The organism is Methyloparacoccus murrellii (genome assembly GCF_054657115.1).
The window spans coordinates 1-48910 of the sequence record NZ_BAAHXD010000024.1 but is presented as its reverse complement, the minus strand read 5'-3'; the positions used below and the strand labels follow the sequence as shown (position 1 = coordinate 48910).

General features: G+C 66.1%; 48 protein-coding genes, 5 tRNA genes and 1 riboswitch. Of the genes, 21 read left to right on the top strand and 32 right to left on the bottom strand.

The genetic code is table 11. The features are described from left to right. Positions 1-40: 40 nt before the first annotated feature. The 10 genes from ACYQ1H_RS08710 to ACYQ1H_RS08665 all read right to left on the bottom strand — a co-directional run bounded on the left by ACYQ1H_RS08710 (position 41) and on the right by ACYQ1H_RS08665 (position 5879). Positions 41-116: transfer RNA gene (locus ACYQ1H_RS08710), tRNA-Thr, on the bottom strand. Positions 117-127: 11 nt separating this feature from the next. Further along, positions 128-201 (bottom strand) — tRNA-Gly (locus ACYQ1H_RS08705). 17 nt (positions 202-218) lie between these two features. Further along, a tRNA-Tyr gene (locus tag ACYQ1H_RS08700) sits at positions 219-303 on the bottom strand. 42 nt (positions 304-345) lie between these two features. Then, positions 346-939: an aminoacyl-tRNA hydrolase gene (gene pth / locus ACYQ1H_RS08695; RefSeq protein WP_460027651.1), complete on the bottom strand. Its 594-nt coding sequence runs from the start codon at positions 937-939 to the stop codon at positions 346-348. 49 nt (positions 940-988) lie between these two features. Beyond that, a complete protein-coding gene (locus ACYQ1H_RS08690) occupies positions 989-1597 on the bottom strand; it encodes a 50S ribosomal protein L25/general stress protein Ctc (protein ID WP_460027649.1) in 609 nt (202 codons plus the stop codon). A gap of 46 nt (positions 1598-1643) precedes the next feature. Continuing rightward, a complete protein-coding gene (locus tag ACYQ1H_RS08685; RefSeq protein ID WP_460027648.1) occupies positions 1644-2597 on the bottom strand; it encodes a ribose-phosphate diphosphokinase in 954 nt (317 codons plus the stop codon). Between the two features lie 35 nt (positions 2598-2632). After that, positions 2633-2707 (bottom strand) — tRNA-Gln (locus ACYQ1H_RS08680). A gap of 5 nt (positions 2708-2712) precedes the next feature. Next, complete coding sequence (ispE, locus tag ACYQ1H_RS08675) at positions 2713-3564, bottom strand: 4-(cytidine 5'-diphospho)-2-C-methyl-D-erythritol kinase (RefSeq protein ID WP_460027650.1); 852 nt, start codon at positions 3562-3564, stop codon at positions 2713-2715. A 9-nt stretch (positions 3565-3573) separates the two neighbouring features. Continuing rightward, positions 3574-4146, bottom strand: coding sequence for a lipoprotein insertase outer membrane protein LolB (lolB, locus tag ACYQ1H_RS08670; protein ID WP_460027647.1), 573 nt, complete (start codon positions 4144-4146; stop codon positions 3574-3576). Next, positions 4143-5879 (bottom strand): tetratricopeptide repeat protein, encoded by a 1737-nt coding sequence (locus ACYQ1H_RS08665; RefSeq protein WP_460027646.1) that lies wholly within the window; start codon positions 5877-5879, stop codon positions 4143-4145. The genes lolB and ACYQ1H_RS08665 overlap by 4 nt, the downstream gene beginning before the upstream one ends. Positions 5880-6097: 218 nt before the next feature. Between ACYQ1H_RS08665 and hemA the strand changes: the two genes are divergently transcribed. Genes hemA through prmC form a run of 3 tightly spaced genes read left to right on the top strand, consistent with a single transcriptional unit; the run spans position 6098 to position 9748 of the window. Further along, on the top strand, positions 6098-7357 hold the full coding sequence (gene hemA, locus ACYQ1H_RS08660) for a glutamyl-tRNA reductase (protein ID WP_460027645.1): 1260 nt from the start codon (positions 6098-6100) through the stop codon (positions 7355-7357). Between the two features lie 3 nt (positions 7358-7360). Beyond that, positions 7361-8443 carry a peptide chain release factor 1 gene (gene prfA, locus ACYQ1H_RS08655; RefSeq protein ID WP_460027644.1) on the top strand — a complete coding sequence of 361 codons (1083 nt, stop codon included), beginning with the start codon at positions 7361-7363 and terminating at the stop codon, positions 8441-8443. Positions 8444-8446: 3 nt separating this feature from the next. Then, positions 8447-9748 carry a peptide chain release factor N(5)-glutamine methyltransferase gene (gene prmC / locus ACYQ1H_RS08650; protein ID WP_460027643.1) on the top strand — a complete coding sequence of 434 codons (1302 nt, stop codon included), beginning with the start codon at positions 8447-8449 and terminating at the stop codon, positions 9746-9748. A 22-nt stretch (positions 9749-9770) separates the two neighbouring features. Here prmC and ACYQ1H_RS08645 read toward each other — a convergent pair whose 3' ends face one another. The 3 genes from ACYQ1H_RS08645 to ACYQ1H_RS08635 all read right to left on the bottom strand — a co-directional run bounded on the left by ACYQ1H_RS08645 (position 9771) and on the right by ACYQ1H_RS08635 (position 13582). After that, entirely contained in the window at positions 9771-10160 is a 390-nt protein-coding gene (locus tag ACYQ1H_RS08645; RefSeq protein ID WP_460027642.1) for a hypothetical protein, read from the bottom strand. A 49-nt stretch (positions 10161-10209) separates the two neighbouring features. Further along, entirely contained in the window at positions 10210-12861 is a 2652-nt protein-coding gene (locus ACYQ1H_RS08640; RefSeq protein WP_460027641.1) for a cation-translocating P-type ATPase, read from the bottom strand. Positions 12862-12991: 130 nt separating this feature from the next. Beyond that, the gene (locus ACYQ1H_RS08635) at positions 12992-13582 is read right to left on the bottom strand and encodes an HNH endonuclease (RefSeq protein ID WP_460027640.1); all 591 of its coding nucleotides are present in this window, start codon (positions 13580-13582) and stop codon (positions 12992-12994) included. Between the two features lie 348 nt (positions 13583-13930). Here ACYQ1H_RS08635 and ACYQ1H_RS08630 point away from each other — a divergent pair, with 348 nt between their 5' ends. From ACYQ1H_RS08630 to ACYQ1H_RS08620, 3 genes are all read left to right on the top strand, one after another. Beyond that, entirely contained in the window at positions 13931-16132 is a 2202-nt protein-coding gene (locus ACYQ1H_RS08630; RefSeq protein WP_460027639.1) for a primosomal protein N', read from the top strand. 125 nt (positions 16133-16257) lie between these two features. Beyond that, positions 16258-17013 carry a rhomboid family intramembrane serine protease gene (locus ACYQ1H_RS08625; RefSeq protein ID WP_460027638.1) on the top strand — a complete coding sequence of 252 codons (756 nt, stop codon included), beginning with the start codon at positions 16258-16260 and terminating at the stop codon, positions 17011-17013. 158 nt (positions 17014-17171) lie between these two features. Then, positions 17172-17678 carry a globin domain-containing protein gene (locus ACYQ1H_RS08620; RefSeq protein ID WP_460027637.1) on the top strand — a complete coding sequence of 169 codons (507 nt, stop codon included), beginning with the start codon at positions 17172-17174 and terminating at the stop codon, positions 17676-17678. A 135-nt stretch (positions 17679-17813) separates the two neighbouring features. On the opposite strand, the gene ACYQ1H_RS08615 is transcribed toward ACYQ1H_RS08620, so the two are convergent. Both ACYQ1H_RS08615 and ACYQ1H_RS08610 read right to left on the bottom strand, forming a co-directional pair. Next, positions 17814-17889: transfer RNA gene (locus tag ACYQ1H_RS08615), tRNA-Glu, on the bottom strand. Between the two features lie 86 nt (positions 17890-17975). Further along, on the bottom strand, positions 17976-18995 hold the full coding sequence (locus tag ACYQ1H_RS08610) for an isocitrate/isopropylmalate dehydrogenase family protein (RefSeq protein WP_460027636.1): 1020 nt from the start codon (positions 18993-18995) through the stop codon (positions 17976-17978). A 201-nt stretch (positions 18996-19196) separates the two neighbouring features. On the opposite strand from ACYQ1H_RS08610, the gene grxD reads away from it, so the two are divergent. Then, entirely contained in the window at positions 19197-19526 is a 330-nt protein-coding gene (grxD, locus tag ACYQ1H_RS08605; RefSeq protein WP_460027635.1) for a Grx4 family monothiol glutaredoxin, read from the top strand. 33 nt (positions 19527-19559) lie between these two features. On the opposite strand, the gene rnt is transcribed toward grxD, so the two are convergent. Beyond that, positions 19560-20174: a ribonuclease T gene (gene rnt, locus ACYQ1H_RS08600; RefSeq protein WP_460027634.1), complete on the bottom strand. Its 615-nt coding sequence runs from the start codon at positions 20172-20174 to the stop codon at positions 19560-19562. 163 nt (positions 20175-20337) lie between these two features. Here rnt and ACYQ1H_RS08595 point away from each other — a divergent pair, with 163 nt between their 5' ends. Further along, on the top strand, positions 20338-21189 hold the full coding sequence (locus tag ACYQ1H_RS08595) for an MlaA family lipoprotein (RefSeq protein WP_460027633.1): 852 nt from the start codon (positions 20338-20340) through the stop codon (positions 21187-21189). A 70-nt stretch (positions 21190-21259) separates the two neighbouring features. Here ACYQ1H_RS08595 and ACYQ1H_RS08590 read toward each other — a convergent pair whose 3' ends face one another. Next, positions 21260-22501 carry an alkaline phosphatase family protein gene (locus tag ACYQ1H_RS08590; protein WP_460027632.1) on the bottom strand — a complete coding sequence of 414 codons (1242 nt, stop codon included), beginning with the start codon at positions 22499-22501 and terminating at the stop codon, positions 21260-21262. A 56-nt stretch (positions 22502-22557) separates the two neighbouring features. Between ACYQ1H_RS08590 and minC the strand changes: the two genes are divergently transcribed. Genes minC through ACYQ1H_RS08570 form a run of 4 tightly spaced genes read left to right on the top strand, consistent with a single transcriptional unit; the run spans position 22558 to position 24694 of the window. Next, positions 22558-23298: a septum site-determining protein MinC gene (minC, locus tag ACYQ1H_RS08585; RefSeq protein WP_460027631.1), complete on the top strand. Its 741-nt coding sequence runs from the start codon at positions 22558-22560 to the stop codon at positions 23296-23298. A gap of 30 nt (positions 23299-23328) precedes the next feature. After that, the gene (gene minD, locus ACYQ1H_RS08580; RefSeq protein WP_460027630.1) at positions 23329-24144 is read left to right on the top strand and encodes a septum site-determining protein MinD; all 816 of its coding nucleotides are present in this window, start codon (positions 23329-23331) and stop codon (positions 24142-24144) included. Beyond that, positions 24141-24422: a cell division topological specificity factor MinE gene (minE, locus tag ACYQ1H_RS08575; RefSeq protein WP_460027629.1), complete on the top strand. Its 282-nt coding sequence runs from the start codon at positions 24141-24143 to the stop codon at positions 24420-24422. Before minD ends, minE begins: the two co-directional genes overlap by 4 nt. A 56-nt stretch (positions 24423-24478) precedes the next feature. Continuing rightward, positions 24479-24694, top strand: coding sequence for a winged helix-turn-helix domain-containing protein (locus ACYQ1H_RS08570; RefSeq protein ID WP_460027628.1), 216 nt, complete (start codon positions 24479-24481; stop codon positions 24692-24694). 159 nt (positions 24695-24853) lie between these two features. On the opposite strand, the gene ACYQ1H_RS08565 is transcribed toward ACYQ1H_RS08570, so the two are convergent. The 9 genes from ACYQ1H_RS08565 to ACYQ1H_RS08525 form a co-directional block, all read right to left on the bottom strand. Further along, complete coding sequence (locus ACYQ1H_RS08565) at positions 24854-25057, bottom strand: YgaP family membrane protein (protein ID WP_460027627.1); 204 nt, start codon at positions 25055-25057, stop codon at positions 24854-24856. 218 nt (positions 25058-25275) lie between these two features. Beyond that, positions 25276-25671 carry a hypothetical protein gene (locus ACYQ1H_RS08560; protein WP_460027626.1) on the bottom strand — a complete coding sequence of 132 codons (396 nt, stop codon included), beginning with the start codon at positions 25669-25671 and terminating at the stop codon, positions 25276-25278. 77 nt (positions 25672-25748) lie between these two features. Further along, positions 25749-27110: an alkaline phosphatase family protein gene (locus ACYQ1H_RS08555; RefSeq protein WP_460027625.1), complete on the bottom strand. Its 1362-nt coding sequence runs from the start codon at positions 27108-27110 to the stop codon at positions 25749-25751. A 143-nt stretch (positions 27111-27253) separates the two neighbouring features. Further along, positions 27254-28096 (bottom strand): cytochrome c family protein, encoded by an 843-nt coding sequence (locus tag ACYQ1H_RS08550; RefSeq protein WP_460027624.1) that lies wholly within the window; start codon positions 28094-28096, stop codon positions 27254-27256. Between the two features lie 130 nt (positions 28097-28226). Then, entirely contained in the window at positions 28227-29732 is a 1506-nt protein-coding gene (locus tag ACYQ1H_RS08545) for a phenylacetate--CoA ligase family protein (RefSeq protein ID WP_460027623.1), read from the bottom strand. Between the two features lie 39 nt (positions 29733-29771). Then, a complete protein-coding gene (thiG, locus tag ACYQ1H_RS08540; protein WP_460027622.1) occupies positions 29772-30599 on the bottom strand; it encodes a thiazole synthase in 828 nt (275 codons plus the stop codon). Positions 30600-30601: 2 nt separating this feature from the next. Next, positions 30602-30799, bottom strand: a complete 198-nt coding sequence (gene thiS, locus ACYQ1H_RS08535) for a sulfur carrier protein ThiS (RefSeq protein WP_460027621.1) — start codon at positions 30797-30799, stop codon at positions 30602-30604. Between the two features lie 5 nt (positions 30800-30804). Then, entirely contained in the window at positions 30805-31902 is a 1098-nt protein-coding gene (locus ACYQ1H_RS08530; RefSeq protein ID WP_460027620.1) for an FAD-dependent oxidoreductase, read from the bottom strand. 136 nt (positions 31903-32038) lie between these two features. Then, positions 32039-32137: riboswitch (TPP riboswitch) on the bottom strand. A gap of 43 nt (positions 32138-32180) precedes the next feature. Then, positions 32181-32468 (bottom strand): hypothetical protein, encoded by a 288-nt coding sequence (locus tag ACYQ1H_RS08525; protein ID WP_460027619.1) that lies wholly within the window; start codon positions 32466-32468, stop codon positions 32181-32183. Positions 32469-32565: 97 nt separating this feature from the next. Between ACYQ1H_RS08525 and ACYQ1H_RS08520 the strand changes: the two genes are divergently transcribed. Continuing rightward, the gene (locus tag ACYQ1H_RS08520) at positions 32566-32922 is read left to right on the top strand and encodes a cupin domain-containing protein (protein WP_460027618.1); all 357 of its coding nucleotides are present in this window, start codon (positions 32566-32568) and stop codon (positions 32920-32922) included. Positions 32923-32935: 13 nt separating this feature from the next. On the opposite strand, the gene ACYQ1H_RS08515 is transcribed toward ACYQ1H_RS08520, so the two are convergent. Beyond that, a complete protein-coding gene (locus ACYQ1H_RS08515; protein ID WP_460027617.1) occupies positions 32936-33820 on the bottom strand; it encodes an SDR family oxidoreductase in 885 nt (294 codons plus the stop codon). Between the two features lie 77 nt (positions 33821-33897). Between ACYQ1H_RS08515 and ACYQ1H_RS08510 the strand changes: the two genes are divergently transcribed. The 5 genes from ACYQ1H_RS08510 (at position 33898) to ACYQ1H_RS08490 (ending at position 40188) form a co-directional block, all read left to right on the top strand. Beyond that, the gene (locus tag ACYQ1H_RS08510; protein ID WP_460027616.1) at positions 33898-34308 is read left to right on the top strand and encodes a hypothetical protein; all 411 of its coding nucleotides are present in this window, start codon (positions 33898-33900) and stop codon (positions 34306-34308) included. Between the two features lie 97 nt (positions 34309-34405). Beyond that, the gene (locus tag ACYQ1H_RS08505; protein WP_460027615.1) at positions 34406-35671 is read left to right on the top strand and encodes a TolC family protein; all 1266 of its coding nucleotides are present in this window, start codon (positions 34406-34408) and stop codon (positions 35669-35671) included. Next, entirely contained in the window at positions 35668-36780 is a 1113-nt protein-coding gene (locus tag ACYQ1H_RS08500) for an efflux RND transporter periplasmic adaptor subunit (protein ID WP_460027614.1), read from the top strand. Before ACYQ1H_RS08505 ends, ACYQ1H_RS08500 begins: the two co-directional genes overlap by 4 nt. Then, positions 36780-39881: an efflux RND transporter permease subunit gene (locus tag ACYQ1H_RS08495; RefSeq protein ID WP_460027613.1), complete on the top strand. Its 3102-nt coding sequence runs from the start codon at positions 36780-36782 to the stop codon at positions 39879-39881. Before ACYQ1H_RS08500 ends, ACYQ1H_RS08495 begins: the two co-directional genes overlap by 1 nt. Beyond that, the gene (locus ACYQ1H_RS08490; protein ID WP_460027612.1) at positions 39874-40188 is read left to right on the top strand and encodes a DUF3240 family protein; all 315 of its coding nucleotides are present in this window, start codon (positions 39874-39876) and stop codon (positions 40186-40188) included. Before ACYQ1H_RS08495 ends, ACYQ1H_RS08490 begins: the two co-directional genes overlap by 8 nt. Positions 40189-40205: 17 nt before the next feature. On the opposite strand, the gene ACYQ1H_RS08485 is transcribed toward ACYQ1H_RS08490, so the two are convergent. The 4 genes from ACYQ1H_RS08485 to fabA form a co-directional block, all read right to left on the bottom strand. After that, on the bottom strand, positions 40206-41120 hold the full coding sequence (locus tag ACYQ1H_RS08485; RefSeq protein WP_460027611.1) for a TIGR01777 family oxidoreductase: 915 nt from the start codon (positions 41118-41120) through the stop codon (positions 40206-40208). A gap of 869 nt (positions 41121-41989) precedes the next feature. Next, entirely contained in the window at positions 41990-42862 is an 873-nt protein-coding gene (gene ttcA / locus ACYQ1H_RS08480) for a tRNA 2-thiocytidine(32) synthetase TtcA (protein WP_460027610.1), read from the bottom strand. Then, the gene (gene fabB / locus ACYQ1H_RS08475) at positions 42852-44069 is read right to left on the bottom strand and encodes a beta-ketoacyl-ACP synthase I (RefSeq protein ID WP_460027609.1); all 1218 of its coding nucleotides are present in this window, start codon (positions 44067-44069) and stop codon (positions 42852-42854) included. Before fabB ends, ttcA begins: the two co-directional genes overlap by 11 nt. A 12-nt stretch (positions 44070-44081) precedes the next feature. Continuing rightward, the gene (gene fabA / locus ACYQ1H_RS08470) at positions 44082-44624 is read right to left on the bottom strand and encodes a 3-hydroxyacyl-[acyl-carrier-protein] dehydratase FabA (protein WP_460027608.1); all 543 of its coding nucleotides are present in this window, start codon (positions 44622-44624) and stop codon (positions 44082-44084) included. Between the two features lie 269 nt (positions 44625-44893). Here fabA and ACYQ1H_RS08465 point away from each other — a divergent pair, with 269 nt between their 5' ends. The 3 genes from ACYQ1H_RS08465 to ACYQ1H_RS08455 are packed head-to-tail and all read left to right on the top strand — an operon-like array spanning position 44894 to position 48176. Beyond that, positions 44894-46753, top strand: a complete 1860-nt coding sequence (locus ACYQ1H_RS08465) for an ABC transporter ATP-binding protein (RefSeq protein ID WP_460027607.1) — start codon at positions 44894-44896, stop codon at positions 46751-46753. Beyond that, complete coding sequence (locus ACYQ1H_RS08460) at positions 46750-47616, top strand: PHP domain-containing protein (RefSeq protein ID WP_460027606.1); 867 nt, start codon at positions 46750-46752, stop codon at positions 47614-47616. Before ACYQ1H_RS08465 ends, ACYQ1H_RS08460 begins: the two co-directional genes overlap by 4 nt. After that, entirely contained in the window at positions 47613-48176 is a 564-nt protein-coding gene (locus tag ACYQ1H_RS08455; RefSeq protein WP_460027605.1) for a DNA-3-methyladenine glycosylase I, read from the top strand. Before ACYQ1H_RS08460 ends, ACYQ1H_RS08455 begins: the two co-directional genes overlap by 4 nt. An 18-nt stretch (positions 48177-48194) precedes the next feature. Here ACYQ1H_RS08455 and ACYQ1H_RS08450 read toward each other — a convergent pair. Beyond that, the coding region (locus ACYQ1H_RS08450; protein WP_460027604.1) for a sulfite exporter TauE/SafE family protein at positions 48195-48910 on the bottom strand (716 nt) is incomplete at its 5' end.

Genomic DNA, 48910 nt, shown 5'->3' with positions numbered 1-48910 from the left:
TCCGCCAACACCCTTAATGATGGTTTGCAAACAAAAACACTGGAGCCCATAACCGGACTTGAACCGGTGACCTCTTCCTTACCAAGGAAGTGCTCTACCGACTGAGCTATATGGGCGCAAAATCTTATGGAGCGGGTGATGGGAATCGAACCCACGCCATCAGCTTGGAAGGCTGAGGTTCTACCATTGAACTACACCCGCCAATCAAACCCAAAAAGTGGTGGAGGGGGAAGGATTCGAACCTTCGAAGGCTGAGCCGTCAGATTTACAGTCTGATCCCTTTGACCGCTCGGGAACCCCTCCATCAGGGTTAGCAGACGATTATCAATATATAATCCGTATGCGTCAACCTTTTTTTTCGATCCTTGCTGGATCGGCGTGCAGACGGTTCATCACCGCAGCGAATTCACCGGATCGCAGCGCCCGCAATTCCTGCACCGACCGCTCGACGCACCCATCGATCAAGGTACGGTCAGCCCGCCCCGGATTGTCCAGCACATAGCCGACAACCCGGGAGCGGTCGCCCGGGTGGCCAATACCAAAGCGCAGGCGGTAAAAGTCCGACGATCCGAGCTGAGCGACAATGTCGCGCAGCCCGTTGTGCCCGCCATGGCCGCCGCCTTTTTTCAGGCGGATCGCGCCCGCATCAAGGTCGAGCTCATCGTGTGCCACAAGAATCTCGGACGGCGCGATCTTGAAATAGGCGGCCACCGCGAGCACCGAATGCCCGCTGCGATTCATGTAGGTCGTCGGCTTCAGCAACCACAGCGCGGAACCACCTTCATCCCGGCGCCCCAAGACGCCCATGAAGCGCGATTCGGGCCGCAGAACGACACCCAGCGACCGCGCGGCGGCGTCCACGAACCAGAACCCGGCATTATGCCGGGTTCCCTCATAGCGGGTGGTCGGATTGCCCAGCCCGACGATCAGGCGGATCACCGAAGACACGACACCATTCGACCCGCCACCGAACCCAGAAAACGGGGCCTTAGCCCTCGCTCTCGGCGGACTCGCCGGCGATACGCCCGGCCTGGATGGCAGCAACCACCTGGTCATGATCCGCACCGTGCATCAGCTCGACAATCTGCACACCCGGCGGCAACTTGAGCTCGGACAGATGCACGGACTGGCCGACATCGACCTTGGCAAGATCAACCTCGATGAATTCCGGCAGATGGGCCGGCAGACAGACCACCTCGATATCGACCAGATTGTGTGTCACCACACCGCCCTTCTTGGCACCGACCGAGCTGTCCTGATTCAGGAAATGAAGCGGCACGTGCACGCGAATCTTCTGCGACTCGCTGACACGCAGGAAGTCCATGTGCAGGATCACGGGACGGCTGGGATGGCGCTGCAAATCCTTGAGGATGGCCGTTTCCTCCTTGTCGCCAAACCGAAGGGTCAGGATGTGCGAATACGCCGCCTCGTGCTCCAGCGCCTTGAGAACCTTGTTGTGATCCAGCACCAGACCCACCGGGTCCGCACCGCCGCCGTAAAGTACCGCTGGCACCTTGCCAGCCTGGCGCAAGCGCCGGGAATGTCCACGCCCCAACTCGGCCCGAACCTCCGCATCAAACACAAAACTGCCTGCCATCTTCATTCTCCAAATACTCTGAGCAGTTGATAAAAACGATGCCGACTCAGTCGACATACATGGAACTGACGGATTCGCCCACGGCGATCCGGCGTATGGTCTCGGCCAGCATTTCCGCAACGCTGAGCTGACGAATCTTGCGGCAACGCCGCGCCTCGGCCCCCAGGGGAATGGTGTCGGTGACAACCAACTCATCCAGCACCGACTGATTCAGGTTTTCCAGCGCCCTGCCGGACAGCACCGGATGCGTGCAATAGGCCACCACGCGGACCGCACCGCTTTCCTTCAGCGCCTCCGCGGCCTTGCACAGGGTACCGGCCGTATCGACCAGATCGTCGACCATGATGCAGGTACGGCCCGCCACATCGCCGATGATGTTCATCACCTTGGCCTCATTGGCCCGGGGCCGGCGCTTGTCGATGATGGCAAGATCGGCCTCGTCTAGACGCTTGGCCAGGGCACGGGCGCGCACCACGCCGCCGACATCCGGGGACACCACCATCAGGTCCGGATACTGCTGACGCCACACATCGCCTAGCAGGATCGGCGAGGCGTAGACATTATCGACCGGAACGTCGAAGAAGCCCTGTATCTGGTCCGCATGCAGATCCACGGTCAACACCCGGTCGGCGCCCGCCGCGCAGATCATCTTGGCCGCCAGCTTGGCGGCGATCGGCACCCGCGCCGAACGAATGCGGCGGTCCTGCCGCGAATAGCCATAATAGGGAATGACCGCAGTGACGACGGAAGCCGACGAACGCCTGAAGGCGTCGATCATCACCAGCAGCTCCATCAGGTTCTCGTTCGCCGGCGAACAGGTCGGCTGCACGATGAACACATCCCGACCACGAACGTTTTCCTCGATCTCAAAGGATATCTCGCCATCGGAAAAACGGCCGAGCGTCGCCTGCCCCAGCCGCATGTTCAGTGCCCGCGCGATGCCCTTGGCCAAGGGCATGTTGGCATTTCCCGCGAACACCATGAAGCTGGCGTCAGACACTCACTGAAGCTCCAAGAGAAAGAATCGCCGCAATATGGCTGGGGCGCCAGGATTCGAACCTGGGCATGCCGGGATCAAAACCCGGTGCCTTACCGCTTGGCTACGCCCCAAGAAATCAAGTTGTCAGCCGCTCCAGCGCAAGCTGCAACGGTGACCTGTTCAGACCTCGCGCAAGCAAGGCGCTCCACTCCGGAGACACCCCCCGCAGACAGGCTTGCGCCTCGGCCTCGCCGGGAAAATCGGCAAATACACAGGCGCCCGTGCCCGTTAATCGCGCCCGACCGTATCGGGAAAGCGCGTCCATGGCCTGCGCCACGACAGGATAGTTCGCCAGAACCACGGACAGGCAATGATTTTCCTGCTGCCCCGCAAAAAAGTCGGCTATTGTTATGGACGGATTATCCCTTGTCAAATCGGGCGCGTTGAACACCACCCCTGTATTGACGTGACAGGGGGGCGCGATGACGACATACCAGGGCTCGGGAAGTTCGATGGGCGTCAGCCGCTCACCGACACCCTCCGCCCAGGCGGCGGCGCCCTCGATGAAGACGGGCACATCGGCACCCAGCGCCAACCCCAGGGCTTTCAGCTCCGCGATCGCCAGATCGGCGCCCCAGAGCCGATTCAAGCCCAGTAGCGTGGTCGCCGCATCGGAACTGCCACCACCAAGGCCGCCCCCCATCGGCAACCGCTTCTCGATGGTGATCGTCACGCCCTGCCGCACACCGGCCGCAGCCTGCAAAGCCCTTGCCGCGCGCACCGTCAGGTCCATCGCCTCGGGCACACCCGGCAGTGGCGACGCCAGCCGGATCTCGCCATCCGGGCGGGCGGCCAGCGTGATCCAGTCGCAGCAATCGAGAAACTGAAACACCGTCTGCAGGAGATGGTAACCATCCGGCCGCCGACCGACGATACGGAGCATCAGATTGAGCTTGGCCGGCGCCGGCAGGCGCAGGGATGAAGGCATCGCCACAGGTCAGTTCCTCAGTGTCCAGGTATCGGCCAGAATCTTCAACTTGACGCCCGCACCCTGCACGGTCAGCTTCTGTGGCAGCATCCAGCCATCGATGCTGGCCAGCTGATCCGGCACGATATGCCAGCCGGCCTGCCGGAAGCTGCCCGCCCCGGCGTCGGCCGATCGCTGCGCGGATGCTCCGGGGTCCGGTACGCCGAGCATCCAGTAACGTAGACTGCTCAGCGGGACGGCGAACCCCAGCCGCTGGCGCAGCATGGCGTCGGGATCGCGCGACAGCGCCGTCACGCCGCCACCCTCGTTGATGTAGATCAGATCCTTCTGCACGACGATGGATACCAGCCCCTGACTGAAGGGACCGGACAGCCGCAGACGGTCCTGCGCGGGATCATGCTCCCAGTACAGGTTGGCCTGCCAGGCTTTCCCGGCGGACTGGACACCGATCCGCCCGTCCATGGACCAGGCCCGGATCGCGACCGGCGTATCCGGTAGCACGACCGGCTCGGAAACCGTGCTGACCGTGGTGCAGCCCCCCAACCCCAGGGCCAGCCAGCCAGCCCAGGCGAGCCGCCTCATTTCGCCGCTCCGCGAAACCCGTCGGGGAATTTCTCCCGGACACGCCGGATATCGTCCTGCTCCGGATTCTTCGCGTAACCCTCGGACCATATCCGGCGTGCCTCCTCGCGCCGCCCCAGCGTCCAGAGCACCTCCCCCAGATGAGCGGCAATTTCCGGATCGGCAAACAGGCCATAGGCCTTGCGCAGATAGGCCAGCGCCTCCCTGGGCTTGCCCTTGCGATACAGCACCCAGCCATAACTGTCGAGAACGGCGGGATCCCCGGGCCGCTTCTCCAGCGCCTGCCTGATATAGCCCTCCGCCTCGTCGAGACGGTCCAGCCGATGCTCGGCCAGCGAGAAACCCAGGGCATTGAGCGCCGCGGCATCGTCCGGCTTCTGCTGCAACACGGCCCGCAGGTCCGCCTCCATCACGTCGAGCTGTCCGGCCTGTTCGGCCAGCAAGGCCCGCGCATACAGCAGCTCCGGCTGACCCGGCTGTTCCCGCAGCGCCTCGCCAAGCAGGCTCGTGGCGGTGGAAAAATGCTTGTCCTTGGCCAGCATCTCCGCCTCGATCAAGTAGAGACGGGTCTTCTCATGCGGATAGCTCTGACGTGCCGCGGCCAGACGCTGGCGTGCCTCGTCGTGACGACCAAGACTGATCAGCGCGGAAATGCCGTTGAAGCGCGCGTCGAACTCCAAAGGCCCCGCCCCCACCCGGTCGAACTGCCGCAGCGCGCGCTCGGCATGCCCCTGGCGGGCGTCGATCAGGCCCAGGGAAAAATCGGCCTGCGCCTGCCAGCGCTGATCGCCTGACAATGCCTGAAACTCGGTTCGCGCCCTGTCCAGCTGACCCAGCTCGAACCAGACGGAAGCCAGGGCGAAACGGGCATCATGATTGCCCGGATCGCGCCCGACGATCCGCTTCAGTTCGCGCTCGGCAGCTTTCAGGTCGCCCGTCTTGGCCAGAAACTGCGCATACAGCAGGGCAACCCGCGGATTCTCGGGATCACCCTTCAATGCCTTTTCCAGGGCGATCCGTGCGGCCCGGTTATCGCCCGCCTGCATCATCAGCTGTGCCCGCAGCATCAGCGCGCGACTCCAGCCGGGCCGCATGGCCAGCGCCCGATCGGTCTCGACCCGCGCGGTCATCGCGGCATCCTTGTTGCTGGCCAGGAGCGCGTAGGCGAAATGAATCTCGGCGACCCGGGGGTATTTCTCGGCCAGCGTCTGCATCACCTGCAAGCCCTGCTCCTTCGGCAGCTCCGAATCCATCCAGCGGACCAGTTCGACCAGGGTATTCTCCAGCTCCGGATCCTTGAGCTCGAGAAGCCGGCCGAACGCCTGCGCGGCGGCACCGGTATCCCCGGCCTTGATTTGCAGCATGGCCCGGATACGGTGGGCCGGCAGGCTCCTGGGCTCGCGCTCGGCCCACATCGACGCCGCCTCCAGCGCCTTGTCGGCATTCTTCACGTACAGCGCGATCTGGGTGGCGCGCTCGGCGACGCGGCCGTCGGGAACCAACCGCGCCAGTTCGAGATAATGGTTCAGCGCCACATCGAACTGCCCGCGCTGCCCCGCAACCTCGCCGACCAGCATCAGGTAGATGGGCGCACCGGCCCCCTCCGGTGGCGCCGGGTCGGCACCGCCCGCCGCACCCTGCTGCGTTGCCGACTCCGGCGAGGAGTGCACCCCCGCACACCCGGATGCCCACAGGACACCGGTGACCATCCAGTAGAGAATTTGCTTGACCACGCTCGGCATCGCCTCGTTGAGAACTGGTATTCCGGGAAAGATGCCCCAAATGACAGGCCATCGGGGAAAAGGTTGGCAGATGAGGCAAGATTGGGCGGCGCTCCGACCGGACCCAACCGGCGGGCCCGAAGGATTCCTCCAGGCAATTTCCGGGCATCCATGGCCGGAAAGGGCAAATATTCTTAGAATTATAGTCTGATTACAGACGCTGTAGCCGCATGGCCATCATCACCTTGGGACTCAATCACAATACAGCGCCGGTTTCGGTGCGGGAACGCCTGGTCTTTCCGACCGAGCGGGTGATGGATGCCCTGCGCAAGCTCAGCCGCCTGCCCGGCATCGAGGAGGCGGCCATCCTCTCCACCTGTAACCGCACCGAACTCTACTGCGGCACGGCCCACGACACACGACGGGAACTGGTGGACTGGATCGCCCATGAACAGGGCCTGGAGCCGGCCGACTTCCAGTCCTACCTCTACACCCACACCGACAGCGCCACCATCCGCCACATGTTCCGGGTGGCCTCGGGGCTGGATTCGATGGTGCTCGGCGAGCCGCAGATTCTGGGACAGATGAAGACGGCCTACCAGGCTGCCAGCGATGCCGGGACACTCGGCAAGACGCTCGGCAAGCTGTTCCAGCACACCTTCGCCGCCGCCAAGAAGGTCCGCACCGACACCGCCATCGGCAACAGCCCCGTCTCGGTGGCCTTCGCCGCCGTCCGGCTGGCCAAGCGCATTTTCGAGGATCTGAGCAACCAGACGGCGATCCTGATCGGCGCCGGCGAAACCATCGAACTGACCGCGCGCCACCTCACGGAAAACCGGCTGGGCGAACTGATCATCGCCAACCGTACCTACGACCGCGCCCACAGCCTGGCCCAGCAATTCAACGGTTTCGCCATCTCGCTGGCCGAGCTGCCCCGCCACCTGGCACGCGCCGACATCATCGTCTCCTCCACCGCCAGCCAGCTGCCCATCCTCGGCAAGGGCAGCGTCGAAAGCGCCATCCGGGCACGCCGCCACAAGCCGATGTTCATGGTCGATCTCGCCGTGCCGCGCGATATCGAGCCCGAGGTCGAGCAACTGCGCGATGTCTACCTGTATACCGTCGACGACCTGCGCAACACGGTCGAGGAGAATCTCCGCTCGCGCCAGGAAGCCGCCAAGCAGGCGGAGGAAATCATCGACATCGAGGTGGTCCATTTCCTCGGCTGGCTGCGCGCCCAGGGCGCCACCCGTACCATACGGGACACGCGCGAACAGGCCGAACGACTCCGCGACCAGACCCTGGCGCAGGCGCAACGGCTGCTCAGGGCCGGTCACCCGCCCGAGGAAGCCTTGCAGCTGCTGGCCCACCGGCTGACCAACAAGCTGATGCATGCCCCCAGCGCCCAGCTCAGGCAGGCCGGCATCCACGAACGGCACGATCTCATCGCCGCCGCCCGCGAGCTCTTTCAACTCAAGGACAGTCACTGATTCGTGAAACCATCCATTCGCCAGAAGCTGGAGCAGCTCGACCAGCGCTTCGAGGAAATCACCGCCCTGCTCGCCGAGCCGGAGACCCAGAACGACCAGAACCGCTTCCGCACCCTCAGCCGCGAGTATGCCCAGCTCAACCCGCTGGTCAGCGCCTTCCGGCAATACCGGACGGCGCAGGACGAGCAGGATTATGCGCGCAGCCTTGCCGACGATCCGGACCCGGAGGTGCGCGCCATGGCCCGGGAGGAGTTCGCCGAGGCCGAGGCCCGGCTGACGCGGCTGGAGCAGCAACTCCAGATTCTCCTGCTGCCCCGCGACCCCAACGACGAGCGCAACATCTTCCTGGAAATCCGCGCCGGCACCGGTGGTGCGGAGGCCGCGCTGTTCGCCGGCGATCTGTACCGGATGTACCTCCGCCATGCCGAGCAGAAAGGCTGGAAATCCGAGGTCATCAGCGAAAGCGAGGGGGAACTGGGCGGCTACAAGGAAATCATCCTGCGCATCAGCGGCCAGGATGTCTACTCGCAGCTCAAGTTCGAAGCCGGCACCCACCGCGTGCAGCGGGTGCCGGAAACCGAGGCGCAGGGCCGCATCCATACCTCGGCCTGCACCGTCGCCGTGCTGCCGGAGGTCGAGGAAATCGAATTCGACATCAACCCGGCCGATCTCAAGATCGACACCTACCGCGCCTCCGGCGCCGGCGGCCAGCACGTCAACAAGACCGAGTCCGCCATCCGCATCACCCACCTTCCGACCGGCGTGGTGGTCGAGTGCCAGGACGAGCGATCCCAGCACAAGAATCGTGCCCGCGCCATGTCCCTGCTGCAATCGCGCATTCTCTCCGCCGAACAGGACAAGCAATCCGCCGAGATCGCCGCCTCGCGCAAGCTCCAGGTCGGCAGCGGCGACCGTTCCGAACGCATCCGCACCTACAACTTTCCGCAAGGACGGCTGACCGATCACCGCATCAACCTGACCCTGTATCGGCTCGAATCCATCATGGCAGGCGATCTCGACCCCGTTCTCGAGCCACTGATCCGCGAACACCAGGCCGAACTGCTGGCCCAGCTGTCCGAGGAATAGCCCGTGTCCGCCGCCAGCCCGGCGCCGGAAACCATGGGCGGCGCACTGCGCTGGGGATGCGCGGTGCTGGCCGCCCACTCGGCCAGCGCCGGCCTGGATGCCGAGGTGCTGCTGACACACGTGCTGGGCTGCGGGCGCACCACCCTGCGCGCCTGGCCGGAACGGCTTCTCGCGCCGGAAGCGGCGGAACGGTATCGGGCGCTGATCGAGAGCCGCCGCGAGGGCTGGCCTGTCGCCTACCTGACTGGTCTGCGGGAATTCTGGTCGCGGACGTTCCATGTCGCACCGGGCGTTCTGGTCCCACGACCGGAAACCGAGCTGCTGATCGAGCTGGCCCTGGCCGTCCTGCCGGCCGGGCAACCGGCCACCCTCCTCGATCTCGGCACCGGCAGCGGCATCATCGCCATCACCCTGGGGCTGGAGCGTCCCGACGACCGAATCGTGGCCATCGATACCAGTCCCGCCGCGCTGGCGATCGCGCGGACCAATGCGACCCGGCTGCGCGCAGGCAACGTGGCCTTCCGCGCAGGCCACTGGCTGGCGCCGCTGGCGCCGGACGAACGATTCGACCTGATCGTCAGCAACCCGCCCTACATCGCCGCGGACGACCCGCACCTGTCCCGGGGCGACCTGCGCCATGAGCCGCCCCTGGCGCTGGCGTCGGGCCCGGACGGGCTGGAGGCCCTGCGCATCATCGTCCGGGACGCGCCCTCGCACATGAAGCCGGGGGCCACGCTGCTGCTGGAACATGGCTACGATCAGGCCACCCCGCTGGCCGCGCTGCTGGTCCGGCATGGCTACCGCGACATCCGCACGCACCGCGACCTGCAGGGACATCCCCGCGCCACTCTGGCAAGATACGAGGGAACCCCCTCCATCCAGGCCCAAGCCATGCCCGAAACCGCGATTGCCCTGCCCCGCCCGCTGGTCAACCAGATCCTGCACCTGGCCCAGCTTTCGCCCGAATGTCCGATTGCCGGGCTGGTCGGCGCCAAGGGGACGAGCCCCCTGAGTTGTCACCCGGTCAATGCCACACCCCATGGTGCCTCGCCCTGGCAACCGGGCAACCTGGCGTCGGCATCGCGGTCGCTCGAGGCGGCCGGCGAGAACCTGTTCGCGATCCTCCGCTCCCGCCCGGATGGCCCGCCACTGCCCACGGCGGATGAATGCGCGGCGGATGTCTTTCCCGACGTGCTGCGGCTGATCGTGGGCCTCGACACCAAGGGCGTGCTGGAACTCCGCGGCTACCGGATCACCGGCCCCGGAGATTGGCGGGAAGTGGCGTTGCAGTTGCAGGAAACCTGAGCCAGGCGCGCGCCGGCAGCCCTCAGCCGTCGTCCGGCGGCGAGTCGGACACTTCGTCGTTGGCGGTATCCTCGCGCCGGAACCGGTCGTCGGTCACCTCGATGCGGAACCGCTGCCCGCCGTAACTCATCGCCGTCGCCATCAGGCCGTGCAACACCCCGCCCACCACGTTCAGGCGGGCGCCATCCGGTAACACGATGCGGGTCACCTGGTCGTCCTCGATTTCCACCGGCAGGCGATAGCTGCCATCCAGGATGGCGCCCCGCGTGTCATAGAGGCCGTAGCTGCCATCCATCGCCACCACGGTCGCCAGGTAGACGCCCACATCGGCCGCGGCCGGCAGAGCCAGCAACAGCCCGGCCAGTCCGGCGAGCAGGCGGCGGCGCGCCTGGTGGTGGTGACTCAGGTTCATGGTGTGTCTCCCAACGCTCGAGGGCCGCGATCCGGCCGGGTATCCAGGGTCATTCCGCACGGTAAATCCAGCCGCGCCGACGCAGCCACTTCTCGCACTCGACCACCACGAACACGATGGCCGAAAGCCCCAGGCAGAAGCCCAGTTCACCGGCGCTCAGCGCCTCGGTCCTGAAGATCGGCTGCAGGAATGGCACGTACAGTACCGCCATCTGCAAGGCCAGGGTCAGCAGCGTCGCGCCCAGCAGCGGCCCGTTGGAGAACGGCCCCTGGCGGAAAAAGGAGTCCCATTCCGACCGGATGGCCAGCACATGGCCCATCTGCGACAGCGTCAGCACGGTGAACACCATGCTCTGCCAGTGCGTGGAGCCGGTCTGGTAGGCCCAGCCCTGGGCAAACAGCGACACCCCGGCCATCAACAGCCCGATCCAGAGGATGTGCTGCCACATGCCGTGGGCGAAGATGCTTTCCCGGGGTGGTCGCGGCGGGCGCTGCATGATGCCGCGCTCCTCGGGCTCCACCGCCAGGGCGAGCCCTGGCAGGCCGTCGGTGACCAGGTTGATCCACAGGATATGGATCGGCAGCAACGGGATCGGCAGCCCCAGGAACGGCGCCAGGAACAGCGTCCAGATCTCCGCCGAATTGCTGGTCATGGTGTACTTGATGAACTTGCGGATATTGTCGAAGATCCGGCGCCCCTCGCGCACCGCCGCGACGATGGTGGCGAAATTGTCGTCCAGCAGCACCATGTGCGCGGCTTCCCTGGCCACATCCGTGCCGATCTTGCCCATGGCGATGCCGATGTTGGCCGACCGCAGCGCCGGCGCGTCGTTGACACCATCGCCGGTCATCGCCACGAATTCGCCCCGGCCCTGCAGCGCCTTGACGATCCGGATCTTCTGCTCGGGCGCGACGCGGGCATAGAGCCTCACCGTGGCCACCTGGGCCGCGAAGGTCTCCGGGCTCATGCTCGCCAGCTCGGCGCCGGTCAGCACCGGGCTGTCCGCGTCGGCCATGCCCAGCCGCATGGCGATGGCCCGCGCGGTGGCCGGATGATCGCCGGTGATCATGACCGGGGTAATGCCGGCCGTCCGGCACAGTCGCACGGCCTCGCGGGCCTCCGGACGGGGCGGGTCCAGCAGGCCGACCAGCCCCAGGAAACACAGCTCCGTCTCGATCGTGGACACGCTGAAGTCGGACGGCCGCTGGGCGAAATCACGGCAGGCCAGCGCCAGCACGCGCAGCCCTCCGGCGGCCATCCGCTCGGCCGCAGCCAGAATCGGTTCGATCGCCAGCGGCCGGGCGGCGCCCCCGCTCCACTCGCTCACGCACAACGGCAGCAAGGCTTCCGGGGCGCCCTTGATGTAGGCCACGAAACGTGTCCCGTGCACATGCAGGGTGGTCATCCGCTTGCGTTCGGAATCGAAGGGCAGTTCGTCCAGCCGTTCGCTCTGCGCCACGGCCGCCGGGCCATCGATGCCCGCCCACCGGGCGGCTTCATACAGCGCGATCTCGGTCGGATCGCCGACCAGCCGGCCATCCCCATCGGCACGCGCGTCATTGTTCAGTACCAGGGCCTGCAACAGCCGGGGGGAAACCGCGGGGTCCAGCCCCTTGCTCTGGCGCCCCTCGCAGAAGAAAGCCTCGACCTGCATGCGGTTGAGGGTCAGGGTACCGGTCTTGTCGGAACAGATGTAGGTGACCGAGCCCAGGGTTTCCACCGCCGGCAGGCGCCGGATCAGGGCCTGCTTCTGCACCATCCGGCGGGCCCCCAGGGCCAGGGAAACCGTCGCCACCGCCGGCAATGCCTCGGGAATGGCCGCCACCGCCAGGCTGATGGCGGTCAGCAGCATCAGCAGCGGCGGCTCGCCGCGCAGCAGCCCCACGCCGAAGATGATGGCGCAGATGGCCAGCACCAGCAGCGCCAGCCGCTTGCCGAAGCTGGCGAGACGGTTCTGCAGCGGTGTGCGGGCTTCCTTCTCGCGGTGCAGCAATTCCGCGATCCTGCCCAGCTCGGTATCCATGCCCGTGGCGATCACGACGCCCACCGCCCGGCCACACGTGGCGATGGTGCCCTTGTAGGCCATGTTGGTGCGGTCGCCCAGCGGCGACTCCAGCTCGCGGATCAGCACATCCATCTTTTCGACCGGGTGGGATTCCCCGGTCAGGGCCGCCTCCTCGACTTTCAGCCGGGCAACGTCCAGCAGCCGCAGATCGGCCGGCACGACATTGCCGGCCTCCAGCATCACCAGATCGCCGGGCACCAGTTCCTTGGCGGGCAGCGTCTGCCATTGGCCTTCCCGCCTTACCCGGGCCGAGGCACTGGCCAGGCGCTTGAGCGCGGCGACGGCGCGCTCGGCACGAAACTCCTGGACGAAGCCGATGATCGCGTTCAGCACCACGATGACGATGATGGCGATGGTGTCGGAGAATTCGCCGATCAGGCCGGACACGACACCGGCCAGCATCAGCACGATGATCATGAAGTCGGCGAACTGGCCGAGGAGCATTCGCAGCGGACCGCGGGGCTTGTGCTCGCGGATCTCGTTCGGGCCATGCTCGGCCAGCCGCGCCCGCGCCTCCGCGTGCCCGAGCCCCTGCCCGGGGTCGACCTTGAGCCAGGCGACGGTCTGCCAGGACTCCAGCAAGTGCCAGGGCGGCGCGACAACGGGTTTCGGTCGGTTCTTGTGACGGGCACTCATGAGCCTTGGAATGCGGCAGGAAGACAGCGACAGATCCGGCGACGCCAGGGCCAGGCCAGGCCGCCGCCCCGGCGTCGCCGGGCGGGGAGCAGTTTACGGCCGAATCGCCGCGACCGTGACGGCCCGATGGTCAGGATCGCCGTCGGTGCAGGGGACTCTTGCGCGGAAAGTGGGCCCGCAGGAACTCCATCTGGTCACTGAGGACCCGCCGCCCCTGGAGATAGACATATTCCGCGTGGGTCGGCGTGAACGGGATGGCCAGCAGCTGCATGCCGGCCTGTTCCGGCGTCCGCCCGGCCTTGTGGTTATTGCAGCGCTTGCAGGCGGTGACCACATTCGACCAGCAATCCCCGCCCCCCTGGCTGAGCGGCTTGACATGGTCGCGGGACAGGTCGGCATGGCGGAACGGGAAACCGCAATACAGACAAAGGTGGTCGTCGCGGCGAAAGAGGGCGGGATTGCTGAGCGGCGGCACATAGTCGGGACCGATGCCGCGCCCGCTCCGGTGGTGATGGTAGGTGGCGATGATGGAGTTGACCTCGATCAGGCTGCGCCGACCGCTCCTGGCGTTGACGCCCCCCCGCAGGGTGTACAGCGGGGTGCCACAGCTATAGGCCACCATGCCCAGGTGATACAGTTTCGCGGCATCCTGGTAGCCCAGCCATTCCAGCGGCATGCCCGAGGCATCGGTGCGCAACACCTGCAGCTGACAAATCTCCATCGTTCCTCCTCCGCTTTCGAGTGTGTCGGTTACAACATGAGTCTGAGCTAAGCGATTGAATGTTCGTTGAGTTATGCACAGTGTATAAAAATTGTCTGTCAACCAGAAATTTTGCCCACCCGCCAGATCCGCCAACCGGCACACCACCATAACTTGTTGATTTTGCTTGACAGGGAAAAATCGTCCAAACTTCGGTCAATTTGACCAACGCCAGCAAACACGCCCCTCGGGACCTCTCTTGCACCCGGCATCCACAACGTTATCCACAGAATGTGTGGAAACCCGCCATTATCCGATCCGAGGTCGAGGCCTGCGCCTGCGCCTGCGCCGCCAGCCCGAGCCGTGGTCATGCCCCTGATTTTGCAGGTAGCCATCCCCGCACCCCTGCACCGGTTGTTCGACTACCTGCCTCCGCCGGACGTGCCGGCGGAGCGCCTGAAGCCCGGCATACGCCTCGAACTGCCGTTCGGGCACAGCCGCAAGGTCGGCATGCTGGTGGGGCTCGCGGACAATCCGGAAACGTTGATCGACAAGCTGCGCCCGGCGCTGGCCGTGCTCGACGAAACCCCGTTGCTGAGCGACCGGGACCTGGGCCTGCTGGCCTGGGCCAGCCAGTACTATCACCATCCCATCGGCGAGGTGATCGCCACCGCGCTGGCAACCCTGCTGCGCAAGGGAGCGTCCGCCAGCCCACCCGTCTCCCGGCGACTCTGCCAGACCACGGTTGCACCGACGTTACCGCCCGGCCGGGCGCCCCGCCAGGCCGAGCTGCTGCGGCGGCTGCGCGACCAACCGAGCGGCTTGCCGGCCGAGGCGCTCGCCGATGCCGGCCTTGCCGCCACGGCCCGGGCGCTGGTGCGCAAGGGCCTGGCGACATGGCGGGAAACGACACCCGAGCCCTTCGCGCCCACCGCCAGCGAGATGCCTCATCCCAGTCCGGCACTCACCCTGAATGCCCACCAAGCCGCCGCCGTCGACGCCGTCCGGGCAGCGTTGGACGGCTACCGGGCCTTCCTCCTCGAGGGCGTCACCGGCAGCGGCAAGACCGAGGTCTACCTACGCCTGACGGAGGCCGTGCTGGCACACGGCCGGCAGGTCATGATCCTGCTGCCGGAGATCAATCTGACGCCACAGCTGGAGGCCCGCTTCCGGGCCCGGTTTGCGGTCCCCATCGCCCGCTTTCACTCAGCGCTGCCCGATGGCGAGCGGCACCGGGCCTGGCTGTCGCTGCAACGCGGGGAAACCGCCATACTGCTTGGTACCCGGTCGGCGGTGTTCACCCCGGCGCGGAACCTTGGCCTGATCGTTCTGGACGAGGAACATGACAGCGCCTTCAAGCAGCAGGAAGGATTCCGCTTTTCGGCGCGCGATGTCGCGGTCAAGCGCGCCAGCGAGACCCGGATCCCCATTGTCCTGGGGTCCGCCACGCCATCGCTGGAGAGCCTGCTGAACGCGGCCCAGGGTCGCTATGCGCATCTGCAGCTCCCCTACCGCGCTGGCGATGCCGCGATGGCACGCTTTCAGGTGCTCGACATTCGCGCCCAGCCGCTGCAGGAAGGCCTGTCCGCTGGCCTCATGGCCCGGATGGCCAAAACCCTCGCGCGCGGCGAGCAGACGCTGCTGTTCGTCAACCGGCGCGGCTTTGCCCCGACCCTGATCTGCCACGATTGCGGCTGGGTCGCGCCCTGCCGGCATTGCGACGCGCGCCTGGTGATACATGCCCGGGAAAGCCGCCTGCGCTGCCATCACTGCGGCTACGAGCGCCCGCTGCCGGCGCGCTGTCCCGACTGCGCCGGCAGCGATCTGCGGCCGCTGGGTCTGGGCACCGAACGGATCGAGGCAGCCCTGGCCGAACGTTTCCCGGGCGCCCGCATTGCCCGTATCGACCGGGACAGCACGCGCCGCCGGGGCGCCCTGGAAAAAATGCTGCAGGCCATCCACAACGGTGACGTCGACATGCTCATCGGCACGCAGATGCTGGCCAAGGGCCATCATTTTCCCGGAGTAACCCTGGTCGGCATCCTCGACGTCGATGCCGGTCTCTACAGCACGGACTTCCGGGCCGGCGAGCGCACCGCCCAGCTGATCCTGCAGGTCGCCGGCCGGGCGGGGCGGGAAAGCAGGCCCGGCACGGTCATCCTGCAGACCCGCCATCCCGCTCACCCCCTGCTGCTGGCACTGGTGCAGGAGGGCTACCCGGCCTTCGCACGCGCCTGCCTCGCCGAGCGTCAAGCGGCCGGACTGCCGCCCTACGCCTACCAAGCCCTGTGGCGGGCAGATGCCCGGGACAGCACGCTGGCCCGGCAGTTCCTGGAAGCCATCGCGGCACGGGCACGCGAGCAAACCGGCCAGGTGCTACAGACGTTGGGCCCCGCACCCGCCCCCCTGGCGCGGCGCGGCAATCGCCATCGATGGCAGCTGCTGTTGCAGGCCGAACAGCGGCGAACGCTGCACGGCCTGCTGGATTGCCTGGTGGCCGAGGCTCCCGGGCTGGCATCGGCTCGCGGCGTACGCTGGTCGGTCGATGTCGACCCGATCGACCTCGCCTGATCCTGGCCGATGGAGCCGCGTGGCAAGACCGCGTTGCCGCCGGGGTTCACGTAACATGAAGCCCACGAACAACGCCCGGGTGCCCGGGACCAGACGCGCCACATCACGACTCCGAGAGGTTTTCCATGTTTCCCTTGCGTGACGAGAATCCCACCCTGCGCACCCCGATCGCCGTCATCAGCATCATCGGCTTCAACCTGGCGGCATGGGGACTGGTTCAGGGCTTCGGCAGCGCGGCACCGTTGGCGCATTCGCTCTGCGGCTGGGGCCTGATTCCCGGCGAACTGCTGCATCTTGCCGCACCGGGCAGCCTGATTCCGCTGGGCGAGGGACTGGCCTGCCGGCTCGAAGCAGGAGGCGGATCGGCCTTGACCCTGGTAACCCACATGTTTCTGCACGGGGGCTGGTTCCACCTCATCGGCAACCTGTGGTTTCTCTGGGTGTTCGGCGACAACGTCGAGGACGCCATGGGGCCGGTCCGGTTCTGGGGTTTCTATCTCCTCTGCGGGCTGGCCGCGGCCCTGGCGCAGATGCTTTCGAATCCCGCCGCTGCCATCCCCATGGTGGGCGCCTCCGGCGCGATCGGCGGCGTCATGGGCGGCTATGCCCGGCTCTATCCCCATGCCCGCATCATCACCTTCGTCTTCCTGGGCTTTTACGCCACGACCATCGTGGTACCCGCCATCTTCATGCTCGGCTACTGGTTCGTCATCCAGCTGGCCTCGGGCATTCCGGCATTGCAGGAAGCCGGTGGGGGTGTTGCCTTTTGGGCCCATGCGGGCGGTTTCGTCGCTGGCCTCCTGCTGGTCAGGCCCATGGCCCGCGAGGATCTGTTGCTCGATCACCTGCTTCATGGCCGCCCGCCTTCACGTCCGTGGTGACCGTCGGCCAAGACTGGAGCCCCTGTGACAATTCTGAAACAATGTGTTCCGGTCTCTGGACCACGTGACACCCGCGTCCCTCCAGGCCGGTACCGCTCGCCGCCAGCGACCTCGCAGAACAACAAACCGATTCGGTCAAGAATATTGAGGAGAACCCCATGAGCGAAGAAACCGAGATCACCGCCGAAGTCCCGGCCGAGGACGAAACCATTGTCGAGGAGACTCCGCCCGCGGAACCGGAACCGGCGGCCGGCAAGCAGGACAAGGGTCGCAAGCCGGAACCGGTGATAGCCGAGGCCGCCTCGCTGCGCGAGCAGCTGGGCGGCGACGAAGCCATCCAGAATGCCGTCGACATCCTGACGGACAAGCTGATGAGCGACCCGCGCATCAACTACTTCCTGTTCGGGGTCAGCCGGGCGGACCAGGGGGCGAAGCACAAGTCATTCCTGACCGTGGCCCTGCGGGGAGACGATGAGGCAGGGGAAGCCCCCGATCTCCGCGAGGCATTCGCCCAATTCTTCGACAAGGGGCTGCGGGACCGGCATTTCGACGTGATCCTGGACCATTTGCGCGATACCTTCCGGCAGATGGAGGTCGCCGACGAGCTTTCCGAAGCCGCGCTCAACGCCTCGCGCAATATTCGCGAGGCGCTCTTCGGCCGCTGAGGGGGGCGTCGCTGTCGGGCCAGGGAAGGCCCGCGCCGCGCGGGGAGCCGAACAACAAAAAACCGCCCGAGGGCGGTTGCGGATCGCGGCAGGCCAGGATCCCCGAAAACTCGGGTTTGCTGTCAGCCACTGAATTGGCGTCCCCTAGGGGGTTCGAACCCCTGTTGCCGCCGTGAGAGGGCGGAGTCCTGGACCGCTAGACGAAGGGGACAGTCAGGAATAAGCGCAGATTTTAACGCGAGCCGCGATTACCGGCAAGCCGTCAGCGAGCTACCGCGCGGTGAAACGGCGCCGACCTCAGCCCCTGACCTTGTCGATGATGGCTGCAGCGATGTCGCGGGTTCCGCAGGTGGAGCCCGGCTTGATGTCCGGCGTCACCGACTTGCCCTCGCGGATGACGTCGCGAACGGCCTGCTCGATGCGGCGCGCAGCGGCGAGTTCGCCGAGGTGTTCGAGCATCATGGCGCCGGCGAGAATCATGGCCGTGGGATTGGCAATGCCCTTGTCGGCAATGTCGGGCGCGCTGCCATGAACGGCCTCGAAGATGGCGGCGTCGGTGCCAATGTTGGCGCCGGCGGTCAGCCCAAGCCCGCCGATCAGGCCCGCCGCCAAATCGGAGAGGATGTCGCCGAACAGGTTGGTGGTAACGATGACGTCGAAACTCTCGGGTTTCATGACCAACTGCATGCAGCAGGCGTCGACGATACGGTCGTCGAAGGCGATGTCCGGATATTCCTTGGCGATCTCGCGCCCGATTTCCAGGAACAGACCGGAGGTACACTTGAGAATGTTGGCCTTGTGCACCAGGGTGACCCGCTTGCGCTGGGCCTTGCGGGCGTAGTCGAAGGCATAGCGGATGATGCGCTCACAGCCCTTGCGGGTGACGACAGCGACACTCTCGGCGGCGATCTTCTCGCCATCGACCTGGATGAAATGCTCGATGCCGGCGTAGAGCCCTTCGGTATTCTCGCGCACGGTCATCAGGTTGACGTCCCTGAAAATGGTGTCGGTTCCCTCGAAGGATACGGCCGGACGCACATTGGCGTAGAGGTTGAAGGCCTGGCGCAGGGTGACATTGACGCTGCGATAACCGCCGCCGACCGGGGTGGTCAGCGGTCCCTTCAGGCACAGCCGGTTGGCGCGAATGGATGCCAGCGTTTCCTCGGGCAGCGGATTACCCAGCTGTTCGACGGCAGCCATGCCCGCCAGCTGGCGGTCCCAGTCGATCGACACGCCGGTGGCGTCGATGACCTGCACCGCCGCCTCGACGATCGCAGGGCCAATGCCGTCGCCAGGGATCAGGGTAATTCGGTGCATGCGAGACTCCGGTTATCGTGGTGAAAGTGGATGATCCATTATCCACCAGGGTCGCGCCCGAGTTAAGGCATGGACCGGTGGACAAGCTGTTCGCCGCAGGGAGAGAACGGCATGCCATGCGCGCGATGGACATCGCCGGTACCGCCCCAGGCGATATTCTGATAAATTTACTGGGTTTTTATCTTTGCGGAGAGTCTGTCAATGGATGTCATTGAGCGTATCGAGTCGCAGCTGGCCGGGAACCCTGTCCTGCTCTACATGAAGGGAACCCCGGCCTTCCCGCAGTGCGGTTTTTCCGGCCGCGCCGTGCAGATCCTGCAACATTGCGGGGCGCACTTCACCCACGTCAACATCTTCGAGGATCCCGAACTGCGGGACGCCCTGAAGACCTATTCCAACTGGCCCACCTACCCCCAGCTCTACATCAAGGGCGAACTGGTCGGCGGCTGCGACATCATCATGGATCTGTTCCAGCAGGGTGAACTCCAGAAGATGCTGCAGGACGCGACCGCTGGCTCGACGGACGACTAGCCAGACCAGTTCTCCGCCGGTTGCCGTCGCCGTTCAGGGAGATTCGCGAATCGTCAGCGATTGCAGGTACTGCCAGCGGTTTACGATGCCGCAGAACAGCCTTGCGGTCTGCTCGGCATCGTAAACCGCGGAATGGGCCTCGTCGTTGTCCCAGTCCATGCCGGCAGCCTGCACGGCCTTGGCCAGCACCGTCTGACCATAGGCCAGGCCGCTGAGGGTGGCGGTATCGAACGTGCCAAACGGATGAAAGGGATTCTTCTTGACGCCAGCCCGCTCGACGGCTGCGTTCAGGAAGGCGATGTCGAAGGCCGGATTGTGGCCCACCAGGATGGCGCGTGTGCAACCGTTCTCGCGCACGGCCACGCGGATGGGTTGAAAAATCTCCTGCAACGCATCCCTTTCATCCACCGCCAGCCGAAACGGGTGGAACGGGTCGATCTTGTTGAAGCTGAGGGCGGAAGCCTCCAGCTTGGCGCCCGGAAAGGGTTTCACATGACGGGCATGGGTGCTGGCCAGCGTCAGCTGGCCCTGGTCATCCATCCGGGTGATGACGGCGGCTATCTCCAGGACAGCGTTCTGCCTGGGATTGAAGCCGGATGTCTCGATGTCGACGACGACGGGCAGATAGCCCCGAAACCGTCGAGCCATGAGGGGCTTTTCATGTTGCTGCATGGGCTGAGTACAATTTATGCTCGACTGTCCAAGCGAAGCTTATTATATTGCCCCAATTTGCCAACTCAGGCGGGTCGTCTCTTCGGGTATGCCGGAAAGCCATGACCTCAATCGCGCGAATGTCCTGTCGGGTCCCATCATGATTAGACGTCCTCCGTACACATCGCCTTCCCTGGCATCCCTGCTGGCCCTGTCGTTGCTGGCAGGCTGCTCGTCGAACGCCACCAAGAAGGACGAACGCGACCCACTGGAAAACTGGAACCGCGGCGTGCAGAACTTCAACGACAAGCTTGATGACTACGTCATGAAGCCGGTCGCCACCGGTTACAAGAAAGTCACGCCATCGGTCGTCGACCAGGGCGTCACCAACTTCTACAACAATGTCGAGGACATCACCGTCATCGGCAACGACCTGTTGCAGTTCAAGCTGCTGCAAACGGGCAAGGATATCGGCCGCTTCTTCGTGAACTCCACGGTCGGCCTCGCCGGCTTCGTCGATGTCGCCAGCAAGATGAACCTGGCCAAGCACAACGAGGATTTCGACCAGACCCTGGCCGTCTGGGGCATTCCTTCGGGCCCCTACATGGTGTTGCCGCTGCTGGGACCGAGCACACCGCGCGGTCTTTTCGGTATCGCGGGTGACACCGCTGCCAATCCGATCAACTGGATCACGCCGATGGCGGGGTACAGCATGTCCGGCTGGCACTTCACGGACTGGATCGTCCTGGGATCCGGCGCACTGCGCCTGACCGACCAGCGCGCAGACCTGCTGAGCGCGTCCAAGATCATGGACGAGGCATCGGTGGACCGCTACGAGTTCATCCGCAACGCCTACTTCCAGCAGCGCAATTTCGTCATCCACGATGGCCACCCGCCGCTGGACGAGGAACTGGAACGGCAGATGGACCTGGATCTCGAAGGCCTGGACAATGACAGCCCGGCGCCAGCCAAGGATGCCGGCAATCCCCCGCCGCAGACCATCCGCCACTGACACCGGACATCGCGGGCCGGCCCGGCGCCAGCCTGGCGGACCGCGCCGCCGAGCGCCTCCCCGCCGTGTATCAACGGCTGGCCACCACCAGCGGCACCGTCATTTCCAGGGCGCTGACGCCGCCGTGAACCCCCTGCAGGGCCAGCGGTCGCTCGGTCGGCAACCTGTCCAGAATCACGTAGTTCTCCTTCATCACCAGGGTATAGTCGCCCACCCGTTCGGCCAGCCGGGGGTGAGGAGCACCCGGGCCGAACCAGCCCTGCGCGATCAGGGTCTCGCTGGCCTGGCACTCCAGCACATCGGCAAGATAACGTCCGAGGTAGCGCTCGAAAGCCCTGACGCGCCCGGGCCTGACGTAGGCATAGGCGAGCCGCGGCTCGCCGCAGAGCGGCAGCACCAGGCAATCCTGCAGCTCGGCGTGCTCCTCCAGCCTTACGGTACGGGCGGGCGTCGCCTCGACGAAGCCATGGTCCGCCGACACGATCAGCAATGTGTCGCCACGGCGGGCAAGAGCCGCCAGAGCATCGGCCCAGCAAGCATCCCACTGGCGGAAATGCGTCAACGCCTCGGTGCCGAACGGCCCCGAGACGTGGGCAATATGATCCAGCTCCGACCAGTATCCATAGACGAAACGTCGGCCTTGCGGACGGGAAAGGCTGTCGACCAGACCTTGGAAAAATTCGGCCATCGAGGCATACCCCGTGACGGCCGCCGGCCGGCAATGGCCACGATTGAAATCGGAATGCGCGATCAGGGCCGGTGACAGCACCTGGCTCGGGACCGGCAGCCGCTCGAAGACCGGCCGGTGACCGAAGAAACGGTCGACCGCGATGCCGGCCTGCCCCAGCGGGACGCCACCAAAGCGGGGCCTGCCCGGCAACACCGCGAGCACGGCACCCAGCTCGCGAAAGTACATGTGCCAGCCCGTCAGACCGTGCTGCTGCGGCGCCAGCCCGGTCAGGAAGGTCGTCACCGCGGCAGCGGTGGTGGAGGGGAATACCGAGGTCAGCGTACCGCGCCGACTGGTGGCCAGATACGAATCGGCGGCCAGATGCGTCAGCAAGGCATCGCCCAGACCGTCGACAACGATCAGAGCAACCTGGCGATAGTCGCGGACTTCCTCCGGCGGCAACAGCGCCAGCGGCTCATGACCGGTAGCATCGCCTCCCAGGCCCAGCACCAGCGAACTCATCAGATTGACGATGCTGCCGCCCGCGTAGTCGGGCCGCAACGCTCTGAAATCCTGCCGCCAGCCGGCGCTCCCGGGCCCGGATGGCGCGACAAACCCGTTCATGTTCAGATGCTTTGGCACGATGTTAGAATGCTGGCAGATTATCATTCCAAGCCAGACCGGCGCCCAATCTCCCCATGTCCGCCAATCCTCCCGCCACCCACAGCACCGCCGCGGTCGAGCTGAAGTCCGGCTCCATCACCCTGCCGATCCTCAAGGTCCATACCAGCGACCTGGCCGAGGTGGACCTGCAGCTCGCCCAGAAGCTGGGCAAGGCGCCGGAATTCTTTCGCCACGCCCCCATCATCGTCGACCTCGGCGATCTGTCCGCCAGCCAGAAACTGGAGCTGGATTTCATCGCCCTGCTGGGCATGCTCCAGGAACACGCCCTGGTGCCGGTCGGCATGCGCGGCGGCACAGCGGACCAGCAGAAGGCGGCGCAGGCGGAAAAGATCGCCGTGCTCGCCGAAGTGCGCGCCGAGCCAGCGCCTGCCGCCGAGGCGAAAGCGCCGGAGCGCCGCCGCGTACCGCCACCGCCCCGGCCCGCAGCTGCCAGCACCAAGGTCATCGACCAGCCGGTACGCTCGGGTCAGCGGGTCTATGCCAGCGGCGGCGACCTCATCGTGCTGGCACAGGTCAGCCCGGGCGCCGAGATCATGGCCGACGGCAACATTCACGTCTACGGGCCACTCAAGGGCCGGGCCCTGGCCGGCGTGCAGGGCAATCTCGAGGCCCGCATCTTCTGCTCCGACCTGCAGGCCCAGCTGGTCGCCATCGGCGGCCATTACCGCACCAGCGAGAACGAGGAAGACGCCCTCCGGGGCAAGCTGGTGCAGATCTACCTCCAGGACGACGCCCTGGTCATCGCACCACTCTGAATCACTGCTACCACCATCGGGAGACTTTTCGTGGCAAGAATCATCGTCGTGACCTCCGGCAAAGGCGGAGTCGGCAAAACCACCACCAGCGCGGCGGTCGCCATGGGCCTGGCGCTGCGCGGTCACCGCACAGCGGTGGTCGATTTCGATATCGGCCTGCGCAACCTCGACCTGATCATGGGCTGCGAGCGGCGAGTGGTCTACGACTTCGTCAATGTCATCAACAATGAAGCCAGCCTGAACCAGGCCCTGATCAAGGACAAACGCTGCGAGAACCTGTTCATCCTGCCGGCCTCCCAGACCCGCGACAAGGATGCCCTGACGCAGGAAGGCGTCGAGCGCGTGCTGAACGAACTGTCGGAGAATTTTGACTATATCGTCTGTGACTCGCCGGCCGGCATCGAACGCGGTGCGCATCTTGCTATGTATTTTGCCGACGACGCCATCGTGGTGACCAACCCGGAGGTTTCCTCGGTGCGCGACTCCGACCGCATGCTGGGACTCCTGGCCAGCAAGTCGCGGCGGGCGGAGGCCAACCAGGAGCCGATCCGCGAGTACCTGCTGCTGACCCGCTATTCGCCGCAACGCGTCAAGCTCGGCGAGATGCTGAGCGTCGACGATGTCCAGGAAATCCTGTCCCTGCATCTTCTTGGCGTGATCCCGGAATCCAAGGCGGTGCTGAACGCCTCCAACTCCGGCGTGCCGGTGGTAATGGACGAGAAAAGCGATGCCGGTCAGGCCTATCAGGATGTCGTCGGCCGCTATCTCGGCGAGAATATTGCGCACCGCTTCATCGAGGCGGAGAAGAAAGGCCTGTTCGGCCGCCTGTTCGGGGGTAAGGCATGAACCTGATGGATTATTTCCGGTCCTCGCGACCGAAGTCCGCCTCGGTCGCCAAGGAGCGACTACAGATCCTGGTCGCCCACGAACGCCGGGCGGAACGCAACCAGCCCGCCTATCTCGCCGATCTGCAAAGGGAATTGCTGGACGTCATCCGCAAGTATGTCCATGTTGAACAGAACGCCATCACGGTCAACATGGAACAGGACGAGAACCGCGAGGTCCTCGAGCTCAACATTGTGCTGCCGGAGGAGACACCTCCCCGGCGGCGTTCCGCCCTGTGAACGCGGGGACGTAAAGCCCACGGATACCGTCACAACCTCACCGGAGAACCCGCATCATGAGCGACGCATTCAACGAAGCCCTGGGAGCCGCTGCCGGCAAGGTCTGGACCGCACTGCAGGCAACACCGAACGCCAGCGCCACCAAACTGATCGAGGCAACAGGGCTGGAGCGCCATGAAATCCAGCGCGCCATCGGCTGGCTGGCCCGGGAAGGCAAGATCCGCGTCGAGCTGAAAGGCAAGAACGAGTTTTTCAGCCTGCGCGAATCATAAACCCGCCGTCGCCCCGGTTCAGCCAAGTACGGGCATTACCGGCCGGGAGATGCCAGCCATCGCCAGGCCGGCCAGGCATCTCCCGCGTTGCCCCGCTTGCTCAGGGGCGCAAGGCTATCGAATCCGGCAGCATGCCGGCGCAAGCCGCGATGCCAGACCTCATTCGCTCCGATCGACAGTGCGCGTATTGATCCCCAGCAGCGAATAGGCCGGGCAGGTGTTAAGGAGACCGGTCAGCAGCGGCACGATGCCGATATAGCCCCAGACGCCTATGATGCCGCTCAGCGCCAGGGCCAGCAGCCCAAGACCGGCGCCGATCCGCAGATACTTGTCCGTCTTCCCGACATTCTGTGGCAGATTCATGATGACACCCCTCGATAGGATTGGTTAGGACAAGGGTCCGCGCCGAGCATGCCGGATCGTGCCGCACACGATCGGCGGGGCACTGGACCATGTCAAACCAGAGACGGACATGTCAAGCACTTTCTGAACGGGAAGCCTGACGATGGCGGCGGGCGCCCCATCGTCACGCCCATGACGAGCCGGGCGCAGCGCCGCTGGCGGGCCGCCCGCCCCAGGCATCAATGATGGCCGGATTGCGGGGCGGCTGGCGCGGCCGTCACCGGCGCCGTCTTCTCGATCAGGGTGCGGTCGTCGATCTTCAGCAGGGTTATGCCCTGATCCAGCATGTAGCGGCACTCCACCCGCTTCGCGGAGCCAACGCTGTTCCAGACCAGGCTGACATAGGTCATGCTGTCGCTCTGGGATTCGGACGGCGTGTAGGGATGGGTACCGATTTCCTTGCGCGCCGCCTCCGAGCATTTGTCCAGCGCAAGGCTGTTCAGCATGCCGGACGTTTGCAGGAATGCCCCCTGAATCTTCTCCTGCTGGGTTTCCCGCGTGGTGCCCACGATCACGAAGCCCACGATCATCAGGATGGCAAAACCGATCATGCCCTTGACGAGATTTGATTCCACAATGGCCTCACATGGAAGATGGTTAACTGGCAGCGCGGACTATAACAAAATGGCCGGATGCCGTTGCTTGACCGGAGTCAGAACCTTAAGGCATCGGCAAGGTTCGCCGCCGCGGCATCGCGCCGCCCCAGGGGCTCCAGGTCAAAGCGGGTTTCGATCAGCTTCAGTATCGCGGTCGCGTCGTAGATCGTGTGGTCGATGCGCCCGCCGCGCGTGAACGGCGAAATCAGCAGCGCGGGAACACGGCTGCCCGGTCCAAAGCGGTCGCCCACCGGCGGCGGCACATGATCCCAGAAGCCGCCGTGCTCGTCATAGGTAACGATGACCAGCATGTGCGGCCATTGCGGGCTCTTCTCCAGCATGGCCAGTATCCCGGCCGTTTTCTGCTCGCCGGCGAAGACATCCGCATCCCCGGGATGCTCGTTGTAGCGTCCCAGGGGCTTGTAGAACGCCACTGCCGGCAAGCGGCCCCGGCGGATGGCCCCCAGAAAGTCCCGCTCGTCCTTCAGATGCCGGGCACGATCCGGTGTGCCATCGGCGTAGCGCCTGAAATAGGCATAGGGCTGGTGGTGATACTGGAAGCTCGGGTCCGCGCGGCCGGCCAAGGCGTCGTCCCAGCCGCCCGCATACCAGGCCCAGGTCACACCCTTGTCCGACAGCCGATCGCCGATGGTGGGCTGAACCTGGGGCGGCAATACCTTGCCGGGAGTGTCGGCCTTGGGACTGCGCGGGCTGAAGGGCGGATAGAGGGTGTTGACCGCATAGCCATCGGGCGTATAGGCGCCATCCCTGAGCAGCTTTCCCTGGGCGTCGAGCACGGCGGTATTGTCTTGCGGCGGTTGCGGATGCCTCGGGGTACAGGCGCAGGTCAGCCACAGGTGGTTGAGGAACGAACCACCGAACGCCGCCGCGAAAAAGCGGTCCGCCAAGATATAGCGCCTGGCCCAATCCCACAGCGGCAGCCGCCGGCCATCGTAATATCCCATCACCAGCGCGCCGACATTGGATTCGGCGACGAAACGATCCATCCGGCCGCCGTTGATCTGCGCCTGATGCTGGTAGAAGCGGTGCGTGGGATCGCCGATCCGCTCCGTCGGCGGCGCATATCGATCGATCCCGAAGGGCCGGTTCGGCAAGCGCTCGGGAAAGCGTGGATCAGGCGTCGGGGGCTGCGTCCAGGTACTCATGACGCGCGGCAGGACGGCAAACGGCCGGCCCTGCCGGTCGGTCTGAAGCGTGCTTTCCCTGGCGGCACCGGCCAGACCATCGGCGTCCGGGAACAGCCCGTAGAGATTGTCGAAACTGTGGTTCTCGAGGTAGATCACCACGATGTTTTCCAGCCTGGAAAGCCGGCCCGGGGCGGCAGGATCGGCAAGGGAGGTTACGGCATGGCCCGCGCCAAGCAGGCCGGCAAGCAGGATCAAGGCATTTCGATACATGGGACGGTCATGGAGGATAAGCCGGCACTGCCGCAGAAGCACTCCGTCAGGGACAGGCTAGGAAGCGCTCAAGTTTCACCGGACCCGAGGCTATCGCCCGACCGACGCCCCGTCGACCGGGGGAATCAAGCCGGCTCAACGGGTCAGTGCGGTTTACCCGCGTCCCTCGCGCAAATCCTGGGATCGGACCGCCGCACGCCATCCAGGTAGCGGGCGATGCGGTGGGCAACCAGGCGGCGCTCCTCGTCCGGCCAGGCGCGGTTGAGGGCGGGCATGCTGGTGCCCGGACGGAAGCGGGACGGCTCGAGCATCCAGCGCACCAGTTCGGCATCGGGCCAACGGCAAAGACTGACGGACAGGTCCTCGTGAAACTTCTCGCCGCCGAAGCCGCGCAGGTGGTGACAGGTGAGACAGTTCGTCACCGTGTCCTTCAGGCCCAGCGCCGTCTCCAGATCGGCATGCGGCAACCGCAACGCGGCATCGTCGCCTGGCTGGCGCAAACGGATGTGGGTGACCTGATACGGCCAGCCGGACGAACCGTCATGCTGCAGTGCCGGCACCCGGAGGTTATCCCAGACCAGATAGTAAGGCGCCAGCGGCACCCTTTCGCGCTGCTCCCAGTTATCCAGTTCGAAGGGGGCTCCATCGGCGCGGGCGTAGGTCAGGTAGGCCGGCTGGCGGGCCAGCTTCTCGGCGGGGATGGCCGAGGCATAGCCATCCTCGGCCAGAAACACCACCTCGGTTCCCGGCCGCTGCCAGGATTCGCCGAACCACCGCGTCAACGCCTCCCGCATCGGTACGCCGACATAGGCGATGCGGACAGGCCGCTCCAGCGTGGTCGCATGCGGCTCGATGACCTCCACCGTCTGGCTCCTCAGGCTGGCGTCCTTCGCCAGGGAGATCGGAGACGGCAGTTGCAGCGCCACGGCGCGACCGGCCAGCGACAGCAAGACCAGCGATACCATCAGGCACCACGGCCGGAGCATGGCATGGCCCCGTCGGCATGTAGCAATGTTTCGCATGCGGATCACCCCATCGCTTAATTCTGGCACATCTTACCCCCGGACACCGCCGACTTCTCCCGCGAGAGCGCGCGGGAATCCGGCAGCCATCGCCTCAGCGGCGGGTATAGCGGTGCTTGACGCCGACCGGAAAGTATTCGGGATCGCCGAAGGCGCGCAGCGTGACCCGGGGAAGCTGGCGTTCGGCCGGCGCGTAGTGGCGGAATTCGCTGTTGAGGCGGAGCAGCTGGGCGCGGATGCTCTCGGCCAGGCAGGCGGCCCGCTCGGCATCGCCGGTCAGACCCGGACGGAGTTCGGCGGTGACGCTCAGATGCTTGTCGCCATCCGTATCCTCCCGCACCTCCAGCACGAACTTGCCGGTCAGCCAGTCCATGACCTCGGGCTGTTCCAGGCCCACCGTGACATTCTCCGGGTAGATGTTGGCGCCGTAGAAGGACACGGTAAAGTCGGCGCGGCCGAAGACATACACTACGGGCAGCGGCCGGACCGGCGCGCTCCCATCCAGGACCTCGCCCATCCAGCGCGCGGCGCCCCGCTCGCGCAGGAACGCCTGCATGTCGTCGAAGCCGATCACGCCGCCTTTGTCGGCGATATGATAGCGGACCAGTGGCACGCCGCTGTCGCCGGAAACGACCAGGGTATCCTCGTGGACCTCGAAATAGCGGCTGGCGGGATCGTACTGCACCAGGGTCGGCAGACGCGACTCCCCGAACAGCTCGCGGGCAGCATCCGGGTGCTCGGCCAGGTAGCGGCGGGCGGCGATGGTCCAGGGCGTCTCGTTGCCCAGCACGCCGCCATCCGCCGTGCCGTAGAGCGAGGCCGTGTCGCGGCAGGGCGAGGTCGAACCGGCCCGCCGCACCAGTTCGGCCCGCCATTCCTCGCTGAAGACCTCCCCGGCGAACACCATGCGCACGTTGTGACGCGACCAGTCGATACCCTCGGCCAGTCCGGCGTCGATGACATCCTTGACGAAGGGCGGGTAGCCCAGCAGCACGGTCTGCTCGAATTCCGGCGCCAGCGTACGGACGACGCGGAAGATTTCGTCCTTGTTGTTGCCCGGCGTCGCGACCATCAGCGGATAGCCCTTGTGCGACAGATGCCAGCAGCAGGAGGCGGTGAACAGCCCACCCACCCAGTTGCCCAGTGCGAAGCAGACCACGGCCAACGTACGCCGCTCATGGGCACGGAAGCTGTCGCGGAACACCTGCTCGAAGCGCACGGCAATATCCAGCTCGTGCCGCAGGCCGCGCGGCCAGAAGGTCGGCTGACCGGTGGAGCCGGAGGACACCGCCACCCGGTCGGAAGCGGCCAGGGTGCCGCCCGGGCAGCGCCGGGGCAGCGGCCAGGCCTGCATGTAGCCGGGCTTGGTCATCAGCGGCAGGCGGCCGAAATCCGCCAGCGTGCGAATGGTTTCCGGCACAATGCCGTGGCTGGCCAGCAGCTCGCGGTAGGCCGGCACGGTCACGGCGGCATGGCGGAACAGGCCCAGCACCCGCCCGGCGACGGCGGCAGGGTCCGGGCAGATCAGGGCATCCAGGTCGCTGTCGAGGAAATGCCGCCATGCGGCCTGGGTGGCGCTCCGTTCGGCATCGGGTTTCATGCGCATTCCTCCGGGGTAAGCAGCTGGCCCGCCAGGGCATCAACCCGACGCCTGGTGCCAGAACGGGGTGCCGATCACGGGGGTACTGGGCTCGGCCGACTCGCGCTCGACCATGGCGCCGCCACGATGGGCCAATCGGCCGGCCGCGATGGCCTGGGCAAAAGCCTGGGCCAGGGCGACCGGGTCGTCGGCCTGGGCCACGGCGGTATTCAGCAGCACGCCGTCGAAACCCCATTCCATGACCTGACAGGCATGGGACGGCAGGCCGATGCCGGCATCGACGATCATCGGCACGTCCAGCCGCTCACGCAGCAGGCGCAGGGCATAGGGATTCATTGCGCCCTTGCCGGTGCCGATCGGCGCCGCCCAGGGCATCACCGCCTCACAGCCGACATCGACCAGCCGCTGGCACAGCACCAGATCCTCGGTGCAGTAGGGCAGCACCTTGAAACCCTCGCGCAGCAGCTGCTCGGCCGTACCGACCAGGTTCAGGGTATCGGGCTGGAGCGTGTAGTCGTCGCCGATCAGCTCCAGCTTGATCCATTCGGTGCCGAACACCTCGCGCGCCATCATGGCGGTGGTGTAGACCTCTTCCGGCGTGTGGCAGCCGGCGGTATTCGGCAGGAACGGGGTGTCGAGCTGCGCCAGCAGATCCCAGAAGGCCTGGCCGCCGATCTCGTTGTGCCCGGCGGCCTGCCGGCGCAGCGAAACGGTCAGCATCGCCGGGCGGGCCGCCCGTACCGATTCCTCCAGCACCCGCGGCGAGGAATAGCGGGCCGTGCCGAGCAGCAGGCGGCCGGGGAAGCGGGTGCCGTACAGGATCAAGGCATCGCGGTCGTCCGGGGTTGGCCGTTCCTGGATGCTCATGCTCAACCCCCGGCGACCGGCTGCACGACCTCGACCCGGTCGCCGGCCTGCAACAGCGTGGTCGGGTAGTCCTGGCGGTGGACGAAACCCAGATTGACGGCAACGGCAAACGGCGGCCGGGCACCGAAGGCCGCCAACGCGTCGTCCAGGGTGGCGCCTTGCGGCAAGTCGAAATCCTGCTGGTTGATGATGATGTGCATGGCGTTCAGGCCGCCTCCTCGAAGTGGTACAGGGACGGCCAGCGCTGCTGGGCACGCCAGTCCGCAGGCCGCAGGGTATCCGCCGCCGCCAGGTGCCGGACCAGCGCCAAGCTTGCCTCCAGGACGGCCGGGGCAATCAGGTAGCCGTGGCGGTAGAGCCCGTTGATCCGTATCAGCCGCCCCCCTTCCCAGCGGATTTCCGGCCGGTTGTCCGGGAGGGCCGGCCGGCATTGCGCCGTCATCTCCAGGATGCGCGCTTCGGCAAAGCCGGGATGCACGGAGTAAAGCGCGGACAGGAGTTCCAGCGCCGAACGGACGCTGGCTGGCGAGAGATCCTCGGATTCGATCTGGGTGGCGCCAATGACATAGATCCCATCGGGCTTGGGCGCGATGTACAGCGGATAGCGCGGATGCAGCAGCCGCACCGGCCGGGTCAGCGTCACCTCGGGGGCGTGAACGCGGACGACCTCGCCACGCACCCCGCGCACGGCATGCCAGTCGGGCTTGGCGCCCAGCCCCCGGCAGTCGATGATCCAGTCGGCCTCGACCTGCTCGGGCGCGACCATCACCTGCCAGTGGGTTCGAACCCCGGCGTCCCGCATGGCGTCCGCCAGCGCCGGCAACAGGGCGCGATTGTCGAGCTGGCCCTCACCCGGCAGGAACAGCCCGCGCGGGAAGCGCGTGCCCAGGCCCGGCTCCAGCGCGGCGATCTCGGCGCCCGACAGCGCGCGGGCCGGCTCCGCCCCGGGCAGGCGCGGGTGGGCGCGCGCCAGCGCCCGGCCGAACCGCACGGCCTGGTCCCGGTCCTGCGCATGCCAGACCACCAGCGTTCCCTGGCGCTGGAAGTAGACGGGCCGCGACAGCCCGGCCAGCAGCGCCGGCCAGCGGGACAGGCTGTCCTGGCCCAGCTCGACGACCAGTGGCTCGGCCTCGACCGACTCCGCCAGCGGCGCCAGCATGGCCGCGGCCACGCGCGCGGCCGAGCCTTCCGCATCCGGACCGGCGCGATCGAAGAGATCGACGGACTGACCGGCCCTGGCCAGCGAGACCGCCATCAGCCGGCCCATCAGGCCGCCGCCGAGTACGGCGAAACGCGCGCTCATGGGTAACGCCTGGCGCCGCAAGCGCCGGCAGGCATGGCGGGGATCTGGATGGATCGGGTGGGAATATCCGGCTCCTGTCTTGGGCGAACCGGAGAAGCGGACGGGGGGGAAGGTGGCCTCGCCGCCGGTTCATCGGCAACGGGCCCTGGAAACTTCCCACGCCGGCATTATCCGGATCGGGTTTGAGGGTCTCTCTCAGCGCTGCCCGGAACGGCAGGCACCCCTGTTTCGGCAAGTCGGGATTAAAGCACAATCCGGCCGTTTCGCGAAGGCGGCGCTCAGCCCCCCTTGCGGCACAACACCAGCCAGCGAAAGGTCGCCATGCCGGCCAGGCCGACGAGTATCGACGAAACATCCATGGCGATCCCGATCCAGAAGCTGTGGACCTGGAAATGGCCGGCCATGAAGTTCCGGAGCACGACATACATCCAGAACAGGAAGCCGCCGTAATAGAGCAGCGCCCCGGCCAGGCCCCAGGCCAGCGCGCGTTGCCGGCGCGCGGCGGCGGTGCGGTAGAACCAGAGGGCCGAGAGAAACACGGCCAGGACAGACAGGATCGCGGTCATCGGCGTTCTCCGGAAACAGGTTGCGCTACTCTATCAAAATGCCGGCGCGCCGAATCCAGGCCGCCGCCCCCGGCTGTCAGCCCGCCCGGTACCCGCCATGACCCTACGCATCCGCTCCCTGCTGGAGCAGGTTCCCGACCGACTGGACCAGGAACGCTTCGAAACCTGGCTGGAAACGTCCGCCCTGCGCATCGAACGCATACTGTCACGCGGCCATGCGACACCCGCCGGCGAATGGTACGACCAGCCGCGCGACGAATGGGTGGCGCTGCTGCAGGGCGCCGCGCGGCTGGCGATCGAGGGACAGCCGGAGGAACTGGACCTGGCGCCCGGCGATGCGGTGCTGCTGCCGGCCCATTGCCGGCACCGGGTGAGCTGGACCGATCCCGACCAGGTCTCGATCTGGCTGGCGCTGCACTTCGCCAGCGACGGCACGCCCCAGCCCGGCCCCTGAACGGCCCGATGCCTCAGAGACAGGCCGGCAGACCGGCGGCCAGATCCGGATAGCGCAGCTGAACGCCGAGTTCCTCGCACATGCGCCGATTGTCCAGGCGCTTCGATTCCTCCAGGAAGGACAACATCGCGGGACTCAGCACCCGCCGCGCCTCGGCCAGCGTGATGGCGGGCGGACGCGGCAGGCCATGGAGATCGGCGATGCGCCAGAAATAATCGGTCATGGTGGTCGGCTGCCCGTCACTGATGTGGTAGACCCGCCCGGGCTGCCCCTGGCGGGCGGCGGCAAAACAGGCCGCAGCCAGATCGTCGGCATGAATGCGATTGCTGTAGGGCGATTCCTCCGGCAGCAGGACCGGAATGCCTTGGCGAACGCGCTCGGCCGGCAGCCGGCCGGGACCATAGATGCCGGGCACCCGCAGCAGGATCACCGGCACGCCGGTGTCCGCCTGCCAGCGGCGCAGGATCGTTTCCGCGGCCAGGCGTCGCTGCCCGCGCGCCGTCTTCGGCGCCACCGGCCAGTCTTCGTCGATCCAGGCGCCACCGGCATCGCCATAGACCCCGCTGGTGCTGATGTAAACCAGCCTTGCCGGCAACACGGTCTGGGCCCGCAACCAGCACTGCAGACGCGGATCCTCGGTTCCGTGGGGCGGCGGCGGAGCGAAGTAGTAGAGGGTAGCCGGCGCGCAGGCGGGCGGCACGAGGCTGGCGGGACTGTCCAGATCGCCGCGCACCGGTTCAATGCCGCATGCCGCCAGGACATCGGCGCCGGCGGCAGAGCGCGTCAGTGCCGCGACCGGCCGGTCATCCGCCTGCTCCAGCCGCGCCACCCGCCGGCCGATATCCCCGCAACCGACGATCATGACGCTGGCCGCGCGCGTCTCCCGGGAAATTGTCATGGGCTTTTCCGACCATCGTTGCCAAGCATAACGCGGTACTATAGTGCCTCTTCCGGAAGATTGCCGCGCGCCGTTACATGTCCCGACTCCGTCCCGCCCTTCTGCACCTGGCCTTGATCCTGATGCAGTTCCTGTCGCCCTGGGTGCATGCCCATGCGGCAGCGGAAACGAGCGGGTTTCTGCATCTGCCCGGCCTCGAATCCCTGACCACCCGGGCAAGCGGTGTGTCCTCCGCGGCGCCTGCCGGCAGCGGCCGGGTCGTGGTGATGCAGGCGGGCATGGTCAAGGGCAGCAATCCGCTGCTGAAACGGTCGCCGGCCACCGTGACGGGACTGCCCGGCTCGCCGCTGCCGGTGTCGCGCCAGCCCCGACGGCACGAGCCGGCTATCGGCGAGCCCCCCGCCGGCAAGCCGCGGCGCCAGCAGCCCGGTGGCCCGCCGCCGCGCGCTTCGCCCGATCGCCCCGCCCCGCCCGAAACCGGCACCTGAGCAAGGTTCCGGTCCGCGGCATCGGCTGTCTGGCCGATACCGGCACCCCATTCGACGCCAGCGAGGTGGTTATGGCCCGTGACTGCAAGGTTCTGTCATGAAACGTCTCCTGATCCCGCTTCTCTGCCTGTGGCTTCCGCCCGCGGCCCAGGCCCTGAACTACGATCCCGACGAGGATTTGCTGGTAGTGCATGTCGACGAGCTGGTCTTCGACGACCGGCTCACGCTCAGGAACGTGATCGAAACGACATTCGAGCGCTACCCCCAGAATGCCCTCATCCAGGCTTTCCAGGAAGAATCGCGGGCACTCGAACAGCGCAGCTCGAGCTGGATCGCCGGCTATCCGATGCTGTACCTGCAATACATCGATGACGCCCTTTTCGGCCGGGATGACGGCATCACCAACGTCCAGTCCGGCTACCAGGTGCCGCTGTGGATGTGGGGCCAGAAGCAGGCCAGCGAAAAGGTGACGGAGGAATCCAGGCAGGCGGTCGAGCGCTATATCGTCGCCCTCAAGCACGAGGTGGCCGGCCTGGTGCGCGATGCCCTGTGGACCCTGCGGCTGATGGAAAACCGGCGCGAGCTGGCGCGGCAGATTTACGAGGTGGCCGAGCGCCTGACCGCCGTGGTGCAGCGCCGCGTCGAGCTCGGCGACCTGGCACGGGCGGACCTCCTGCTGGCGGAAAGCGACCAGCTGGAAAAGAAGACCGTCCTGGTCCAGGCCGAGGCCGAGGTCATGCATGCCCGCAAGGCCTACCAGAATCTCACCCGCATGACCCGCGCGCCGCGCAAGCTGGAGGAACCGCTGAGTCCCCTGAAGCAGTTCGACGAGCGTCACCCCTCGCTGGCGGCGGCCAGCGCCTCGGTCGAGCGGGCCCAGGCCGAAGTGGAGCTGACCCGCCTGTCGAAGCAGGGCAACCAGCCCACCCTGCTGGTCGGCACGGACAGCTCGCAGGTCGATCTCCAGGGCAATTTCGGCACCGGTACCAACCTGGTCTTGCAGGTGCCGGTCGGCGGCGACGACTGGCATGCCCCCCAGGTGGCGCAGGCCAACCTGACCCTGAACGAAAAGATCGTCCAGCGCGAAACCCTGCGACGACAGCTTGAAAAGGCCCTGCACGAAGCCCGCCACAACCTGGAAGTGGACAAGGCCGCGCTGGCCATCGCCGAGCGCCGCAAGGCCATCGCCGAAACGCAGATCAACATGAGCCGTATCGCCTTCGAGGCCGGCGAGATCGCGCTGATCGACTACCTCAAGATCCAGGCCAGCGCCCAGGCCGCCATCCGTGATGCGGCCGAACGTGCCATCCTGGTGCAGAAGGATACGGCCACCTACAACCAGGTCGTCGGGGTTCTGCCATGATCGCCCGCCTACTGACAACGGCCCTGTGCGGTCTCGGCCTGGCTTTCGGGGCGCAGGCCGAAAACCACCTGATCCGCCTGGACACCGAGCAGCGCAGCCACCTGGACCTGCGCACCGTGAGACCCGAACCCGTCTCCGCGCTGCCGCTGGCGCAGGTCCCGGGCCGGGTGGTTCTGCCCCCGGCCCACGAATTTGCCGTCACCGCCCTCCAGTCGGGGGTCATCACCCGCGTCAACGTGCCCCTGGGCGTGACCGTGGCCAAGGGTCAGGTGCTGGCGGAAATCGAAAGCGTTGCCCTGGTGGACCTGCAGCGGGCGCTGGTCGATGCCCAGTCCGTGTTCGGCGTCGCCGAGGCCAAGATGGGCCGCGACGATACCCTGCTGCGCGAGGGGGTGATCTCGCGGGTGCGCTGGCAGGAAACCCGCAGCGACTTCGAACGGGCGCAGGCCGCGCTGCGCGCCGCCGAGCAGACGCTGCTGGCTTCCGGGCTGGCGGCGACGGAGATCGCGCGACTGAAGACGGAGGGACGTATCAGCGGCATCTACCGCGTACTGTCGCCGGCCGAAGGCATCGTGCTGGAACGCCTGGCGATCGTCGGCCAGCGGGTCGATACGCTGGCGCCGCTGTTCCGCATCGGTCGTCTGGACGAGCTGTGGCTGGAAATCGAGATGCCGCAGGAGCGCCTCAAGGAGGCCCGCACCGGCGACCGGGTCACGATCGACAACCCGAAGGCACGCGCCCGCGTGATCGAGATCAGCCAGAGCGTCGACCCGCAGAGCCAGACCGCCCTGGTCCGGGCGCGGGTCGAGCAGGGCGGCGACCGCCTGCGCCCCGGCATGAACGTCAATGTCCAGACCCTGCACCGCAGTACCGACCGCATCTTCAAGGTGCCGATAGCGGCCGTATTCCACCACGAGGGTCACAGTTACGTCTTTGTCCAGCGCGAGGGAGGCTTCGAGGCGGTAGAGGTGCAGGTGGCGGGGCAGGAGGCCTATCACGTCGTACTGCACGAGGGCCTGGAAGGCGGCGAAAGCATCGTCGCGCAAGGCGTGGCCGGCCTCAAGGCGGCCTGGGTCGGCGGGCTGACCGGACACGAGCACGCCGAGTGATGGAGCGCCTGATCCGGTTCGCCCTGAGCCAGCGCGTCTTCACCCTGCTGCTGGCGCTGCTGATCGCGGGTGCCGGCTGGGTGGCAGCCTTGCGATTGCCGATCGACGCCTTCCCCGATGTCTCCCCGACCCAGGTCAAGATCATCGTCAAGGTCCCGGGCATGACGCCCGAGGAAGTCGAGAGCCGGGTCACCGCCCCGGTCGAGGTGGAATTGCTGGGCATCCCCCGGCAGACCATGCTCCGCTCCATCGCCAAATACGCGCTGACCGACATCACCCTCGACTTCGAGGAGGGCACCGACATCTACTGGGCGCGCCAGCAGGTCGCGGAACGGCTGAACGGCGTCTGGTCGACCCTGCCCGCCAACGCCGAGGGCGGCATGGCACCGATGACCACGCCCCTGGGTGAGATGTTCATGTTCACCGTCGAGGGCGAGGGCCTGAGCCTGGCCGACCGGCGCGGGTTGCTGGACTGGGTGATTCGCCCGGCACTCCGCACGGTGCCGGGCGTGGCCGACGTCAACGCGCTGGGCGGACTGGTCCGCAGCTTCGAGGTCATCCCCGACAGCATGCGGCTGGCGGCGCGCGGGGTCAGCATGGACGCGCTGACCGCGGCCCTGATGCTCAACAATCGCAATGACGGCGCGGGCCGGCTGATCCAGGGCGAGGAGTCGCTGCTGGTGCGGGCCGAGGGGCGCATCAGCACGCTGGACGATGTCCGCACCATTGTCGTCGCCAATCGCGGCGGCGTGCCGATCACGGTCAACGATCTGGCCGAGGTGCGCATCGGTGCCCTGACCCGCTACGGTGCGGTCAGCCGCGATGGCCAGGGCGAGGTGGTCGAGGGACTGGTCCTGGGCATGCGCGGCGCCAACGCGCGCGAGGTGGTGCAGGGCGTGGAACAGAAACTGCGGGAAATCCGCCCGGCCCTGCCCAAGGAGGTCGAACTGCGGGTTTTCTACAATCGCAGCACGCTGATCGACAAGGCGACGCAGACCATCATCCGCGCCCTGATCGAGGCCACCCTGCTGGTCGTGGTGCTGCTGCTGCTGTTCCTGGGGGACCTGCGCGCCGCCTTGACCGTGGCCCTGATCCTGCCGATGGTGGCGCTGTTCGCCTTCCTGCTGATGGACCAGTTCGGCATCACGGCGAACCTGATGAGTCTTGGCGGGCTGGCGATCGCCATCGGCAAGCTGGTCGACCCGGCCGTGGTCGTGGTGGAAAACATCACCACGCACCTCGCCGCGCAGCCCCAAGGCGCGCGCCTGCCGCGCCTGCATGTCATCTACCGGGCCATGCGCGAGGTGATGGCGCCGGTGGTATCCGGCTCGATCATCATCGGCATCGTCTTCGTGCCCCTGCTGTCGCTGCAGGGCCTGGAGGGCAAGCTGTTCAAGCCGGTCGCCTTCACCAATGTCTTCGCCATGAGTGGCTCGCTGCTGTTCTCGCTGCTGGTCATCCCGGTGCTGGCCTCGTTCATGATGACCCGGGTGCAGCACGAGGAGCCCTGGCTGGCGCGGCGGCTGCACGCCCTGTACGAACCCTTGCTGGGCTGGTCGCTGCGACATGCGCGCACCGTGCTGATCACGGCGGGCCTGCTGCTGCTGTCGGCACTGCTGGTCTACACCCGGACCGGCAAGATATTCATGCCGACCATGGACGAGGGCGATATCATCGTGCAGGTCGAGAAACTCCCCTCGATCAATCTGGAGGAGTCGGTGAGGATGGACGGGCAAATCCAGAAAGCGGTGCTGGAACATGTCCCCGAGGTGGCGCACATCACCGCCCGTGTCGGCGCCGACGAAATCGGCCTCGATCCCATGGGGCTGAACGAGACCGACACCTTCCTGGTGCTGAAACCGGAATCCGGGTGGCAGGCGGGCGGCAAGGAGGCCTTGATCGAACGCCTGCGCCACGTGCTGGACACCATCCCCGGCATCGCCTATGGCTTCACCCAGCCGATCCAGATGCGGGTAACGGAAATGCTGACCGGCGTCCGTGGCGACGTGGCCGTGAAGCTCTATGGCCCGGAGCTGTCGGTACTGAACGCCAAGGCCGAGGAAATTGCCGAGGTAATGCGCGGCATCGCCGGCGCCTCGGATGTCTTCACGCTGCGCAACGAGGGCATGCAATACCTGGTGGTCAGGATCGATCGCCTGGCGGCCGGGCGACTGGGGCTGAATTCCGATGCCCTGGCGGACACCCTTCGCACCCAGGTGGAGGGCCGCAAGCTGGGCATCGTCCAGGAGGGTATCCGCCGCACGCCCTTGCTGCTGCGCGGCACCAGCGGGCCGGCACAGATGTCGACCCTGCAGATCGCCCTGCCGGATGGGCGCCGGGTACCGTTATCGGCCGTGGCCTCGATCAATGCGGTGGAAGGCGCGGTGGCAATCGCCCGCGAGCGCGGCATGCGCTACTCGGTGGTGCGCAGCAACGTCGAGGGACGCGACCTGGTGGGTTTCGTCGAGGACGCGCGGCGCGCCGTAGCCGAGCGGGTCAGCCTGCCGGAGGGCTACTTCCTCGGCTGGGGCGGCCAGTTCGAGAATCAGCAGCGTGCCGCCACCCGGCTGTCCATCGTCATTCCGGTAGCGCTGGGGCTGATCTTCCTGCTGCTGTTCTCCACCTTCGGCTCGGTGCGGCAGGCCCTGCTGGTGCTGGCCAATGTCCCGCTGGCGCTGATCGGCGGCATCTACGGGCTGTGGATCGCCGGCGAGTATCTGTCGGTATCGGCGTCGGTCGGCTTCATCTCGTTGCTGGGCATCGCCGTTCTCAACGGCGTGGTCATGGTCAGCACCTTCAACCAGCTCAGGGCCTTGGGCATGCCCATGGAACAGGTGGTCATCCAGGGCGCCCTGCGGCGGCTACGACCGGTGCTGATGACCGCCGGCATCGCTGCATTTGGGCTGATTCCCCTGCTGTTCGCGACCGGGCCGGGCTCGGAAATTCAACGTCCGCTGGCCATCGTGGGTGTCGGCGGCCTGCTCACATCCACCCTGCTGACCCTGTTGCTGCTGCCTATCCTCTATCGGCGATTTGGCGAACCGTCTCGCCCAGTTGTCGTGCAAACGGCCGCCATGGCTGCCAGGGATCGGGATGCGTAACGGCATATCATCCGACAGCCTGCTGACCCTGGTGGCTCCGGCGCATCTGGAGGAGGTGCTGGTGGACTGGCTGCTGGAGCATGCCGCCGGCAACGGCTTTTGCAGCGGACCGATCAACGGCCATTCCGCCCGCCACGACCAGCTCAACCTGGCGGAGCAGGTGGCCGGTCACCAGCGGCAGATCCGCTTCGAGATCCACGCCGAACACGCCGTGATCGACAGACTGCTGGGGCACCTGCGGCAGGATTTCGCCGGAGCCTCGCTGCACTACTGGATCGCACCGCTGAGCGGCGCGGGGAAGATCTGAATCCCGCGCGCGGGGAATCAGTGTGGCCCGGTCGCGGGCACCAGAACGTCTTCCAGGGCGGCTTGCAGGGTTTCGTGACTGAAACGGAAACCGCTGGCCAACGCCCTCTCCGGCAGCACCCGCTGGCTGGCTAGGAGCAGCTCTGCCATCTCGCCGGCTGCCAGCTTCAAGAGCCATGCCGGCAGGGGCAACAAGGCCGGGCGGTGCAGCAGTTGCGCCAGGGTTTGGGTGAATGCCCGGTTGGTGACCGGTTGCGGGGCAGTGGCATTGAAAACCCCGTTGACGCTCGCTGTCTCTAGGAGAAACAGCGTCAAGGCGACATGATCGGCGAGGTGAATCCAGGACATCCACTGCTGCCCGTCGCCCAGCCGTCCTCCCAATCCCAGCCGGAATGGCAGCAGCATCGGTTTGAGAAAGCCGCCCTGACGACCGACCACCAGACCGGTCCGCAACAGGCAGACACGAACGCCCAGTGACTCCGCGTCCAGGGCAGCCGCCTCCCAGGCGGCGCACAGCTCATGCCCAAAGCCGGTGCCCCTCTCGGCGGATTCGGTTAGTGGCTGGTCGCCCCGATCGCCATAGAAGCCGATGGCGGAACCGCTGATGAGCACCCGGGGCCTCACCTCCGCCTCGGCCATGCGGCCGATCAGCTGCTGGGTCAGCGTGACCCGGCTGTCCCACAAGACCTGCTTGCGGGCCGGACTCCAGCACCTGGCCATGATGGGTTCACCAGCCAGATTGATGATGGCATCGAAGGCCATGCCTTGTGTCCAGGCGGACAGATCCGCCAAGGCAACCACGCCGGAACCGATCCGCTGCTGGACGACTTGCGGGCGCCGCGTCAGTACCCACAGCCGATGGCCTGCGCCCAGCAGTGCCTGGCACAGCGCTTTGCCGATGAAGCCAGTACCGCCGGTTATCAGGATACGCATGGAAGCCGCCAGGGGGGGATGAACGGTTCGGTCAGGCTAGCCGCCAAGGACAGGCATGCCCCAGGCTTGTCCAAGAACGAAAAAACCGAGACAAGCGCTCGGTTTTGTTCGGATGGGGCGGTGGCAAGGGCGGACGCGGTTCCCAGCTAGAGGAACGTCCAAGCTTGCCACTCGGCAGTAAGGCTTACTGCTTCTCTTCGTCGTTGAAGACCCAGCGGACGAAGAATACACCGGCGGCGATAACAACCAGCGTAACGACGATGCCAACCGGAGATCTCATCTTTTCGACCAAGTCGAGAATCATTCCCATGTGCTTGTACCTTTAGGATTTTTGTTTGCTGATGAATGGCTTCAGATAGCGTCAAACGCTGTAGCGTATCTTACAGCCTGACCGGGGGCTGTCAAGTCGACCGACCGTGCATTCGTCCCTCCTCAAGCCCATGACAAGAGCGGCAAATTGTCGCGCCCGGGGCCAGCCCGGTGGGCAAAAAAAACCCGGGACAAGCCCGGGTTTTTATCGGAACCTGATGCGCTGTTCGCGGTTGTTTTCGGGAGTGTCCCCTTTTTTCGGCTGATGCGTAGACGCGGTACTCAGGTCGAATCTCTGACTACTTACAGAGAGGGAGCAGCAGGAGCTTCGATCTTCTGCTTGTCGCCGTCGGGAGAGTTACCGCAGCCGACAACAACGAGAGACATCATCAGTACGCTTACAACGCAGAGCAACTTTTTCATAGGAACCTCCTGATTGAACACTTGAAAGTTATAGTTAGTGGTGCACGAAGCACGGCGAAATTTATAAATAACATTCCGCCAAATTGCAATAGCCCGGCTCGCCGGGCGGCAGGAGACCACGCGGTCGCAAAGGCCACTCAGCGCATGAGGATGTCGAGACCCGCCGGCGCGTCCACCACCTCCGATGCGGCTGTGCCACGCAGCGCGTCCAGCCCGGCGAAATCGAACAAGGCGCGATCCGCGAGCTGCGAGGGCGCGACATTCTGCAAGGCGGTAAAGATCGTCTCCACGCGCCCCGGATGGCGCCTCTCCCACTCGTGCAGCATCTCCTTCATGGCCTGACGCTGCAAATTGGCCTGCGATCCGCAGAGATTGCAGGGGATGAGAGGGAAGGCCCGCAGGCGGGCATACTCGTCGATATCCTTCTCCCTGCAATAGGCCAGGGGCCGGATCACCACGTGCTCGCGGTTGTCGCTGAGCAGCTTGGGCGGCATGGCCTTGAGGGTGCCGCCATAAAACAGGTTGAGGAAAAAGGTTTCGAGGATATCGTCGCGGTGATGTCCCAGGGCAATCTTGGTTATGCCGTGCTGGGCGGCATGGCGGTACAGGAGTCCGCGCCGCAACCGGGAGCAGAGACCGCAGGTCGTCTTGCCCTCGGGGATCACCCGCTTGACGATGCTGTAGGTGTCCTGCTCGATGATGTGAAAGGGCACCTGGCGGGCGGTCAGGTAATCCGGCAGCACCTGCTCGGGGAAGCCCGGCTGTTTCTGGTCCAGATTGACCGCGACGATATCGAAATGAACCGGCGCGTTGAGACGAAGGCTGAGGAGGATGTCGAGCAGCGTGTAGGAATCCTTGCCGCCCGACAGGCAGACCATGACCTTGTCGCCGTCCTCGATCATGCCGAAGTCGGCGATGGCCTCGCCGGTCAGCCGGCGAAGCCGTTTCTGCAGCTTGTTGAAATGGTAGCGCTGCTTCTCGCTCAGCCCGATCGTGGCGCTATCCGTCATACCGCTGAAACACCAGGCTGGCGTTGGTGCCGCCGAACCCGAAGCTGTTGGACATGGCGATATCGATGACGGCATCATCGAGGCGCTCGCGGACGATCGGCACGCCAGCCGCACCGGGATCCAGGTTCTCGATGTTGGCGGAGGCGGCAATGAAGCGATGCTGGAGCATCAGCAAGGTGTAGATGGCCTCGTGCACGCCGGCCGCGCCCAGCGAGTGGCCGGACAGGGACTTGGTCGAGCTGATCCTGGGCACCTGGTCGCCGAAAACCGCCTTGACCGCCTCCAGCTCGCGAATGTCGCCGACCGGCGTACTGGTGCCGTGGGCATTGATGTAGTCGATCGGCCGGTCGAGCCCCTCCATCGCCTGCCGCATGCAGCGTGCGGCGCCCTCGCCGGAAGGCTGGACCATGTCGTAACCATCCGAGGTGGCGCCGTAGCCGACCAGTTCGGCATAGATCCTGGCGCCGCGGGCCCTGGCATGCTCCAGCGACTCCAGCACCAGCACCCCGCCACCGCCGGAAATGACAAAGCCATCGCGGTCGGCATCGTAGGCCCGCGAGGCCTTGCCGGGCGTGGCGTTGTACTTGGACGAGAGGGCGCCCATCGCGTCGAACAGCACCGTGAGCGTCCAGTGCAGCTCCTCGCCGCCGCCGGCAAAGATCACGTCCTGCTTGCCGAGCTGGATCAGTTCGGCGGCATTGCCGATGCAGTGGGCGCTGGTGGCGCAGGCCGAGCTGATGGAGTAGTTGACGCCCTTGATCCTGAACGGTGTCGCCAGGCAGGCGGAATTGGTATTGGACATGGTCCGGGGCACCATGTACGGCCCGACCTTCTTCAGCCCCTTCTCGCGGAAGGTATCCCAGGCCCCCAGAAGATTGGAGGTCGAGGGCCCGCCAGAGCCCATGATCAGACCCGTGCGCGGACTGGAAACCTCGTGCTCGGCCAGGCCGGCATCGGCAATGGCCTCCTGCATGGCCAGATAGTTGTAGGCGGCGCCATCGCCCATGAAGCGCCGGATCTTGCGATCGATCAGCGCATCGGGATCGACATCCAGCGGCGCATGCACATGACTGCGGAAGCCGAGCTCGGCGTACTCCTCGCTGAAACGGACGCCGGTCCGGCCGAGCCGCAACGAGTCCGTCACCTGCTCCTTGTTGTTCCCGAGACTGGAGATGATACCGATACCGGTAACTACAACACGCTTCATGTTTGCTGCTCCTCAGAAATCGTCTGTGGAGGTGAAGAGACCGACCCGCAGATCGCTGGCCTCGTAGATTACGCGGCCATCGCAATCCATTTCCGCGTCGGCGATACCCATGACCAATTTTCGCATCATCACGCGCTTGAGGTGGATCCGGTAGGTGACCAGCCGGTTTTCCGGCAACACCTGCCCGCGAAACTTGACTTCACCGACGCCAAGGGCTCGGCCCCGACCGGGTCCGCCCAGCCAGCCCAGGTAGAAGCCGACCATCTGCCACATGGCATCCAGCCCCAGGCAGCCCGGCATCACCGGATCGCTGCGGAAGTGACAGTCGAAGAACCAGAGGTCCGGGCGAATGTCCAGTTCCGCCGTGATCTGTCCCTTGTCGAACAGCCCGCCTTGCGTGGCGATATGTGTGATGCGGTCGAACATCAGCATCGGCGGCAATGGCAGCTGCGCATTGCCGGCGCCGAAAAGCTCTCCGTTGCCGCAACGCAGGAGATCCTCCCGGCTGTAGCTGGATTGGCGCGTATGGACTGGGGGTGTTTCCTGGAGTGTCATGATGGGGACCGGGTTTGTGCTATTTTTTGGCGTCCGCCAGGCTTCCGTGAAGCGCGTCGACCGCATCCGTCCCGGCTGCCGACCATCCCGCCAGCGGCGGGGGTCGTCGGGCCGCTGGATGCAGGCACGGCTTCAGCAAAAAGCGGAATATTGTAGCAGATGCCTGTTTCAGGCGATCCTGCCATCCCTTTGCCACCCATGACCGTCGACCAGCCGCCGGGCAACGACACCGCCGCCCCGGGGCCGGCTGCCACAGCAACCGTTTATCCATGAAATCGCCCGACGCGACTCCCCCGCCCGACCGGCTGGACTGGCGTTATATCCGAACCATCGTTCTTCGCCACCGGCGCGAACTCGTGCTGGCGCAGCTGGTCGCCATACTGGCCGCGCTGGCGGCGGTACCGGTACCCCTGCTGCTGCCCAAGCTGGTCGACGAGGTGCTGCTCGGCCAGCCGGGCCTGGCCATGCACTGGATGAACCGGATGTTCCCCGAGGACTGGCACGGGCCACCGCTCTACATCACCACCCTGCTGGGATTGACGCTGCTGCTCAGGCTGTTGGCCGCCCTGTTCAACATCCTCCAGACCCGCGAATTCAGCCTGATCGCCAAGGACGTCATTTTCCGCATCCGCGCGCACCTGATCCGTCGCCTGGAACGGATTTCCATGGCGGAATACGAGAGCCTGGGCAGCGGCGCCGTGGTCACGCATATGGTCACGGATCTCGACACGCTGGACACCTTCATCGGCACCACCATCGCCCGCAGCCTGGTGGCGCTGCTGACGCTGGCCGGCACCGCCGCGGTGCTGCTGTGGATGAACTGGCGCCTGGGCCTGTTCATCCTGCTGCTGAATCCGGTGGTGATCTTCTTCACCAAGGCCATGGGCAAGCAGGTCAAGGCCCTGAAGCGCCAGGAAAACACCGCCATCGGCGCCTTCCAGGCGGCGCTGACCGAAACGCTGGACGCCATCCATCAGATCCGCGCCAGCAATCGGGAGCAACATTACCTCGGCCGCCTGGTCGACGCCGCGCGCGGGGTCCGCGAACATGCCGCCGCCTATGCCTGGCGCAGCGATGCCGCCAGCCGCATGAGCTTCCTGGTGTTCCTGACCGGTTTCGACCTGTTCCGGGGACTGTCCCTGTTCATGGTCGTCTACTCGGATCTGAGCATCGGCGAGATGATGGCTGTCTCCGGCTACCTTTGGTTCATGATGGCACCGGTCCAGGAACTGCTGGGCATGCAGTACGCCTTCTATGGGGCGCGCGCGGCGCTCGACCGGCTCAATCAGTTCTGCGACCGCCGCCAGGAACCGGTTTATCCACACCGGCGGAATCCCTTCGCCGGCAAACAGACGGTGGGTGTCTACATCGACGACCTCCACTTCACCTACCCCAGTGGCGGCGACATCCTGCAGGGCATCTCGCTGGACATCCGCCGCGGCGAGAAGGTCGCCCTGGTCGGCGCCAGCGGCGGCGGCAAATCGACCTTGGTGCAGGTCCTGATCGGACTCTACCCGCCGACGCGCGGCATGATCCATTTCGACGGCGTGCCCATGGACCAGATCGGCATGGACATCGTGCGCGAAAACGTCGTGACGGTGCTGCAACACCCGGTGCTGTTCAACGACACCGTGCGCGCCAACCTGACCATGGGTCGTCCGGCGTCGGACGACGCGCTGTGGCGCGCACTGGAAATCGCGCAGCTGCGGGAGACGATCGCCGAGGCGCCGGAAGGGCTCGATGCCGTGGTCGGCCGCGCGGGCGTGCGCCTCTCCGGCGGGCAGCGGCAGCGGCTGGCGATCGCCCGCATGGTGCTGGCCAACCCCAGGGTGGTCATCCTCGACGAGGCCACCTCGGCGGTCGACAACGTCACCGAGGCCAATCTCTACCGTTCGCTGGACGAATTCCTGGCCCAGCGCACGACCCTGATCGTCGCGCACCGGCTGAGCGCAATCACCCATGCCGACCGCATCCTGGTTTTCGAGGATGGCCGCATCGTCGAGGATGGCAGCCACGACGCCCTGATGGCCCAGGGCGGGCTCTATGCCCGGCTTTACGGCGCCCCCGGCAAGCGGCACGCGCCCCGGCGCGACGTTTCCGGGCCGGCTCTCGCCAGCCCCGCGCCGTGACGGGCTACGACCTCCACACCCACTCCCGCGCGTCCGATGGCGTCTACGCGCCCGACGCACTGGTCGCGCGGGCCGCAGCCGCCGGTATCCGGACCCTGGCGCTGACCGACCACGACACCACGGCCGGACTGGCGGAAGGTCAGGCCGCCGCCCGCCAGCACGGCCTGCAACTCGTCGCCGGCGTCGAGATCTCGGTGACCTGGGAAAAGCGCACGCTGCATCTGGTCGGGCTGGCGATCGACCCGACCCATGCCCCGCTGGCGGCGGGCCTGCTCGAATTGCAGCAGATTCGCGCCCAGCGCGCCCGGACCATCGGCCAGCGGCTGGAGAAGGCCGGCCTGCCCGGCATCTACGAGGAAGCCTGCCGGCTGGCGGGAGACGGCATGATGACGCGCACCCACTTCGCCGCCTGCATCGCCCGGCGCGGCCTGGCCGCCGACATGCGGGATGTCTTCAACCGCTACCTGAGCACCGGCAAGCCGGGCCATGTCCCGACCTGCTGGGTGGCCATGGAGACCGCCATCGGCTGGATTCGCGGGGCCGGCGGCATCGCCGTGCTGGCCCATCCCCAGCGCTACAAGCTGTCCGGCGGCTGGCTGCGGCGGCTGGCGGGCGAATTCCGAGACATGGGCGGAGAGGCGGTGGAAGTGCTCTCCGGCACGGCCGCACCGGGCGACGTCCAGGCCAGCGCCGACCTGGCCCGGCGTCACGGCCTGCTGGCCTCCTGCGGCTCCGATTTTCACGGCCCCGACGAGGCCTGGCCCAAGCTGGGCCGTCTGCCGGCCCTGCCGGCCGGACTGACGCCGGTCTGGGAGTGCTGGCGCGCCGCCAGCCCTCCGCCCGCACCCCGGCCATGGCCATGAACCGCTGCGCCTGGGCCGAACGCAGCGAACTGGAGCGCCAGTACCACGATACGGAGTGGGGCGTACCCCAGCACGAGGATTGGCGGCTGTTCGAGTTCCTGCTCCTGGAGGGCGCGCAGGCCGGGCTGTCCTGGGTCACGGTGCTGCGCAAGCGCGCGGCCTACCGTGCGGCGTTCGCCGATTTCGACCCGGAGCGCGTGGCCCGTTTCAGGGCCGCCGACATCGCCAGACTGCTGGAAAACCCCGGTCTGATCCGCAACCGGCTCAAGATCGGTTCGGCGGTTACCAACGCCCGGGCCTTCCTGGAGGTGCAGGAAGCCTTCGGCAGCTTCGACGCCTACCTGTGGCGGTTCGTCGACGGCCAGCCGGCCACCCGGGAATGGCCCAGCCTGGCGGAACTGCCGGCGCAAACGCCCGTATCCGGACAGCTCAGCCGTGACCTCAAGGCGCGCGGCTTCGTCTTTGTCGGACCGGTGATCTGCTACTCGTACATGCAGGCGGTAGGCCTGGTCAACGACCACCTCACCGGCTGCTTCCGGCTGGCGAGCGACACGCGCTGACTGGCCGGATCCGGCTCATCACAGCACGAACTTGATGCCGATCAGCATCAGCAGGGTGGCCAGGATGGGACGCAGCACCTTCTCCGGGATCCTCGCGCTGAGATGGCTGCCGACGTAGATGCCCGGCAGCGAACCGATCAACAGGCTGCCCAGCAGGCCGAAATCGACATTGCCCATGTGCAGGTGCCCCAGTCCGGCAACCGCCGTCAGGGGGATCGCATGGGCCAGGTCAGTACCGACGATGCGCACGGTCGGCAGCCGCGGATACAGGAACAGCAGCGCGATGGTGCCGAGGGCGCCCGCGCCCACCGAGGACAGCGTCACCAGAACCCCCAGCACCAGACCGACCAGCACGGTCAGCGCATCCTGCCAGCGGCCGAAACGCTCCTGGTGCAGCAGACGCTCCCGCGCGACATCGTCCTGCAATCGACGGGAAATCAGGCGGTTCCTGACGAACAGGGCCAGCGACGTGAAGATCAGCGCGACCCCGAGGCTGAAAGTGATCACCGAGGTCACCGCCTCATCCTTGGTGAAGACCTTTTCCAGCAGGTAGATCACCAGCAAAGCCGCCGGAATGCTGCCCAGGCAGAGCTTCATCACAATCGTCCATTCGACCGAACGATGCTTGCCATGATGGACGAACACACCGCCGGACTTGGTGATCGCCGCGAACAGGAGATCGGTCCCCACCGCCGCCTTTGGCGCGTAACCGAACAGAAACACCAAAATGGGCG

What these genes read in the sequence shown, in the direction of transcription:
- ACYQ1H_RS08690 (WP_460027649.1), bottom strand. Translation starts at nt 1,597, where the DNA reads ATGGCAGGCAGTTTTGTGTTTGATGCGGAGGTTCGGGCCGAGTTGGGG.
- ispE (WP_460027650.1), bottom strand. Translation starts at nt 3,564, where the DNA reads ATGCCTTCATCCCTGCGCCTGCCGGCGCCGGCCAAGCTCAATCTGATG.
- lolB (WP_460027647.1), bottom strand. Translation starts at nt 4,146, where the DNA reads ATGAGGCGGCTCGCCTGGGCTGGCTGGCTGGCCCTGGGGTTGGGGGGC.
- hemA (WP_460027645.1), top strand. Translation starts at nt 6,098, where the DNA reads ATGGCCATCATCACCTTGGGACTCAATCACAATACAGCGCCGGTTTCG.
- ACYQ1H_RS08645 (WP_460027642.1), bottom strand. Translation starts at nt 10,160, where the DNA reads ATGAACCTGAGTCACCACCACCAGGCGCGCCGCCGCCTGCTCGCCGGA.
- ACYQ1H_RS08640 (WP_460027641.1), bottom strand. Translation starts at nt 12,861, where the DNA reads ATGAGTGCCCGTCACAAGAACCGACCGAAACCCGTTGTCGCGCCGCCC.
- ACYQ1H_RS08635 (WP_460027640.1), bottom strand. Translation starts at nt 13,582, where the DNA reads ATGGAGATTTGTCAGCTGCAGGTGTTGCGCACCGATGCCTCGGGCATG.
- ACYQ1H_RS08630 (WP_460027639.1), top strand. Translation starts at nt 13,931, where the DNA reads ATGCCCCTGATTTTGCAGGTAGCCATCCCCGCACCCCTGCACCGGTTG.
- ACYQ1H_RS08625 (WP_460027638.1), top strand. Translation starts at nt 16,258, where the DNA reads ATGTTTCCCTTGCGTGACGAGAATCCCACCCTGCGCACCCCGATCGCC.
- ACYQ1H_RS08620 (WP_460027637.1), top strand. Translation starts at nt 17,172, where the DNA reads ATGAGCGAAGAAACCGAGATCACCGCCGAAGTCCCGGCCGAGGACGAA.
- ACYQ1H_RS08610 (WP_460027636.1), bottom strand. Translation starts at nt 18,995, where the DNA reads ATGCACCGAATTACCCTGATCCCTGGCGACGGCATTGGCCCTGCGATC.
- grxD (WP_460027635.1), top strand. Translation starts at nt 19,197, where the DNA reads ATGGATGTCATTGAGCGTATCGAGTCGCAGCTGGCCGGGAACCCTGTC.
- rnt (WP_460027634.1), bottom strand. Translation starts at nt 20,174, where the DNA reads ATGGCTCGACGGTTTCGGGGCTATCTGCCCGTCGTCGTCGACATCGAG.
- ACYQ1H_RS08595 (WP_460027633.1), top strand. Translation starts at nt 20,338, where the DNA reads ATGATTAGACGTCCTCCGTACACATCGCCTTCCCTGGCATCCCTGCTG.
- minC (WP_460027631.1), top strand. Translation starts at nt 22,558, where the DNA reads ATGTCCGCCAATCCTCCCGCCACCCACAGCACCGCCGCGGTCGAGCTG.
- minE (WP_460027629.1), top strand. Translation starts at nt 24,141, where the DNA reads ATGAACCTGATGGATTATTTCCGGTCCTCGCGACCGAAGTCCGCCTCG.
- ACYQ1H_RS08570 (WP_460027628.1), top strand. Translation starts at nt 24,479, where the DNA reads ATGAGCGACGCATTCAACGAAGCCCTGGGAGCCGCTGCCGGCAAGGTC.
- ACYQ1H_RS08565 (WP_460027627.1), bottom strand. Translation starts at nt 25,057, where the DNA reads ATGAATCTGCCACAGAATGTCGGGAAGACGGACAAGTATCTGCGGATC.
- ACYQ1H_RS08555 (WP_460027625.1), bottom strand. Translation starts at nt 27,110, where the DNA reads ATGTATCGAAATGCCTTGATCCTGCTTGCCGGCCTGCTTGGCGCGGGC.
- ACYQ1H_RS08550 (WP_460027624.1), bottom strand. Translation starts at nt 28,096, where the DNA reads ATGCTCCGGCCGTGGTGCCTGATGGTATCGCTGGTCTTGCTGTCGCTG.
- ACYQ1H_RS08545 (WP_460027623.1), bottom strand. Translation starts at nt 29,732, where the DNA reads ATGAAACCCGATGCCGAACGGAGCGCCACCCAGGCCGCATGGCGGCAT.
- thiG (WP_460027622.1), bottom strand. Translation starts at nt 30,599, where the DNA reads ATGAGCATCCAGGAACGGCCAACCCCGGACGACCGCGATGCCTTGATC.
- thiS (WP_460027621.1), bottom strand. Translation starts at nt 30,799, where the DNA reads ATGCACATCATCATCAACCAGCAGGATTTCGACTTGCCGCAAGGCGCC.
- ACYQ1H_RS08530 (WP_460027620.1), bottom strand. Translation starts at nt 31,902, where the DNA reads ATGAGCGCGCGTTTCGCCGTACTCGGCGGCGGCCTGATGGGCCGGCTG.
- ACYQ1H_RS08525 (WP_460027619.1), bottom strand. Translation starts at nt 32,468, where the DNA reads ATGACCGCGATCCTGTCTGTCCTGGCCGTGTTTCTCTCGGCCCTCTGG.
- ACYQ1H_RS08520 (WP_460027618.1), top strand. Translation starts at nt 32,566, where the DNA reads ATGACCCTACGCATCCGCTCCCTGCTGGAGCAGGTTCCCGACCGACTG.
- ACYQ1H_RS08515 (WP_460027617.1), bottom strand. Translation starts at nt 33,820, where the DNA reads ATGACAATTTCCCGGGAGACGCGCGCGGCCAGCGTCATGATCGTCGGT.
- ACYQ1H_RS08510 (WP_460027616.1), top strand. Translation starts at nt 33,898, where the DNA reads ATGTCCCGACTCCGTCCCGCCCTTCTGCACCTGGCCTTGATCCTGATG.
- ACYQ1H_RS08505 (WP_460027615.1), top strand. Translation starts at nt 34,406, where the DNA reads ATGAAACGTCTCCTGATCCCGCTTCTCTGCCTGTGGCTTCCGCCCGCG.
- ACYQ1H_RS08500 (WP_460027614.1), top strand. Translation starts at nt 35,668, where the DNA reads ATGATCGCCCGCCTACTGACAACGGCCCTGTGCGGTCTCGGCCTGGCT.
- ACYQ1H_RS08495 (WP_460027613.1), top strand. Translation starts at nt 36,780, where the DNA reads ATGGAGCGCCTGATCCGGTTCGCCCTGAGCCAGCGCGTCTTCACCCTG.
- ACYQ1H_RS08490 (WP_460027612.1), top strand. Translation starts at nt 39,874, where the DNA reads ATGCGTAACGGCATATCATCCGACAGCCTGCTGACCCTGGTGGCTCCG.
- ACYQ1H_RS08485 (WP_460027611.1), bottom strand. Translation starts at nt 41,120, where the DNA reads ATGCGTATCCTGATAACCGGCGGTACTGGCTTCATCGGCAAAGCGCTG.
- ttcA (WP_460027610.1), bottom strand. Translation starts at nt 42,862, where the DNA reads ATGACGGATAGCGCCACGATCGGGCTGAGCGAGAAGCAGCGCTACCAT.
- fabB (WP_460027609.1), bottom strand. Translation starts at nt 44,069, where the DNA reads ATGAAGCGTGTTGTAGTTACCGGTATCGGTATCATCTCCAGTCTCGGG.
- fabA (WP_460027608.1), bottom strand. Translation starts at nt 44,624, where the DNA reads ATGACACTCCAGGAAACACCCCCAGTCCATACGCGCCAATCCAGCTAC.
- ACYQ1H_RS08465 (WP_460027607.1), top strand. Translation starts at nt 44,894, where the DNA reads ATGAAATCGCCCGACGCGACTCCCCCGCCCGACCGGCTGGACTGGCGT.
- ACYQ1H_RS08455 (WP_460027605.1), top strand. Translation starts at nt 47,613, where the DNA reads ATGAACCGCTGCGCCTGGGCCGAACGCAGCGAACTGGAGCGCCAGTAC.